We start from the raw sequence: 55,800 nt of genomic DNA, 5'->3' as shown, positions 1-55,800 counted from the left end.
GGCGAGGGTTCGTTCTCGAACACGTCCAATCCCGCGAACAGGATCTTACCGCTGTCGAGCGCTTCCAACAACGCCACTTCGTCGATTACGCCACCGCGCGACGCGTTTACGATTCCGGCTCCGTCTTTCATCGATTCGAATTCCGCCTGTCCGATCACATAACCGTCCTGGGCGGGAACGTGAAGCGAAATGAAATCCGAATGTTTCAGGATATCTTCCATCGGTTCGGTCACGATGTCGACGTTTATGAATTGTCCGTTGTAAAAATCGACTTTGATCTCAGCATTTCCGACGAATTTGTCCGACGCGATCACTCGCATTCCAAGACCGAGCCCGATTTTGGCGACCGCGCGTCCGATGCGTCCGAACCCGATGATCCCAAGCGTTTTTCCACGCAATTCAATCCCGTTCGCATACGCTTTCTTCAAACCGTCAAAGTTCGAATCGCCTTCGAGCGGCATGTTGCGGTTCGAATCGTGAAGGAAACGCACGCCGCTGAACAGGTGCGCGAACACCAATTCGGCAACTGATTCTGATGACGACGCAGGCGTATTGATCACGTGCAAACCTTTCGATCTCGCGTAGTCCACATCGATGTTGTCCATCCCGACGCCGCCTCGCCCGATGATCTTTAGCGAAGGGCAATTGTCGATGATTTCCTTGCGGACCTTCGTCGCCGATCGCACCAAAATCACCTCGACTTTATGCGCATTTATGTAATTCGCCACTTGTTCCTGGGCGACTTTCGTCGTGATGACTTCAAATCCGGCTTTTTCGAGGGCCGTTTGGCCTGCTTTTGAAATGCCGTCGTTGGCTAGTACTTTCATTTTATTTAGATTGAAAGATTGAAAAATTTAATGGTTAAAAGATTCAGTCTCTTGCGTTTTAAAATTGTTTTTTGGGCGGACGTGTCCGGCTATCCGCTGTATCTTTTGCGCGCTAAAGAAGCGCACAAAAGGATGCCGCTGCTATCCGGGCCGCGGTTTTGGTTAGATGGAACTTTCGAGGTTCTTCATCACGTCGACCAGTACCTGAACGCTTTCGATCGGCAAGGCGTTGTACATCGACGCGCGGTAACCGCCAACTGAACGGTGTCCGGCCAAACCTGAAATTCCCGCGGCTTTCCACGCTTTGTCGAACGCTTCGGCGTGCGCTTCGTCGTTGAGCAGAAAACAAGCGTTCATCTTCGAACGGTCTTCTTTTGCCGCCGTTCCCGTGAATAACGGGTTGCGGTCGATTTCATTGTACAAAAGTTCGGCTTTGGCGTTGTTTTGTTTTTCGATTGCCTCGATCCCGCCAAGGTTTTTGAGCCATTGCAAGGTCAGCAAACTCGTGTAGGTCGCGAAAACGGGAGGCGTGTTGTACATGCTTTCCTTTTCGATGTGTTGTTGCAAGTTGAGCATGTTCGGGATCGTGCGTCCCGTTTTGCCCAGGATTTCCTCTTTCACGACGACGAGCGTAACGCCCGCAGGTCCCATATTTTTCTGTGCGCCCGCGTAGATCATCCCGAATTTCGAGAAATCGATCCTGCGTGAAAAAATATCCGAACTCATGTCGCATACCATCGGCATGTCGGTATCGGGAAACTCGAACATCTGGGTTCCGAAAATCGTGTTGTTCGACGTGCAGTGGAAGTAGTCGGCATCTTCAGGAATCGAATAGCCTTTTGGGATATGCGTGTAATTTTCGGCCTTCGACGATGCCACGACCACGGTTTCCCCGAAAGCCTTGGCTTCTTTGATCGCGCCGCTCGCCCAGGTTCCCGTATCGAGATAGGCGGCTTTCCCGGCTTTGGTCATCAGATTATAAGGCGTCATCAGGAATTCAAGGCTTGCGCCTCCGTGCAAAAACAAGGCTTGGTAGCCTTTGCCTTCGAGTCCCATAAGTTCGAGGACAAGGGCGCGCGCTTCGTCCATGACGGCTACGAAATCCTTGCTTCGGTGGGAAATTTCCAACAACGACAATCCTGAATTGTTGAAATCGAGCACGGCCGCAGCTGCTTTTTGAAGCACTTCCTGAGGAAGAATCGATGGGCCTGCGCTATAGTTGTGTTTCTTCATGTTTCTGAAAAAATTTTCGCAAATTTCGTAAACAGAATGCGAAACGAATAGGATTTTTATGAATAATTAACCTATGTTATCAACAGAAAACGATATAGTTCACTGTTTAAGGATGCGATGTGTTGAAATCGTACCATCAGAAAAAATGACTTTCAAGAGGTAAACGCCGCTCGTGATTTCATCGATCCGCATGCGGTCGGGACTTCGGTCAACGGTTTTAATAAGCGCGCCCGTAATTGAGTACAGTTCCAATTTTTCGACCGACGTGTTGAAATCCGATTTCACGAAAAGCGTCCCGCTCGCCGGATTTGGATATATCGTCACGAGATTCTCGTTCTGTTCAGGCGTCGACAATTGCAAATCGAACCAGTACGCTTTTCCGCCGGGCAAAGGCGAAACATTTCCTTCCTGGTATGCGCCCACGATCAATTTTCCCGAATCGGGATCGTATGCGAACGCGTTCCCGAAGTGATCGTCCTGTCCGTCGGCGCCGCTTCCCATGAGCGCGAATTGGTAATTCCACGCGTTGTCCTGGTTCGCAAGAACGATAGCCTTCCATTTCCGCTGGATCTGCAACGTGTAGAAAAATGCGCCCAAAAACATCTTTTCATCGCGCACCAGAATATGCCCGAAGTTGTAATCGGCCCCGTACGACGGATCGATGTCGAACGAGCTTTCATTCGTCCAAGCGCCGTTATCCAAAGCCAAGGTCGCAACGATTCCGTTGCCTTGAGAACCGCTCGAATGCACGACGTAAATTTTGCCGTTGTCATAGCTGAAATCGGCGGCGTACGAGCTAAGATTCCCGAAACCTTCGGTCGAGTCTTCAAACGTCCACGTATCGCCCACGAGCGCAAAACTGTGGAAGATGCGCGATCCCGATGTATTGTCGGAGGCCGCGATCAGTCGACCTTGCCGTGCTTCGGTTTTCAAACCCAGATGCGACGTCGAAGGAATTGACAATTTTTGGTGAAAATCCCAGTTCGTTGCGTTGCGTTTGTACACGTAAACCGCGCCCGTAGTATTGTTCCCGCTTGCCGTGAGATAGGACGAAACGAAAAGGAAATCGCCTTCGATCGTCACATACATGCCGAATTGGTCCTGGGCGACGGCGTCGTTGGCGGTTATTTTTTGGGAAAGCGACCAAACGCCTGCGATTTTTCGGTAGATGTAAACCGCGCCCGTATTGATTCCGACGCCGTCCTGTTGCGGAGCCGAGATCGCGAGATATTCGTCGGCGATATCGAAGAAATGCCCGAAACTGTCACCGTCGACGAGATCGTCCGGATAAAAAGTCTGGGTCTCGGTCATTTGCGAGCCGTTCCACGTAAACAAAAACGATTTGAGTTGTCCGGGGCCGGTCGGAAATTGGGGATTGAGCCCGCTCGCAAGCACTTCGTTCCCGTTGATGGCAACGTTCGCGGCGAAGAAATTGATCAAATTATCGCTCGTATCGAATGGCGTCCCAATAATCTGGGCCTGCAATTGACTGATAAACAACAGCGCGAGAAGCGTAATTTTTCTCATGTTCGGAATTTTTCCTAAATATAGGAAATCCCCGTCAGGAATCGCATGGTGTCGACGTTGTCGGCGTAATCCCAAAGCTCCGGTTTCTGCGTCTGTCCGAAATCGACGCTGTTCTCGACGATTCCCGACGAAACGATGCATTGTATCTGATTGTCATCTTTTTGCAGACGATTTATGATGTCCGAAATATTGTCGTAAAATTCATAGAAAACGCTCGAAATAGGCGAGGCGTAGCTGGAATCTTCCTTGATCGTCAAGAAACCGTTGTCGCGCAATTTGAAGTTGCTCATCAGGAAAACGGCCTTGTTGTAGTCGTAATTGTTCGCGTATTTCTCGTATTCGATGACGTCTTTGTAGGCAAATATCGCTTCGAAAAAGGGTGTGAAGTCATATCCCGTCGGCACGAATAGTTTGGAAACGTTGCGGCATCCGAGGCCGAAATATCGGAAAATGTCCTCGCCCAAAGCCACGAGTTGCTCGTGTGTCTCGTTTCCGTCCAGAACGGCGACGGAGTTTCTATTCTTGCGGATGATGCTCGGTTTGTCCTTGAAATAATATTCGAAGTAACGCGCCGTGTTGTTGCTTCCCGTTGCTATCACGGCGTCGAAGTTTTCGAGTTTTCCTTCGCTCCATTCGATGAAATTGCCGAGTTCAGGTTCGACCGTCACGAGAAACTTGGCCAGGAACGGCAGCAATTTCTGGTCGTTCGACGACAATTTGAGCAACGCCTTATTGCCCGATAAGATCACCGAAAGGAAATCGTGGAAACCAACCAACGGAATGTTTCCCGCCAAGACAAGCCCGATGGTTTTGGGTTCGCGCTCTTTGATTTCGTAAGGCGACAGCCATTCGGTCAGATTTTCGCGGGTCAACGCGTCGGCCCAAGACGAAATCGCGAACCGCACTTGTTCAGGCGTGTACCAACCGTTGTGCGATTGCGAAAGCGCGATGAGTTTCTCGAAGTCTGAAAAGAAAATTTCGTTGAATGTAACGTGTTCGTCTTGCACCGGATTCTCGTCTTTGAACTGTCTCAGGAAATCCCCAAGAGCAATAAACGCGTTCATTTTATCTAAAGCTGTCATAATAGGTTTGCCAATACGGACTTTTGCCGTAATTTTGCACAAAAGTAGGGTAGGAGTGCTGAAGTGCAAAGTGCAAAGTGCAAAAGTTACTGCCCGTTGACCAAATCCGAACTGCTATGGCTATTATCATAACCGACGAATGTATCAACTGCGGAGCCTGCGAGCCCGAATGTCCAAACACGGCCATCTACGAAGGCGCCGACGATTGGCGCTATAAAGACGGAACGTCACTTCGCGGTAAGATCGTATTGCCTTCGGGCGAAGAGGTCGATGCCGAGGATGCGCAAACACCGGTTTCTGACGACATCTACTACATAGTTCCCGGAAAGTGCACCGAATGCAAAGGTTTTCACGACGAGCCACAATGCGCCGCGGTTTGCCCCGTCGATTGTTGCGTTCCTGACGAAGACCATGTGGAAAGCGAGGAGGTTTTGTTGGATAGGCAGGCGTTTTTGCATAATGAGTAGTGCAAAGTGCAAGGTGCAGAGCGCAGGAGTAATTATTCGTAGAAGAAAAAGTTAGTCTTAAAGACTATAAAAAATTAAAAAGCCGGATCTGATTGGTCCGACTTTTTTTTGTGCATAGTCTTTGCGATTTGCACCCTGCACTTTGCACTCTGCACTTTGCACAAAAAAAATCCTGAGTTAAAAAACTCAGGATTTTTTGTGGTATATATGGAGTGTTAAGAAGATTACTGCCCTCTGGTATACGTTTCAGTAGTGATTTTATCGGTCTTTGAATCGTAAGTGCTTACGACAAGGTTTCCGCTGCCATCAAAATGAGCGTAGGCTGTTTTTCCTTTTGTGTTTGTGTAGATGTAATTGTTCGGACCAACGTTTCTCAATCGGCCGTATGGTTTCCCATCGTTGACCATCGTATATCCGACGTTATCGATTTTGACTTGATATTTCGAACTTCCTGACGTGTAGTAGGCAGAACGGTCAACATCGACTGTTCTCGTCGTTCCATCGGGCGCCGTGATCGTCGTTGTCGCCATCACCTGAGTCGGAGAAGCCGCCAAATCCTTGTTCAACGCTTTTGAATTCGCATCCTGGAACTCAAGGTTTTGTACTTGCTGTTCCGTTTTTGTCTTGACGAGTTGTTTTTCACCGTCGGAATCCTTCACGGTCGTAACCGTAGTCGTCGATTCTTTTTGGACTTGTTGTTGCGTTTGAGCTTGGGTTGTGATCCCGAAAACTATTGCTGTTGCTGTTAAGATCAATCTTTTCATGATTATTGTATTTTGGTTTTAGCAAAGTTAGATTATGGGCTTCAGGATAGCTTACACAATTTTTTTTTTGATTTACATAATTAAGACAGCTCCCGATTATATGCGTATATTTGCGCACTTTTTGAAATAAAAATAACCATGAAAGCAGGAATCGTAGGGTTGCCAAACGTAGGAAAATCAACTCTTTTCAATTGTTTATCGAGCGCAAAAGCACAAAGCGCCAACTTCCCGTTCTGTACCATAGAACCGAACATCGGGGTAGTGAACGTTCCCGATCCGAGACTGCAGAAACTCGAAGAACTCGTAAATCCTGAACGCGTCCAACCCGCAACAGTCGATATCGTCGACATCGCCGGATTGGTGAAAGGTGCGAGCAAAGGCGAAGGTCTCGGAAACCAATTTTTGGGAAATATCCGCGAGTGTAACGCGATCATCCACGTGTTGCGTTGTTTCGATAACGACAATATCGTTCACGTCGACGGAAACGTAAACCCGATCCGCGACAAGGAAACTATCGACATCGAACTCCAATTGAAAGATTTGGAGACCGTCGAAAAACGCCTTGAAAAAGTGAGTCGCGCCGCGAAAACCGGAAACAAGGAAGCCCAGACTGAGAAAGCGTTGCTCGATAAAATCCGCGAAGCATTGTTGCAAGCCAAATCGGCTCGTACGGTAGTTCCCGCAAATGCCGACGAAGAAGCGCTAATGGAAGATTTCCAACTCATCACGACCAAACCCGTACTTTACGTGTGTAACGTCGACGAAGGTTCGGCCGTATCAGGCAACGCTTACGTCGATAAGGTGCGTGAAATGGTAAAAGACGAACAGGCTGAGGTTATCGTGCTTGCCGTCGGGACCGAAGCTGATATCACCGAACTCGAAACGTACGAAGAGCGCGCCATGTTTTTGGCCGACGTCGGTCTTGAAGAGCCGGGCGCGTCGGTTTTGATCCGCGCCGCATATAAATTATTGAAACAACAAACGTATTTCACGGCCGGAGTAAAAGAAGTCCGCGCGTGGACGATCAACATCGGAGACACGGCACCGAGAGCTGCGAGCGTGATCCACACCGATTTCGAGAAAGGATTTATTCGCGCCGAAGTCATCGCTTATGATGATTACGTGTCGTTCGGATCGGAAGCTAAAGTGAAGGAAGCCGGGAAGTTACGTGTTGAAGGGAAGGAATATATCGTTAAGGATGGAGATGTGATGCATTTCCGATTTAATGTGTAATTGCTGTAGGCTTTAAGCTTTAGGCAGTAGATTTGGGCTCGCGTTTATTCGCGGGCTTTTTTTTTTGGATTTTGCCACGAAGGCACGAAGGCGCGAAGTTTTTACGCTTGGAGTTATTTGTCGGGGCGGGATCTGATTTATTTACGCTTTGGGAAGGAAAATGTTGACGCAGGTTTGGGCTGATAATTATATTGCGTTATTTTAAGATTTTGCGATTAGATTTTCTCAAATTTTGACCTGATATCGTCGGTAAGTTCACCTTTGTTTTTAACCTTGGCATACTGTTTTTTCGCCTTTTTCATCAGTTTTTCATCATTTGTCCTGGATGCGACCTCGTATAGGCTCAGCGCATAATTGCCATTAAAATGACCGATTTTCGAGAACGTCGATTTGACACTTTCATAGTAGTCCAGCGATTCCTGATACTGACCGTTCATTGTGAGCAGCACAGCCTTAACAAATTTAATATCTTCTTGTTTCGTATCGCGTTTGGTTTCGGCAACGTTTATTTTCTCCAGACCATTCTTTACGTCGCCAATCATCGTGCTGGTCAAAGCGGTGGCAAGTTATCGAAATTGGGGTTGTTTCCAAACGAACTCGAAATTTAAGTTTTTCGGCAGAAAACCTGTAACCAAATCTCCAAGAAAAAGCCGAACTTCGCTAGACCTAACAGGTTTATCATCGGTGTCTACAGAAACCTGTTAGGTCTTAAGCGAAAGCCGATTTTTTGAATTTAGCCACGAAATCGTAAAACCGACATTTCGCGGATTGTTCTTTTTTTGGGCGCGTCGGCGGCTTCAAGTTTTCGGTAATTTCACGTTCCGGAAAGCCGCCGTCAGGCTATCCGCTATATCTTTTGGAAACCCGCGAGGTTGAAAAAACCTCACAGTTTCCCAAAAGGATGCCGCTGCTATCCTTCGCGCGGATAATTCGAGATGTCGCATCTGCACATTTCAGAACATGAGTTTTACGTAATTTCCGAGGGAAGCGAGAAAAAAATTGACGTTGAAGGAAATCGTAGCGTTCTTCAACTTCAATAAATAAAATGCTCGCGTCGATTCGCTGGCTTTTTTCTGGCTTGAAAGTTGCGTGGCGCGTGCCAAACCTAACAAAGTGAAATCATTTTATATTTTAATATCGCTTGCTTTTTGCCTCGTCGGATGCAAGCAGACTGAGGAAAAACCGGCTGACGGAATTCTCTTCACTTCGTCGCAACCTCAAGGTGAACCGTCGCTTTCAAAAATCCCACGGACATTTCGCGGAACATTCATGAATAAGGATTCGGTGTTGTTGCAAATTGGTCGCGAAAACATCATAAAGGAATATCATTGGCTGGTTCGGTTCCATATGTCGGAACGGGATTCGTTGAGAAAGGAAGGTATTTTTCTCAAAGGAAATTTGGCTGTCATAAAAGGCATAGGTTATCCCGCCAAGATGGTCAGCGATTCGATTGAGATTTCATTTAGCGAACGTGATACTTTGTTCAACATCGGTCAGGGAATGGTCGCCAAACGAATCGATAGAAGTCTCGTACTCAATTATAAGGATTCTATTTTTTGGAACATCTGCATAATCGAGCACGAGAAAAATAAAGTACGATTGCGTTATGTCGGCATCGACGACAAACCGATTTTTGATTCCATCGTGAAAACTACATCGAAACAAGTTGACTCGACACGTTTCGTCTACAGCCCGAATGCAAAAGAATTCGAGTCGGTCCTAAAGAATTTGCGTCGGGTTACCGGAAGCGTATATTTCAAAGTAACGTCAAAATGATTTTAACTCGATTGTCGTAACTTCCGCAACAAAACAAGCAGTATGAAACTAGTCGCGATTTCCGGATCGAATTCCTCAACCTCCATAAACAAAGTGCTTGCGACATTCGCAGCAGGTCTTTTTGAAAACGCCGACGTGTCGGTTTTCAGCATGCGCGATTTCGAAATGCCGTTGTTCGGGGTCGATCTTGAAAAGGAAATCGGGCAACATCACGCGGCACAAAAGTTCCTCGACATTATTTCCGATGCCGATATTTTAGTAGTTTCATTGCCCGAAAATAACGGATCGTATTCGTCTGCGTTCAAAAATGTTTTCGACTGGGCGTCACGCATCCGCAAAGATGTCTTCCAGCAAAAACCGACTTTGCTCATGGCGACTTCTCCGGGCGGACGCGGCGGAAAAAGCGTTCTCGAACTTGCGACGTCGAATCTGCCGCGCTTCGGAATGGAAATCAAGGAGACGTTCTCATTCCCGTTGTTCTACCAAAATTTCAACCTCGAAGAAAACCGAATTGTGAATCCGGAACTCGAAGCTGAATTGCGCGCGAAAGTATTTTCACTTGAGAATGCAATTGAAAATGTCGGCTAGGAAAGTAAAGAAATATACACTTAAAACCTTGTTATTCCTGGGTTTGTTTATCGTCGCGTATTCGCTTACGATGTTTATCCTGTCGCACATCGAGGTAAATTCAAATGATTCCGACCCGAAACAAGACGTTACCATTTACATCAAATCGAACGGCGTCCACACCGATATAGTGCTTCCGATCAGATCCGAATTTAAAGATTGGACATCGCAAATTCACACGAAAAAAACGCTTTCGAAAGACACGACTTTCCAATATGCAGCCTTCGGTTGGGGCGATCGTGATTTCTATCTGAACACGCCGCGGTGGAGCGATCTCAAAGTCAGCACCGCTTTCAATGCCGCTTTTTTCATGGGAAAAGGCGTGATGCACGTGACGTTTCACCATGAATTGGTCGAGAACGAAAGATGCAAGAAAGTTATCGTGAGCAAGGACGAATATTCGCGGATCGTCGCATTCATCGGTGGCAGTTTTACGTACGACGCCTCGAACCAAACCGTGCTGATTCCCAACGCGGCATACGGCGATCACGACCTTTTTTATGAAGCGCGCGGTAAATACAATCTTTTTTACACCTGCAATTCCTGGGCGAACAACTGCCTGAAATCGGGTGGCCAAAAAGCCGCATTTTGGACATTGACGGACACGGGAATTTTAACGCATTACGATTGATCGGATAATTTCGGTCGACAAAATCCGCTTTTTCGACTTCGCAATCCGTGCGAACGTCTACTTCTTTTTTAACGCGCAAAAAAGCAGCTTTCCTTTGGTGAAAATTACGACACCATGAAAGCCATACTTCAACTCATCGCCATCCTTTCGTTCGGATTTGCCGTTGCGCAAACCAACGAAACTCCAAAGAAATGGTCGCTTGCCGATTGTATCGCGTACGCCATCAAAAACAACATCACTATCAAAGATGCTGTGCTTACGCAGCAAAGCGCCGAGGTCAATCTCACCCAATCCAAATACGCGAAACTGCCGAGTCTTTCCGGTTCGGTTTCCCAAAACGCGACGAATGGAACGAGTATCGACCCGATCACGAGTAACTACGTGAGCCAGATGATTCATTCGACGAACGTCGGCGTAGGAACGCAACTCACATTGTTCAACGGAAACTACCTGAACAACACGGTCAAGGAAAACGAGCTTCTCGTAAAGCAGAACGAGTTTTTCGTCTCGGAAGCCAAAAACAACATTTCACTTAGCGTTACCGAGGCATATCTCCAGGCGCTATATTACAAAGAAGCGATCGCGATTGCTGAAAACACAGTTGCTTCATCAAAAGAACAGGTTTCACAGATGAAAGTCAAGTACGACGCGGGTTCGGTTGCACAACTTGATGTAGCCGACTTGCAGACGCAACAGAGCAGTGATGAGGTCAACCTGATTACATCAAAAAACAATTACCGCCAGCAACTCATAACGTTGAAGCAATTGCTGGAACTCGATCCGTTGTCGGAATTCGATATCGAGTCGCCGGAATTGCCCGACGCCCAACTCATCACTCCTGATCTGAAATCGGTTTATGAAACGGCGGTTTCGACATTGCCCGAAATCAAAAGCGCCAAAACCCAAATCGAGATCTCTCAAGTCGCACTCGACAAATCAAAAGCGGGCTACTTGCCGACGCTTTCGTTGAACGCCGGTTTGTATTCGGGTTACACGAGTACGCAGGATCCGAATTTATGGACGCAAATGGACGGAAACTTCTATCAGACAGCCGGCCTGCAACTGTCGATCCCGATTTTCAGCAACTACAAGAACAAAGCGTCGGTGGCGAATGCGAAGATCGACATCGAAAAATCCAAGATCGCCGCGGTTTCCGAATCGAAACAATTGTATCTCAAGATCGAAAGCGCCTGGCAGAACGCCACGTCGGCCCAAAGCCAACTCGATGCCGCGACGGCTTTGAGAAGTTCATCGAAGCTCGCTTATGAAATGGCACAGAAAAAAGCGACCGCCGGAGCCTTGAGTTCTCCCGATTTGATCGTGAGCAAGAACACCTATCTGTCGGCCGAACAACAATACCTGCAAGCCAAATTCTCGATGGCGCTGTATTATCAGCTGCTTCAATTTTACCAAGGAAACGAAATAACAATCTAAAACAACAGTCATGAAAAAAGCAAAATTCATCATAATCGCGATCATGCTTGTCGCAATCGCATCGGTAGGCGCGTTTTTGGCCTTCGGTACAAAGGAACAACCGCTTGACGTCCAAACTACGATCGCCAAAACGGGAAACGTGAGCACGGTCATCACGGCTACGGGAACCATCGAGGCCGTAAAACAGGTCGAAGTCGGGACGCAGGTTTCGGGCGTCGTTGAGAAGATTTACGTCGATTACAATTCGTCGGTAAAAGCGGGACAACTTATCGCAGAGCTCGACAAGGAGAACCTTCAGGAGCAATTGACACAGGCGCAGGCGGCGTACACGGTTTCGGCAGGTGAGCAACGGTATCTGCAAACAGTCTACGACAGGCAGAAATCGCTGTTCGGGTCAGGCGTGATCTCCAAATCGGATTATCAGGAAGCCGAATACAACCTGAACACCGCGAAAGGAACCGCTCGCCAAAAACTGTCGGACCTTAAAAAAGCACAGACGAATCTGGGTTACGCGAACATTTATTCGCCCATAAACGGGGTCGTGCTGTCGCGAGCAGTCGATGAAGGCCAAACCGTAGCCGCGAGTTACAGCACGCCAACGTTGTTCACGATCGCCCAGGATTTAAAGCAGATGCAGGTCGAAGCCGACGTGGATGAAGCAGATATCGGGAACGTAAAACAAGGCCAGCGCGTGGAATTTACGGTCGACGCTTTCCCCGGCCAAACGTTCTCAGGTTCAGTTTCACAAGTGCGATTGAATGCGACTGTAACCTCGAACGTCGTCACGTACACCGTAATCATCAAGGCCGACAACCCCGATGAAAAACTAAAACCGGGATTGACAGCAACCGTTTCCATTTACACGATGGAGGTCAAGGATGTGCTCACCGTCGAGGCAAAAGCGCTTACGTTCACGCCCGATGAAGCGCTGCTCAAAAAATACAATGCTGAAAATGCGCCGAACGCGCTCGGCGATGCGACGACCAAACCTGAGATTCCCGATTCGGATACACAAAAAACGATTTGGATACAGGATGACGGCGGCATTCATCCGCAATTGGTCAAAGTCGGCGTGAATGACGGAATTAATTATGAGATTTTGGATGGATTGAAAGACGGCGTCAAAGTAGTGACCTCGATGTCCCAGGCATCCGGATTGTCGGCACCGATCGCCGCTTCGTCTGAGAGTTCCAGCCCGTTCATGCCAAAACCACCCGGAAAACGCAAATAAGACATCATGAAAACAATCATAAAAATCGCCGACCTAAAACGCCAGTTTACCATGGGCGAAGAAATCGTGCACGCGCTCAAAGGGATTTCGTTCTCGATCTATGAAAAAGAATTCGTGACGATCATGGGTTCGAGCGGTTCGGGAAAATCGACACTGCTCAACATTTTGGGTTGTCTCGATACGCCGACGTCGGGTTTGTACGAGATCGACGGTATCGCCATGAAGGATTTGACGCGCAACGAACTCGCGAAAGTCCGCAACGAAAAAATTGGATTTATTTTCCAATCGTATAATTTACTTCCGCGCACCACGGCCATTGAGAACGTGGAACTGCCGCTCCTGTACAACAACAATATCCCGGCGAAAGAGCGGAGGGAGCGCGCGGAACATGCGCTGGAACTGGTAGGGCTCTCGGGGCGATTGTACCACACCCCGAGCCAGCTCTCCGGTGGCCAACAACAACGAGTCGCGATTGCGAGATCGTTGGTCAATGATCCGGTTTTGATTCTGGCCGATGAGGCGACCGGGAATCTCGATACGAAAACTTCCTATGAAATCATGTCGTTGTTCCAGAAATTGAATTCAGAAGGAAAGACGATCGCGTTCGTGACGCATGAACCGGATATCGCGACATTCAGCAACAGGACGATCATCTTGAAAGACGGTTTGATTACGAAGGATTCGATCGTCGAGAACGTGAACGATGCGGCTAAGGCGTTGGAGAACCTCGTTTCAGAGGTTGGAACTGACTGATTTTGGGCTCGCCAGACCTAACAGGTTTTGAAAACCTGTTAGGTCTGGCGAAGTTCGAATTTTCAAACCACAAAATCCAACATGTTTTCCACCTTAAATGTTAAAACATACTAACGTAAAAGAATCAAAATGAATTTACCAAACCTCATAAAAATCGCATTCAAAGCTTTAAAGCTCAATAAAATGCGCGCGTTCCTTACGATGCTCGGCGTTATAATCGGCGTGGCGTCGGTCATTACGATGCTCGCGATAGGCGAAGGTTCGAAGGAAAGCATCAAGACACAAATCTCTTCGATGGGTTCTAACATGATCACGGTCCGACCCGGAGCGGGAATGTCGGGCGGCGTGCGACAAGATCCGTCGACGATGCAATCACTTACGCTAAATGATTTAGCCGCCATCAAGAAAGAGTCGAAATACACTGAAAACACATCGCCTCTCGTGAATAGTTCGGGCCAATCCATCAACGGTTCCAAAAACTGGCCGACCACGATTTACGGCGTCGCTCCCGATTATCTCAAAGTGCGCGTGCTCGAAGTCAAGGACGGTGCGATGTTTACCGACCAGGAAGTCAGGACATCGGCGAAAGTCGCGGTCATCGGGCAAACGGTTGTTGAGAATTTGTTCGGAAGCGAAGATCCGATCGGAAAAACGATACGTTTCAACAGCATCCCGTTCAAAATCATCGGCGTGTTGTCTGAAAAAGGCGAGAACACATTCGGACAGGACCAGGACGATGTAATCCTCGCGCCATACACGGCCGTCCAAAAAAGGATTTTAGCCGTGAATTATCTGCAATCGATCGTCACGTCATCGAAAAGTGAAGAACTGGCCACGAAAGCCGTAGACGAAATCACCCAAATCCTGCGCGACAAACACAAGCTCGCCACCGGCGAAGACGACAATTTCAACGTGTTTTCTCAACAGGAATTGATCTCAACCTTCAGCGCGACGAGTGAGATGCTTACCGTTTTGTTGGTTGCGATCGCGAGTATTTCGCTATTCATCGGTGGCATCGGAATCATGAATATCATGTATGTTTCGGTAAAGGAACGCACGCGCGAGATCGGATTGAGAATGGCAGTCGGCGGACGCGGCAACGATATTTTGATGCAATTTTTAAGCGAAGCCGTGATCATCAGTATCACGGGCGGAATAATTGGCGTAGCTTTGGGATTGGGATTGACCTTCGCCGTGGAAAAACTTGCGGGCTGGCCGGTGAGCGTGACCGCGTTCTCGATCGGGATTTCGTTTGCGGTCTGCGCCGTGACGGGAATCTTCTTCGGATGGTATCCAGCCAGGAAAGCCTCGGCACTCGACCCGATAACCGCTTTGCGTTATGAATAATTTTTTGAGCAAGAATCGTTTTGTCGTGCCAGCGTTGCACGTGTTGGTTTGGCTGGTATTGTTCAGCCTGCCGTATCTGTTGTCGTCCGGACAGGAATTCAACCTGACCCGGACGATACAGCATTTATGGCTGCCGCTCGTGCTGTATGCGATACTTTTTTATGTGAATTACGTCGTACTCGTCGACAGGTTGTTGATCCGAAAAAAAGTCTGGCCGTACGTCGCCGTCAATCTGGTTGTAATAATCGCATTCATTTACCTGAGGTTTTTGTATCGGAACTGGTCGGGATTGGAACCTGGACCCGAAGGAAACCGCACGCCGCCACCGTTGTTGTTCTTCATCTATTTCGACGCCTTATCGCTGATGATTCCCATGTTGTTCGCGATCGGACTTCGCATTTTCGAACGTTGGATACTTTCGGAATCGGATAGGAAAGAGACCGAGAATGCTCGCCTCACGTCGGAACTCCAACATCTGAAATACCAATTGCAGCCGCATTTCTTCTTCAATTCGCTCAATAACATCTATTCGCTCGTCGACATTTCGCCCGAGCGCGCCAAACAGACGATCCATAGCTTGGGGACGCTGATGCGGTATCTGTTGTATGACACGAACATCGAATTCGTCTCGCTCAGGAAAGAGGTCGATTTCATGAAGCAATATGTCGCGCTCATGGATTTGAGAACGTCCGACAAAACCGTCGTGCACACCGATTTTCCATTGGTTTCCGACGCCGTAAAAATTGCACCTTTGCTATTTATTTCATTGATTGAAAACGCGTTCAAACACGGTGTTTCAGCCACGAATCATACGGAGATTTTCTTCAAACTAAGCGTCGTGGGTTCGAACGTCGTTTTTGAAAGTACGAACGGCGACTTCAGCAAAAATTACAGCGACAAGAGCGGATCGGGAATTGGGTTGCAAAACTTAAAAAAACGTTTGGAATTACTGTATCCGAACGCACATTCGTTTACTTTCGGAACCGACGGCGGTCATTTTTCGACGCGACTCGAAATCGAACTTCCAAACCTGAAAGCATGAGCGACAAAAAAATAAAATGCCTGGTCGTGGACGACGAACCGATGGCGCTCGCACTCATCGAGAACTACGCGAAGAAAACGCCCTTCCTCGAATTGCGCGCGGCCTGTTCGAATGCATTCGAAGCGCTCGAGATTCTCGAAGACGAAGCGATAGATCTGGTTTTTCTTGACATACAAATGCCCGAACTCAACGGATTGGAGCTTTCCAAGACGCTTTCCAAAAACACGCGCGTTATTTTTACCACGGCGTTCAACGAATATGCGATCGACGGTTTCAAGGCCGACGCGCTCGATTATTTGATGAAGCCGTTCAGTTTTGAGGAATTTTATACGGCGGCCGTCCGTGCTAAGGAATGGTTTGCGCTCGTCCGAAGCCGGAAAAGCGAAAAACCGGAATCGGATTTCATGTTCGTCAAGTCAGATTACAAACAAATAAAAATCAATCTTTCGGACGTCTTGTATTTCGAAGGTTTGAAGGATTACATCAAGATTTGGATCGCGGGAAACCCGAAAGCGATACTTACGAAAATGAGCCTCAAATCGCTCGAAGAAGAATTACCCGAAACCAAATTCATGCGCATCCACAGGTCTTTCATCATCGCGCTCGACAAGATCGAAGCCGTGGAACGCAGTCAGGTCTTGATCGGAAAAGAGCGCATTACGGTTGCCGATCAGTATAAGGAGCGGTTTTTGGAGTTTGTGCGGGATAATTCGATTGATAATTAACAATTAATAATTAATAATTAATAATGTGACCATTCGTGGTAGATTCAATTGTTAATTATTCATTAAAAGTCACATTTTTATCTTCTCAAAAAACGCCTTCTTATACGTATCGCTCACCGGAATCCGGTTGTTGTCAATCAGCACGCGGTTCCGCTGTATGGAATTGATGTAACTGATGTTCACGACGTACGAATTATGTACCCGGAAAAACGTATTCTCGGGTAACTTGTCCATCAGGTTCTTGAAATTGGAAAGCGTCAAGATGTGTTTCCCGCTCGTCAGATGGATTTTGAGATAATCGCGCAGGCTTTCGACGTACTTGATGTCGTCGGCGAAAATCTTAAGGCTTTCGTATTCCGACTTGATGAAAATGTATTGTTTTTCAGTCGATTCGGTGTTTTTGATAACGTCTGACGTTGCTTCGGTCGAAACTAATTTCCTGACTTTATTCACCGCTTTCAAAAATCGTTTGTACGGAACCGGCTTGATCAGGTAATCGCAGGCGTCGAGTTCGAAACCTTCGAGCGCAAACTGTGGATAGGCCGTCGTAAACACGATCTGCGGCCGGTATTGTAATGTTTCCACGAGTTCCATTCCATTCAAAAGTGGCATTTCGATGTCGAGGAAAACCAGATCGACCGCGTTCGAATTGATATACGTCATCGCTTCGACAGGACTCGAAAACGTCGCGAGCAGTTCGATTTCCTGGAGCGATTCGCAGTAACTTTTGATGACTTCGATCGCGAGCGGCTCGTCGTCGATGATTACGGTTTTGATGCTCATAATGTGATGATTAGGTTTACGATGTAACGTCCGTCGAGTTGGAATGCACTAAAAAAGTTCCGGTTGGGAAAATATAAATTCACGCGCGACAACGTATTTTCAAGCCCGACGCCGGATCGTGTCGCGGCAGTGCGTTCCTTGTGGATCGTATTCTCGACGCGAAACCCAATCTGTTGCGGGCTGATGTCGAAACTAATGTTGATCTCGGTGTCTTTTGCGGGCGCAGTTCCGTGTTTGAATGCGTTTTCAATGAAACAGATAAACAACAGCGGCGGCACGAAAATCGAACCCGGTTCGCCATTGATCTCATAATTCACTTTGTTGTTTGCCGTGAGCCGGAGTTTTGAAAGTTCGATGTAATCGCTCAGATACTGCAGATCGTCTTCGAGCCGAACCACATCCTTATCGGTCTCATACAACATGTAACGCATGAGGTTCGACAGGTTCATGATGGCCTCGGGCGTCTGTTTGGATTGCTTGATCGACAGCGAGAAAATCGTGTTCAGCGAATTGAAGAAAAAATGCGGATTGAGTTGCGCCTTCAAAAACAACAGCTCCGCGGCGCGCTTCTCAGATTGGGTGCGCATCTGCATCTTGCTCGCACTGTTCCATTCGATGTACAAACGCGACATCGTGCTCGCGAGCGCATGGATCGTAAACGTCACGAAGGCCGGCAGATAGCGCATCACGAACGACGGGAAGAAATGTCGGTCACCATCGGGCGGGAGGTTGCGCATCGGGCCGTGGAAGTCGGTCCAATACGTCGACAGATACGACAAGCCCAATACGAGCGGAATTATCGTCACCATATACAAAGCGACTTTGCGTTCGATCAAAAGTTTCGGCACCAACACCAGATAGTTGAAACAAAAAAGCGCGAGTGCGATGAAGAACCGCAACAACAGCCAAAGATCGAAATCATCGCGCCTCGTGACCAGATCCAGGAAAGGCACCGATAACAAAATAACCCAAAGCATTAGATGCAATGGGAAATTCGGGGTTTTATGCGTTACCGAAAAGTAAAGTTTCTTCAGCATTTCGTGTTGATTTTCAAATCGTCGAGTTCCTTTTTTGTCACCGATGGATTTTGCCGGTTCACGATTTTCGCCTGCACGAACCTACAAACCCGCGCGGCGTCCAAACTGTCGCAGAAATAGCGCGTACCGCTGATTCCGGGGATGGTTTCCTGTTGCACCGCGAGCTTATTGTCGATGAAAATCCTGTAGGCGAATCCGTGGGGCGTTTGGTGGACCTTTCCGGAAATGTTGTTTGGTTTCGGTTCGCACGAAATATACGACAGCGTCAAAAGCGAGACTGTCAACAATGTCATAAATTTGAAAAAAGGCCGAGCCCCGAAAGGCCCGACCATGAACAAATAAAAACTAATCTTCATCTTCATATTTTTCAAGTGGCTTGAACTCGTACATGTCGTCGAAATAATAGTTGCCGCTTTTTCCGAGCAATACGAAACCTCGAATTCCATTGTAGATGGCGAGCGCATCTGATCGCGACGCTCCTTCAAAACCGGTCTTGTTCTTCCAGACATCGGTTGACGGATCGTACTCCCAAGTGCTCACGTAACCGTTTCCTCCGCTTATGTAACCGTAGTTTCCGATAGAGAAAGCCGCCGCGTTCGCACGTACGATCTCATATGAACTTTTTTCGTCGAGATCCTTGAGTCGTGTCCAGATTTCGGTCGACGTATCGAACACCCAAAAATCGACTTGGTTGATGCTGTTCGACGCGCCTGTCCCGAAATACACTTTGTCGCCAATCGTAAAACTCGCGCCTTCACGACGCTTGTTTCCGCCGAAGCCAAACAATTCCACCCATGAATCGGTTTCCGGTTCGTACCGCCAGAAATCTTTCTTGTCGTTCGTGCCGTCGAAACCGGTGCCGACATAACCCGCGGTCGACGAATCGAACCCGATGGCCGCGCGTCTTGCCGTTCCGCCAAAATCGGAAATCGGTGCCCATGTGTTCGATGCCGTTTCGTATTTATAGAAATCGCTTAATTCGGACGTTCCATCGTAGCCGGTTCCGACATAACCGGTCTCAGCGATCGCGAAAGCCACAGCGGAACTTCTCGCCGTGCCCGGAAAATCGGAAACCTGTGTCCAATAACCACCGTTGATATCGTATTTCCAGAAATCCGTAAGATATACGTCTCCGTCATATCCCGTTCCCATATATGCAAAATCGCCGATCGTGAAACTCACGGCGCTTGCACGCGGCACGCCGTCGAAAACGGTAGAGACGAGCCAGTTTCCTTTTATGGTTTCCTCATCATCGGTACATCCTGAGAAAAGCAGCGATAACAAAGCCGAGACATACAATGGAATATTTTTTTTGTGTAGCATAAGTGTTTACAAATAGGGTTTGTTTGAAATATGGCCAAACTTAGGCATTGCGTATTGTCGGGTAAATTATAATATACCGATGGGGCGATTTCGTCGACAAATACCCATTTTTCGGTGCCGGTTGGATTTTGAAGGCGATCGTCGCGACCTCAGAAGCGTTTGTCTATGAAATAGGGGCGATTGTAGAAATTGTTTTCGGGACAGGTATGCCGCTTCTACTTTTGGCCCCATGACTCACTCCATCAGACTTTTTTCTTTACTGATCGCCTTTGCCTTTTTGGCTTCCTGTTCGGGCGATACCGACGTTTGGCTCGACTCTGGCGACTTGACGGGAACCGGGCTTCGGCTCGTGGAAATCGACACGTTCCAAATCGAAATGTCGACGTTCAAATACGACAGCCTCATCAATGATTCCGAAAGCCGATTGCTTGTCGGGCGTTACGTGGATCCGATATTCGGCGAAGTAAAGTCCGAAGCGTTCCTCGAGCTCGTTCCGTCCACGTATTACATTCCTGACGCGGCGGTCTTTGACAGTATCGTCCTCAACGTCGCATACGATGGTTATTTCTACAACGATACGTTGGTTCCACAGCATCTTGAGGTACGACAACTTACTGAAACGATCAACCTCGATAATGGGGTTTCGTATTATTACAACACCGCAAACTTCGAAACGTCGAGCGAATTGCTTGTCAACAAAACATTTTTGCCGCGAATCAGCAAGGATTCCATTACCGCGACGGTTTCGAGTTTGTTCGGACAGGATATTTTTACCAAACTGCAGAACGGCACATTGAGTGATGCCGAATCGTTCACCGAGTATTTCAAGGGCATAAAAATAAGTCCGTCCGATTCCGACGACGGTTCCATCATCGGATACACGGCAGGCGGAACGTACATGCGGATTTATTATTCGATCGAAGGCGATGTTGACGATGACAATTATCTCGACTTAAAACTCAACAGCGCGGCCGAAGTGATCAAATACGTCAACCGAATCACGGGCAATCGTGCAGGGACGCCGGTTTCCGGTTTGGGACTTCAGCAAAACGACGTAGATTCAGGATCCATGCAAGACCTTAGTTATGTGCAGGGCGGGATCGGAATCGCCACGAAAATCACGTTCCCCACGATCCGAAGCATAAAGGAAATCAACGACAACGAAGGCGCGATTTTCAAGGCCAACCTGAAGTTACGCGTGAATCCGGCCTATTACAATGACAAATTGTATCCGTCTGATTCGATGTACGTCGGGATCGTTTCCCAAAACAACTCGATGCTCAGATTGCTTACGGACGCGTCGGGCGCCAACGTCATGGCTTATATCGATCGCGAAAACCCTGAATACAATGAAATCTATCTCATCGTTCCCGTGTCGGAATTCCTCAACAAATCGATATCAAGCACCCAATATCTCAACTACGGTTTGATATTGTTACCGATGAATTACAACACCACGGCAACACGCACGGTGCTGAACGGCCCAAAAAATCCAGACTACCAATCCAAACTCGAACTTACTTATGCGATTTACGACTAAGACCGCACTTTTTTTCTTTATCGGTGCGAGCGCCTATTCGCAAACCAACAACCAGACGAGTTCACCCTATTCGCTGTTTGGTTTGGGACGACTGAACGACGCGGCTCCCGGGAAAACCAATGCGCTCGGCGAGGGCGGGGTCGCGTTGCCCATGACGTCTGAAATCAACAACCTCAATCCTGCGGCCTACGCCACGATTCCTGAAAAAGTCTTCATGTTCGACCTTGGCGCCAAAGGCGAGAAAACGAATTACAGCAACACCGATGCGAGCCAGAACGCCACGACGTTCTCGTTCTCGAACATCGCGCTTGCGTTCGCGCTTTCACAAAAAGACGGTGTCGGCATCACGTTGCTTCCGTATTCGGATGTGGGTTACAATATCACGGGAATCGCGGGCGTCATCGAAGGTTCTGACGACACGTATAGCAGCGACGTCGCGGGAAGCGGAGGCCTGAGCAATTTCACGGTGAACTACGGCAGGAAGATAAGCGAGCGCTTCAATGTCGGGATCGGCATGAACTATTTATTCGGAAATATAGAAGAAACGGAATTCGCCACCATCGGCACCGATTATCTCGCCGTGACCCAGGAGAGTTTTTACCGAGGGTTGCGATTTACCGCGGGCATGCAAGCCGTGCTCAACAAGGAGATCACATTCGGTGCGACTGCAAAACTTCCGGCCTCGATAAAAGGATCGAAAGATCTCACGGCCTACAAAATTGTCGATCTTGTGCAGACCACGCTCGAAGTTTCGGCCGACGAACCCATCGACAGTTTCAAATTGCCGCTTGAAGTCACGATGGGCGGATATTTTCAGGTCGGGAAAAGCCTTGCGATAAACGCCGACTACAAGCGCTCGTTCTGGAACGCGACGGGAATGCAGGACAACATCGGGAAATTCGTCGACCAGGATTATCTCGCCTTCGGATTCGAGTACAGGCGCAATAAGGAGAGTTTCAATTATCTCGACCGCGTCTCGCTGCGCGCGGGTTTCAACGTGGACAACGGTTACCTGGAAGTCAACGACAAACGCATTTCGAATTACAAGGGCGTTTTCGGGCTCGGATTGCCGTTTCCGGGAAAGACGAATTCGATGATCAACCTTTCGTACGGTTTCGGGCAAAGAGGCGCGGTTTCAGAGACGTTAGTAAAAGAAAATTACAATACGTTCAGTTTCAATATCGTGCTTCAGGACATTTGGTTCCTCAAGCGCAAATACGACTAAAATACTCCCTATGAATGCGTACTACAAGACAAACGTAACGACCACGAGGCAGGCCGAAATCCTGACGCGCTTGATCCACAAACGGATTTATTATGCGGGAGAACTCAGTTTCGATCTCATGCATCAACATAAATTGCTATCGGCGGTCGGGATCAAGAAAACCGAAACGGGAATCATCAGCCAATGCATGACCGATCTGGGCTTCAGTTGCGAGCAGCTTTGACTTTATTGAACTCGCTCGGCTTGACGTTTCTGTGTTTCTTGAAATAGTTCGACAGATGGCTTTTATCGGCGAATCCGAATTCATCGGCGATTTGGTTTATCGGGATGTTTCTACCCGCGATGCGTTTCTCGATGAGCTTCGTGCGCAGGTTGTTGCTGTAATCGCGATACGAAATCCCGAAATTGCGTTTGAAATACGCGCTGAAATAACTTTGCGCGATGTTGAAATGGGCTGAAATCGCCTTGATCTTGACCATCTCAGGCTCGTAAATGTTTTGATGAATGTATCCGATGATCTGCTTGTCGTCGAACGTGCAATTCTTGGGCGAGATTCCCATGTTCTTGATGGCTTCCTTGAGCAGCCCGAAGATCGAAAGGATCTGGTAAAATACGATTGGCGACGCCGAAATATCTTTGCGGCAATTGTACGAAACGATGTTCTGCACCGTGTTTTTCAAGATGCTGCGGCACGGTTCGTCGAGTTTGAGCGTGCTTTCCTTGAGCAGTTTTTCGCGCATGAAATCCTCGGGCGTGTGCAGCAACATGTCGTCGGTAGCCAAGTGTTTCTTGGAACTGAAATAACTGTCGGTGAACTTGATGTACACGAAATGCGTGCTTTTTTGGATGTCGAAGTAATGATGGTCGTCGGGCGACAACGCGAACAAATCCCCGCTTGAATACGGAATCAAATTGTCGTTCAAATGATGCACGCCTTCGCCTTTCACGATGTAGATCAGTTCGTAATACGTATGGCTGTGCATCGGTAAATGGAATTTTTCTTCCTCGAATTCATCGAGCAAAAGCGTATCGTATTGATTTAATTTGCGCATGTCGTGTTCTTGCAATTATGTATCGCAAAAGTACAACTTTAATGGCCGACCACCGACGTAAATTTGCGCTTCATTTTTAGGAACACAACATGAAATCAAGTCTTCTTCCGCTTGCTTTGGGCGGACTTACCATAGGAATCACCGAATTTGTCGTCATGGGATTGTTGCCCGATATCGCGCTCGATCTCGGCATCAGCATTCCGCAGGCCGGACATTTGATCTCGGCCTACGCGCTTGGCGTTGTCGTGGGCGCGCCGTTATTAGTTATTGCGGGCCGAAATGTTCCGCCAAAGAAAATGTTGATTGCCCTGGCGATCATGCTTACGCTGTTCAACGCGATCTCGATTTTCGCTCCGGGTTATAATTTAATGTTGGTGTCTCGATTCTTATCGGGATTGCCGCACGGTGCGTTTTTTGGCGTCGGAGCGGTCGTGGCCAGCGGATTGGCGCAAAAGGGAAAGGAAGCCCAAAGCGTCGCGATCATGTTCAGCGGTTTGACGATCGCAAATGTCGTGGGTGTTCCGCTCGGGACCTATGTCGGACACAGCATGAGTTGGCGTTATACGTTCGTGATCATTGCCGTCATCGGGGTGATTACGGTCGTGAGTCTGATTTTCATGCTTCCGAAGATCGAGAAAAATGCATCGGGTAATCTCAAGACACAGTTGAAGTTTTTTGGTAAAACTGAAGCATGGCTGATCATTTTCATCACCGCGATCGGGTTCGGCGGATTGTTCTGCTGGATTAGTTATATCGCGCCTTTACTCACCGATATCAGCGGTTTCGCGGCTGAGGATGTTCCGTTTATTTTGATTCTCGCAGGCGTCGGGATGGTCGTCGGAAATTTCGCGGGCGCGCGACTGGCCGACAAGTTCAGTCCGGCGTATGGCGTCCTGTTGATGTTGTTGGTCATGGCCGCCGATTTGTGCGCGGTTTACTTTTTGTCGGCGTCGAAACCGGTTTCACTTTTCCTGGTTTTCCTTACGGGTGCGGCTTCATTCTCAGTCGTCGCACCGATTCAGATGCTCATGATCGATTCGGCGAAAGGCGCTGAGATGATCGCGTCTGCGGCACTTCAGGCGAGTTTCAATATTGGGAATGCGCTCGGTGCTTTCCTTGGCGGATTGCCTTTGGTTATGGGGTATAATTTCGCTTCACCGAATCTTGTCGGGGTTTCCATGGCGATTTTAGGGGCGATCGCGACTTTGGTTTTGATTCGTATTTCCGGGCCCTATGTTAAGAGTGATGAGGAAGTTGTTTTGATGCATTGAGTTTTGCTGGCATGAAAGAAGGTTTTTTTGCGATGATGGGCGAAGTTTTTTTTTGACGAGAAGGCACAAATTTTTTTTTGATAATGTCTTTGTACTGTTTTTTTAATTTTTTTTGCCACGAATGCACGAATGCACGAATTTTAGAAATGCGAGAATCTGTGGCAGACTTTTTTAACTTCCTTTTGGAGCGTTTTTGGCGATAAAATCCAGCGCTTCGGGATAACGTCGGCTTCGGCCGAAAAAATATTGGATTACCATGGAGAAGTGGTTCTTCTTGATGATGATCGGCTGTACATCGGGTTGGAATTTGCGAAGTTCGTCAAGGAATCTTTGGTTGCCTTTCCTGATCATTTCGAATGTATTTTTTCCCGTATACATTAAAATCGGCGGCGTTTGTTTGCCTATGAAATAGATTGGCGAGGCGTCGTGCCATTTCTCGGGATCATTGCCCCAGGTCGCGAGATAGTCGTGGCTGTCGGTCGGCGGATCGAACTCGAGATGTTGTTTCATGTCGAGTCCGGCCGCATCGTTTAAGATTAATCCTGCGACGGTTCCGTCGGGAATTCCATATTTCGGATTCATTACCGCGAGCGCGGCGAGATGTCCGCCCGCCGAGTGACCGCTCACGTAAATTTGCTTCGGATCGATTTCATATCGGAACGCATTGTCGCGCGTCCAGATTATCGCGGCCGCAACCTGTCGTGTCATTTGGTCGTAATCGGCGTCGGGACTCAGCGTGTAGTCGGGAATGATCGCGATGATTCCTTTCTTGGCAAAATTCCGACCCATCAGCACATATGTATCTTTATCGCCCGAATTCCAGTTTCCGCCGTGCACGAAAATCACCACGGAGAGTTTTTTTGTTTGCTTGTCGTACGGTAAAAATATGTTGAGCTTTGGCTCTTTTTTCTGGGTTTTTAGATCACTCGGCAAATAGGAAATATCGCGGATTTTGTGGGACGCGCATCCGACAAACGTAAAAGTGATCAGGCAAATGATGAGGTTTCGCATGGTGTTTGTTTTATTACGGATTAATATACGGGGAAATTCCGTTTTAGGTATTGCTCGTTCGTCGTTCGTCAAAACTACTCTTAAAATAAAAACTTTACAACCGCGTTAACTATTCATGGCAAAATAGTTGCCCGATGGCGCCGTATGAAAAAGATCACCAACCTTAATTTACCCTTTGTCTTACTGTTCGTCACGTTTGCTTCGGCCCAGGATTTTTCGTCGGTCGATGCGAAGGTCTCGACATATCCAGCCAGTTTCTCGAACCCTGAGAAATTAGCTGAAAGAGTCGCTTCAGACTTCTCGTCGGACACCGCAAAAGCGCGAGCGATCTACACGTGGATCGCGAACAACGTGCGTTACGATTTGAACGAATATCGCAGCAATCAAGGCGGGAAGGTCGCATTCACGTATCGCTCGGCCGAGGAAAAAGAGAAGAAACTCAAGCAATACAACCTCGATTTGGCGATACGGACGATGCGCACCAAAAAGGGCGTCTGTCGCGGCTATACGGCTCTTTACGACCGCGTCGCCGAGTTGGTCGGTTTGGAAACCATGACGATTCCGGGAACATCGAAATCGCATCCGACGCATATCGGGAAATTGCCGACCGCCGCCGACCACATTTGGAACGCGGTGAAAATCGGGAACGAATGGAAGTTTATCGACGTGACTTGGGGTTCGGGTTCGGTTGATTCGCAGACCGGGAAATTCGTAAATAAATTCAATCCCAGTTATTTCTTTACCGATCCCGATTTGTTTTTCCTGAATCATTTTCCCGACGAGAAGAAATGGCTGCTCACGAACAGGACCGCCGAGGAATTCGCGGGATTACCTTTGTTTTCGGGGCAGTACATCGATTCGGAATATACGATTACGTTCCCTAAATCGGGAATTTTGCCCAACAACCACATCATTCCATTTAAAATCCAAAACCTGAAAACCGACCGCGTGGCCTACGCGTTGAGCAAAGACGGGAGAATCCGAATTGCCGATGTGAAGAAAAACGGCGATGTTTCAGAATTTGAAGTGCCGCTCGAAAAAGGCGCATCGGGATTCGTGACGATTTTCATCGATCAGGAATCGGTGGCGACGTATAAGATTTCCGCGTCGAAATAGCCTGAGTTTTGGAGTTGACGATTTAGGGTTAACTTTAATCGGGAAGAAAATCGTGTGTATACTTTAACATTTTTTACGTGAAATCTGCTGGAAATTGTTGGGGAATTCTTCGAACTTCGTCAGACCTAACAGGTTTCTCTACGCCGGCCACTTAAACCTGTTAGGTCTAGACGAACCTCGATTTTTTCGAAATTTTATTTGTTTACCGAATAAGCCCGAAACAATTTCGACACCCAAAGAATTTAATCGTATCCAACCTAAACCCATCCATCGAGTTTTGCGTAGGTATTGACATGAGATACCTGTTCCTTTTGCTTTTCCCGACGGCGTTTTTCGCACAAAAAATCGATAACATGGCGTCGTTCCGCGATATGGGTGCCGAAAGTTATTTCCGTTTCCATTACGACAATGATTATTTCACGTCGACCGACCGGAATTACACGCAAGGCTACAATTTCGAAGTCGTACTCAAGTCGCTCGAGAAAAATCCCGTAAATCATTTGTTTTACAAGCCCGATGAAAGTTCATACAAATTCGGTTTGTCGATCGAACACATCGGTTTCACGCCTCATCATTATAAGTACGAGGAAATCCAATACGGTGACCGACCGTTCGCGTCGGCCATCATGCTCAAAAGCTTCGTGATTGCGACCGATACGATCAGGAAGTCGCGATTGACGTCGTCACTTAACGTCGGAATTATCGGTCCGGGCGCGTTCGGTGAAGAAATGCAGGTCGGCATCCACGAAGCCACGGGAAACACGATTCCGTTGGGTTGGCACAACCAAATCAGGAACGATGTCGTGCTTAATTACGAAGTCAGTTTTGAAAAGCAATTGTACCGATTCCGCGATTATTTTGCGGTTCAGGGATTGGGAACGGTTCGTGTCGGGACGCTGTTCACGAACGCTTCCGTGGGTGCGAATGGTGTGATCGGGATTATCAATTCGCCTTTTTCGTCGTCGGCCCAAAAAAAGAAATTCGCATTGTATTTTTATTCGCAACCCATGGTCAGCATAATCGGATATGATGCGACGCTGCAAGGCGGATTGTTCAATGATAAAAGCCCGTACACGATCGCATCGTCCGACGTGAAACGTGTCGTCGCCCAACACAATTACGGATTTGTGCTCCAGACTCGAACGCTGTATTTCGAATACTCCCGAAGCGCGATCACGAAGGAATTTGACAGTGGGAATTCGGCGAAATGGGGCGGGATTCGGATTGGGTTTACTTTTTGAGAATTGAAGAATGACGAAAGACTAATGACTAAAGACAAAGGACTTTCGAGTCGTCTCTTGCGCTGATTGGTACATTTTCGTTTGTCCTTCGTCGTTTGTCGTTCGACATTCGTCTTTCGTCAACTGTCAATATCATTCTTAATAACTTTCCCGACCACTGCTTTCCTCACGCGCGTATTAGATATATATTAGCGCAAAACTGATTCCCGCGACATGTCTGAACAAACCGAATACAACGAAGGCAATATACGTTCCCTCGACTGGAAAGAGCATATCCGAATGCGTCCCGGAATGTATATCGGGAAACTCGGCGACGGCTCGTCTCCTGACGACGGAATCTACATCCTGCTCAAGGAAGTCATCGATAATTGCATAGACGAATTCGTGATGGGCGCGGGCAAGACCATCGAAGTCACGATCAAGGACAAAACCGTTACTGTTCGCGATTACGGACGCGGCATTCCGCTTGGGAAAGTCGTCGATGTCGTGTCGAAAATGAACACGGGCGGTAAATACGATTCGCTTGCGTTCAAGAAATCGGTTGGATTGAATGGTGTCGGAACAAAAGCCGTTAACGCACTTTCCAACTATTTCCGCGTCGAATCGGTACGTGATGAAAAGCAAAAGGCCGCCGAATTCAACGCGGGAAATCTTACGATGGAAGAAGACATCATCGAATCCACGAAGCGCAAAGGCACGAAAGTCATTTTTATTCCCGACGAACTTATTTTCAAGAACTACAAGTTCCGAAACGAGTACGTCATTCGGATGCTCAAGAATTACTGCTATCTCAATACCGGATTGACAATTTATTTCAACGGCGAAAAATATTTTTCGGACAATGGTTTGAAGGATTTGCTCGAAGAAGACATCAAGGAAGAGGACATGCAATATCCTGTCATTCATTTGAAAGGCGAGGACATAGAGATCGCGATGACGCATTCCAAGACCCAATACAGCGAAGAATATCATTCGTTCGTCAACGGCCAGAACACGACGCAAGGAGGAACGCACCTGAACGCCTTCCGCGAATCGATCGTGAAGACCGTGCGCGAATTTTACAATAAAGGCTTCGAACCATCGGATATCCGAAAGTCGATCGTCGCCGGAATCTCGGTCAAAGTCATGGAGCCTGTCTTCGAATCCCAGACGAAAACGAAATTGGGATCGACCGAAATGGGACCCGATTTGCCAAGCGTCCGAACCTTCATCAACGATTTCATCAAGACCAAACTAGATAATTTCCTACACAAGAATCCCGAAGTCGCCGATTTGCTTCTGCGTAAAATTTTGCAGGCCGAGCGCGAACGCAAAGAACTTTCGGGAATCCGCAAACTCGCGAAGGACCGCGCCAAGAAAGCCAGTTTGCACAATAAGAAACTGCGCGATTGTCGCGTGCATTTGACCGATACCAAGAATCCTTTGAGTTTGGAAAGTACGCTGTTCATCACCGAAGGAGATTCCGCTTCAGGTTCGATCACAAAATCGCGAAACGTCAACACACAAGCCGTTTTCTCGCTGCGTGGAAAGCCGCTCAACTCGTACGGAATGTCCAAGAAAATTGTATATGAGAACGAGGAATTCAACTTGTTACAGGCCGCGCTCAACATCGAGGAAAGCATGGAAGATCTGCGGTACAACAACATCGTGATCGCGACCGACGCCGATGTCGACGGCATGCACATCCGCTTATTGCTGATCACGTTTTTCCTGCAATTCTTCCCCGAAATGATCAAGGAAGGCCATTTGTACATTTTGCAAACGCCGCTTTTCCGTGTGAGAAACCGCAAGGAAACCATTTATTGTTACAGTGAGGAAGAACGCGTAAACGCCATAGAAAAACTCAAACCGAAACCTGAGATCACGCGATTCAAAGGTTTGGGAGAGATTTCGCCCGACGAGTTCGTGCATTTCATCGGAGCCGACATCCGCCTCGATCCGGTCATGCTCGACCGCGCAACGACAATCGAGTCGCTGTTGGAATTTTACATGGGGAAAAATACACCGGACAGACAACAGTTTATAATTAGGAATTTGAAGGTTGAGTTAGACGTTGTGGAGAAGAATTGATAATTAATAATGAACAATTAATAATTATTGGTTGGGCGGATATTTCCGCTATCGGTTCGACCGGCAAGCGACTGATCGAAACTTTCGTGCTATAGAAACGTGAGGTAATATACTTGGCCGAGAGCCTGAACATTGCAGAATACTCCGCCAGCCAAAAGGAGCTCCGCTGCGGTTCGGGCGGCGGTTCGCAACAAAAAAATTCGTTCTGCGGGACGAAAATCAATTATTCATTGTTAATTATTCATTATTAATTAAAAAGTGAACGACGAAGAAAATATAAATGATCTCCCCGAGGGCGTAAACGATAAAGAAGGACAATTACCTGAACAAGGCGATTTGTCATCGAGCGCCTCATCGGCTGAAACGGCTCACTTCTTCGAAAGCCAGGAAACGAATCCTGAAGATACGATCGTCAAAGTTACCGGTATGTACAAAGACTGGTTCCTCGATTACGCGTCGTACGTGATTTTGGAGCGCGCCGTTCCCGCTATCGAAGACGGTTTCAAGCCCGTGCAGCGCCGCATCATGCACTCGATGCGCGAACTCGACGACGGCCGTTACAACAAGGTCGCGAACGTGGTCGGGCACACGATGCAATATCATCCGCACGGAGACGCGTCGATCGGGGATGCGATGGTGCAGATCGGGCAAAAAGATCTATTGATCGACACCCAAGGAAACTGGGGAAATATCCTAACGGGCGACGGTGCCGCAGCTTCTCGTTACATCGAAGCGCGACTCACGAAGTTTGCGCACGACGTTTTGTATTCGCCGAAAATCACCGAATGGCAAGCGTCGTATGATGGTCGAAGAAACGAACCGGTCAACCTTCCCGTCAAATTCCCGTTGTTGCTCGCTCAGGGCGCCGAGGGAATCGCCGTCGGACTATCGACCAAAGTCCTGCCGCACAACTTCAATGAACTCATCGATTCGACGATCAAAATATTAAAGGGAAAACCGTTTACGCTGTTCCCGGATTTCATGACCGCGGGAGTCGCCGACGTTTCCAATTACAACGACGGCATGCGCGGCGGACGTGTTCGGGTGCGCGCGAAGATCTCGCAGCTTGACAAGAATACGCTCGTCATTACGCAAATCCCGTTTTCGACGAATACATCGACATTAATCGATTCGATCCTGAAAGCCAACGAAAAAGGCAAGATCAAGATCAAGAAAATCGAGGACAATACGGCTGCCGAAGTCGAAATCCTGATTCATTTATTTCCAGGCGTTTCGCCCGACAAGACCATCGACGCGTTGTTCGCGTTCACGGCTTGCGAAACTTCGGTCGCGCCATTGGGATGCGTCATAGAAGATCACAAACCGCGATTCGTCGGCGTGTCTGAAATGCTTCGGGTTTCTACCGCGAGAACAGTCGAACTGCTCAAACGCGAACTCGAAATCCAACTCGACGAACTCGAGGAACAATGGCATTTCCTGTCTCTCGAGCGCATTTTCATCGAGAACCGAATCTACCGTTTGATCGAGGAAGAATCGACTTGGGAAGGCGTGATCCGCGCGATCGACGAAGGCTTGAAGCCGTTTACGAAACACTTGAAACGCGAAGTCACCGAGGAAGATATCGTGCGATTGACCGAAATCCGAATCAAACGCATCTCGAAATTCGACATCGACAAAGCCCAGGAAAAACTCGAAGCTTTGGAAGGCGACATCGAACAAGTGAAGCACGATTTGGATCACATCGTTGATTTTGCGATCGCTTTTTTCCTCCGATTAAAGGAAAAATATGGAAAAGGCCGCGAGCGCCAAACCGAATTACGTTCGTTCGATACGATCGAGGCCACGAAAGTCGTGCTCCGTAACACCAAATTATACGTGAACCGCGAGGAAGGTTTCGTCGGGACAGGATTAAAGAAAGACGAATATGTAGCCGATTGTTCCGACATCGACGACGTGATCGTATTCCTGCGCGACGGAAACATGTATATCGTGAAGGTTGACGAGAAGAAATTCATCGGCAAAGACATCATTCACGTGGCGATTTTCGACAAGAACGACAAGCGCACGATCTATAATATGGTTTACCGAGACGGGAAATCGGGACCGAGTTTCATCAAGCGTTTCAACGTTTCGGGCGTGACGCGAGACAAGGCTTACGACCTGACGCAGGAAAAACCGGGTTCGCAAGTATTGTATTTCTCAGCCAACCCGAATGGGGAAGCCGAAGTGATTACGGTGTTGTTGCGACAAATCGGAACCATCAAAAAGCTAAAATTCGACCTCGATTTCGCCGACATGACGATCAAAGGCAGGAATTCGCGCGGAAATACGGTTTCCAAATATCCGATCAAGAAAATCGAGCTCAAGGAAAAAGGAATCTCAACGCTGTTGCCGCGAAAAATCTGGTTCGACGATACGGTGCAGCGTTTGAATACTGATGGGCGAGGCGAACTCTTGGGTGAATTCCGACCTGCCGATCGATTGCTTGTCGTGTCGTCGACCGGAAAACTCAAAACGATCATTCCCGAACTTTCCACGCATTTCGATCAGGACATGGTCGTGCTCGAAAAATGGATCCCGAACAAACCGATCTCGGCGATTTATTACGATGGCGAAAAGGAACGCTACTACATCAAGCGCTTTTTGGTCGAGAACGAGAACAAGGAAGACATTTTCATTTCAGAACATCCGGGATCGCAACTCGAAATCGTTTCTACCGATTATCGTCCCGTCGCCGAATTGATTTTCACGAAAGTCAAAGGCGTTCAAAAGGAAAACCAGACCGTCGACATAGAAAGTTTCATCACGGTCAAAGGTTTCAAGGCGCAAGGCAACCAGCTAACTGCCGACAAATTAAAGACGGTGAATCTGCTCGAACCATTGCCGTACGATCCGCCCGTCGAGGAAGTTCCTGAACAGGAAATCGATCTTGGCGAAGCGCCCGATTCTGAAATAGACGATGAAGGACAAATAACATTGAGTTTAGAATAAAAATAAAGCCGCTGATTGAAGCGGCTTATTTTTTTAGGATTTTATGGGTTTCGGTTGTCGATCCGTCGACGAGAATCGACAACACGTAAACGCCTGGGGAAAGCCTGTCGAGATTGATTTCCGCGAGATCCGCGTTTGAATATGAGGTCATTATTTCCTGTCCCAAAGCGTTACTCAGCCTAAGCGATCGAGTCTTTCATCGGTCGAACCTCAGGTTGACGATTCCCGAAGTCGGATTCGGATACATCGAGGTTTGTGTTTTATCGGCTTGCGCGTTCGATAACGCATTCAGGCTGTATTTCGCAATGTATCCGTCAGTTTTTTCGCCGAACTGATTTGACGAATCGGCAACAAGCGAAACGGGAGCGGTGTCGGTTCCAAAATTCGCCGAATTACAAAATTGTCCGACCGAAAAAATGGCATCTTCTTTCACTACCAGCCCATATCCGATTGTAGCGGCAGATAATTCACCTTCGCCAATGACCGGCGATGCGAACAGGAAATTCCCGTCGTAATCGAGCGCATTGATATAGGAAGTGAAATGGTCCGAATAAAAAGACGAGATTCCGTCGCCGGGATCAAAATCAACGTTGTTCACGGCATATCCGGTCACGAGAATCTTATTTTGTGCCGCTACGATCTTGTACGGTCGATCGGTCAGCGTTCCGCCCCATTTTTTTGTCCAAAGCAAATTTCCATCGGGCGAAAAACGGCAAACGTTGGTGTCGCGAAATAATCGGGTGATGTGGTCAACAGTTGCCCATCGAAATCAGTCGGCCCGGCGAAGACTCCTGAAACGAAAATGCTTCCGCCCTGATCAATCGCAATCGATGTGAATTGACCGTCCTGACTCGTATTCCCAAAGTGTCGCGTCCAAATATAATGAGCACTTAACTTGACGATAAAAGAATCTCCAAAATTTTGCGCGTACGACGCAACTTGATGCGATCCTGAACCCGGATCGAAATCGACAGTCGAATGAAATCGGCCAACAGCGATTATGTTGCCCGAAGCATCGGTAGTGACATCGGTAATCTCGTTCGGCACCGCGACCCAATCGCCATCGCCTTGAAATATCGAAGACCAGACCACGTTTCCGTTGAAATCGAACTTTGCGAGGAATGGATCGCCAATCTCGGAGGCGTTCAGCGTGTATTGCGGATCATTGGCGTCAAAGGCGACGGTTTGTGAAATATATCCGCCGAGCAGCACGCCGTCGGCAGTTGCATGAACTGTTCGCGTAAAATCGTCCGTGCCCGCCCCGACACTTTTTGCCCAGACAATGTTTCCGTTCGTATCTACTTTGGCGATAAATGCATCGTAACCGCCCGACGAAGTAAAGGTCGAAATCGTGCCTGCAATGTTCATTTGCGCGCTGCCCATAAATTGTCCCGAAACGTATGAATTGCCTTGGGCATCAACCGAAAGATCCGACGGAAAAATGCCGGCGTTGCATCCGATCTGCGTAATCCATAAAGCATCGCCGTTCTCGTCCAGTTTCGAAATGAAAATATCCCCGAGATAATTTTCAGGGTATAACGTTGAAAATGGGTTCACGTCATCGCCTGGATTCAAATCGGCCGTAGTCGCGAACGACCCTAACACGACCAGGTTTCCATCGCCGTCGGTAGCCACGCTTCTGATTTTGTCCTCGTGCGGCCCGCCAACGCGTTTTGCCCATTGGACGGTTTGGGCTTCGAGCGTTGAAAATGCAGTAAATGCGAATAGCAGATAAAGCGCGTACAGTTTTCCCATCGATGAATTTTTCAGTAAAGTAAAGAAATATCGGATAATTTCCTAAAGACTGTAGTTCAGGTTTATACCAACCCTATATTTCGCATCGACGCGTCCGCCCGTCAAATCCTGATTTATCGGTGTCAGGAATTGCAAGCCCGCCGACCATTTCTTCAAACCAGCTTCCAAACCGACTTTCCCGAAAAGTACATTGCCAGACGTTTGCGCAATCCGTTGTCCGTGTTGGTGATTGCTTTGGGAGACTTCACCCGCGAGGCCCATTTGTGGCGAGACTGAAAACGAATCGCGTTCGCGCAACCAGAAAAGCGTTCCCGAGTAATTGAATTGGTCGCCGAAGCGATAATTCTTGTCATTTTCGGTTTTGACGATATAATTCGCCATCGTCTGCCATCCGAATCGCTTGGGCCGGATCGTATGTTCGGCGAGGAACAAATAATCGAAACTTCCTGTTCCGAGCTGGAATCCGGGATTGATGCTGCCGTTGTTGGCTTCGTCGTATTTTCCCGTCGGCAGTTTCACGCCTGCTCCCAATTGGAATGTGTGCACGAAAAAAGTCGAATCGGATTTGGTTTGATACAGTTTGTAAAGTCCGATGACAGTCACATCGCCGATTCCGTTGATGGAATGCGTTCCCGTTTCGGTCTCGCGATTGTTGCTGTGATACGGCACGAGTACGCTGACCTGGGCGTTCTTGAAAATTGGGATTCGGCCCCAGACTTGCATCGAGTTGAACTGCTCGGCATACCAGGGCGAATTAGCATAAAGTCCGTCGCTGCTGTCATAGCGCTGATAAATGTAGCGCACGCCTACGAAATTCGTATTGAGCAACGAGGCGAATCCCATGCTTCCGCCCGTCGCCGAACAGCCGCAGGCATCGCAATCGTCGAGCATTTTTGCGAAACGCTGTTTGTAGATTCGCGACGATATCGTGTCAGTTTCCGAAGCGAAAATCAACGTCGGAAATGACAATAAAAATAACAATAAAGAATATTTCATCAGTACTCTGAAAATTTAGGATTGGTAAGGAATTCCTCGTCTGTCAAGGTTTTAAGGAATGCGATGATTTGTGATTTTTCGGCAGCCGACAATGCGATGCCGAGTGATCCGTTCTGTTGCAGGACCGCATCGAGCGTCGCCGATTGTTGCACGCCCGAATTGTAATGTTCAAGCACGGCATCCAACGTATAGAATCGTCCGTCGTGCATGTATGGCGCTGTTTTTTCGATATTGCGCAAACTCGGCACCCGGAATTTATATTTGTCCGAAGCCAATCCCGTCACGCGTTCGCGCCCGATGTCGTTCAATTGCATATTCACGGCGAGCCCGTTGTTGCGGAACGATTGGTCGGTTTGGAGATCGGTCGCGTGACAAGACGCGCACTTTTGCTGGAAAATAACGTAACCCGCGGCTTCGTCGGTCGAGAAATTCCCACCGGCTTCGTTGCGTCGGAACTTATCGAAGCGGGAATTCGAACTCTGCATGAGCGCGACAAATTGCCCAAGCGCTTTGAGCAGATGTTCCGAATCGATGTCGGCCTCGGGAAACGCGCGTGTAAACATTTTTTTGTACGTCGCGTCGTTGCGCATCATCGCTACGATAGAGGCAAAATTCCCGTGCATCTCGACCTCGCTCGTGATCGGGATGATCGGTTGCAAATCGAGATTATCGGTCGCGCCGTCCCACATGAACGTGTTTTGGAACGCCATGTTTTGGATCGCGGGCGTGTTGCGCAAACCCACCGCATTGTTCACGCCATGGCTCAAACTGTGGCCGTGGTGCGTGAACGCGTGTTGTTGGATGTGGCAGAAACCGCACGAAATCGTGCCGTCGTTCGACAATCGTCCGTCGTAGAAAATCTTTTTTCCGAGCTCGAAACCCGCTTCCGTTGGAGGATTGGCTTCGAAATTATAGGCGAAATCAGGGAAGTTCGATGGTTTTGCAACGTCGATAGGAATCGGGACATATTGGGATTCATCGGGCGAGCAAGATGCCAACCCGATGAAAAATAGCCATAAAAAATGTCGCATCAGTCGTTGTGTACGTGGTTTACCGTGAACATTTGTGAGAGGTTCGCGGTGATCAGCGGCAGGTTTTCTCCGCCCATGATCATCGCGCCCATGCCGCCTTCGTTGTTGTCGGACAAGATGATCTTGTTGTTTCCGTCGATGATTTTCGAGGCGTCGGCGAAAATATGCACTTGTGGCGTGATGTCGGTTCTCACCAAAGCCGAGTTCGTGAATGGGATCGTGACCGAGGTGTAATTGTAATCGGTCCCGGTTTTACCCGTGTGAACCATGAACGGCGTTTCATTCGCGACCGAACCCGACGTGAAATTCCCTTCGAACATCACGAATTTATAACCCGCGCTCCACGACCACATCATGTCCTCGCTGTCGGCCAACGATAGGAAATCGCCTTGTCCGTCGGCGCCCAGCAGCCATTGTTCTTCGTCGACGCCGATGCCGAACGTGATCGAGGCGTAGTCGCCCGCGGGAATATTTTGCAGGTTCAGCGTTTGCGATGCGAGATCGGTTTCATCGACAATGAAATAGCTTTGGCTTTTCGGGTATGTGAAAATTGTCCCGTCGGTGCGCGTAAGTTTAATGTTGCTTACGATGTATTTGAGTTGGTTGATCTTGAGGGTTTCGCCCTGTGAGGTCGTATTCGGCTGCGTGCCTAAAATCAGGTTGTTGGCTCCGTAAACGTTGTCGAATTCGATGTTGATCGCGCCGGTTCCGGTTGCGGGCGACGAATCGTCGGATGAACAGGAAAGCATAAGGCATGCGCTTGCCAATGCGGCAAAAAATGTGTTTGTCGTTTTCATTTTGTGAATTTAGATTTTAATAGGTACAGGGTACAGGGTACAAGGGCGCGAACCAAATTGGATTCGGGCATTGATACTGACCAAAAAGTTACATCTAAACTACAGCGGGAGGATGGAAAGTTACCTGTTCAAACGCAGCGTAATCTGAAGGTTTGAAAAAGAATCGAGACTGTTTTTTGAGCGGTTGAAAAACGTCGGCGATGACGATTTCCTCAGCCGTATTGCAGAAGAGTTCAATAGGAGTGAAGCCTTTTTTGTCGTTTTGGGATGCTGGTTTCTCGCTGTCGGAAGCCTTCGCGAGTTCTTTCATCAAATGGCATTTCCCGTTACATTTAAGTTCGGGTTTCGCCTTGTTCACGCAAAGTACGGTCGCGATGTAATCGTAGTCGATAACGTACTGCACGACCGGGAAAACCGGTTTGAACAGGAAGAAAAACGTCGCTATGACAACCAGATATTTCACTTATGCTTCTTCGTCGGGAGATTGTTTTTTCTTGTTGCGTTTTTCCATTTTCATGTTCAGGACTTCGACTAGAAGCGAGAACGCGATCGCGAAATACAAGTATCCTTTTGGAATGGTGTCGACGGTGTTGCCAAAGAAGGAAGCGTGTGCCAAATGTGCCGATTCAGTGATCAGCATAAACCCGATCAGCACGAGGAACGACAACGCGAGGATTTGTATCGCGGGGTGATTGTTCACGAAATTCCCAACCTGGACCGCGAACTGCATCATGATCAAAACCGAGATCACGACCGCAGTAATCATTATATAAATCGCGCCCTCGACGCCGTTGGTCATTCCCACTGCGGTAAGAATACTGTCGAACGAGAACACGATATCGATCATGATGATCTGGAAAATAACGTTGCTGAATGACTTCGCGGCGCTTTTCTTGACTTCTTTTTCCTCTTCGCCCTTGTGTTCTACCTTTTCGCGGATTTCGACCGTACTTTTATACAAAAGAAACAATCCTCCAAGGAAAAGAATAAGGCTTTGACCGGACACATGGATTTCAAACCAACTCGTCTGGATGTCGAACCATGCCTCTTTCATCGCGATCAGCAACGATATCCCGAACAACATGGCGATCCGCATGAACATCGCCAAAAACATTCCCACTTTCGTCGCTTTTTTGCGTTGTTCCGGCGGCAGTTTACCCGTTGTTATCGAAATGAAAATGATATTATCGATACCCAATACGATTTCTAGAAACGTAAGTGTCAAAAGTGCGATCCAGGCATTCGGATTCAGGAAAACTTCCATTGATTGTGGCTTTTATTTGATTTTTACAGCGGTTCCTTTTTGCGTGATGTCGCTGCCGACAACGCCGTATTCAAAGGTATACGAATTTTTTGACGTGGTCAAGATTTTCATCGCGATGGCTTGCTTTTCGGCCATTGTTTTGGGGTGTAACTTTTGGAGCACGAATTCACAATCGTTTACCCAGCGAACCGTCGCGGTATCGGATTTCCCGTCGTAAAAATCGATTTCCCGATCCTCGGTCCGTTCGAATGTCGTGGTTTTTTTGACGCCGTTTATTTCGGCCGTGAATTCAAACGTTCCCGTCTTGAAATCCTTGCAGTCGCGCTCGACGTCATAACAGGAAGCAAAAGCAAACGGTACTATCAAAAGGAGTTTTTTCATAATTTTCTGGGCAGCTAATCCGGCTGTTCGCGTCAAGCTTTCTTAAAAAAGCGGGATTTGCAACAAACCGCGCCGGGCTTCCTTTGGTCGCCGCCGCGCTTTGGCAAAACCAGGCTTTTTTCTCGAAAGGCTTTCTGTTTCCATCCGGGCTGCTTGGTGTCCCGATGCAAAGTTAGGTATTGGACCGCGTATGAAAAAATCGAAACTTACTTAATTCGCGTGATTTCTTCGTCGGTGAAATGTTTTATCGACTTTTCTTTGGAGAACTTGTCGGCATTGTAGTTTTTCGAGGCGTTCTTCGCGATCGACAGACTTTCCCATGATGATTTTTTGAGCAACTTCGCATAGAACACTATTTGACCCACATGATACGGATAATGCGCCAACTGCCGGTTGATGGCTTCGATGACCGTATGTCCTTCGTTCCTGATGTAAATGATTTGGGAGAGTTGGTCGCTCGAAAGCGCATCGATTGCTTCAAATAAACAGGTCCATCCTTTTTCCCAACTCGCCGTTACTTGTTCTTTCGTCGTCAATACATCTTCGAATTCGGCGTCGCGGCTTCTCCATTCTTTTTCTCCGTCCGACGTCAAAAAATCGGTCCAGCGCGAAAGCATGTTGCCGGAAATATGATTTACGATAACTGAAATGCTGTTCGTATCGTCGTTCAACGCCATGAATAGTTGCTCCGGCTCGAGTTGCTCCATCGCCTTTTCTCCAAGCATCTTATAATATAGAAATTGCTTGTGAACGCTTTCCAGATAAGGATTTTGTCGATTTTTCATGACCGTGTTTGAATTCCGTGATCCTAATTTACGCGAAAATTTCATATTTTCGGATCACAGCAAACGATTACAAACGGAAACAAACGGAAACAAACGGAAACAAATGATTAATCAACGTTTATTCAATTCAATCTGCCGCACCTTTGTCGTGTTGGCTGCGGCCTGTTCCGCATCGGCCCAGAAAGGCGACACGTTCAAGGTATTTTATCTGGGCGGACAATCGAATATGGAAGGCTTCGGATTCAATAAGGACTTGCCTGCAGATTTGAGCCAACCCATGAAGGACGTTTATATTTTTGACGGCAACCGCGGCGGCGACGGTGAACCGGGATTAGGCGTAGGGAAATGGGAGCAATTGCGGCCGGGGCATGGAACGGGATTCGCATCCGATGGAAAAGAGAACAAGCCCTCGGATCGGTTCGGGGTCGAATTGACTTTCGCAAAGCGCATGCGTGAGTTGTACCCGAACGACAAGATCGCGATCATCAAATATGCACGCAACGGTTCGGGATTGGACAGTTTGGCAACCGGCCCGTTCGGTTGTTGGGAGCCCGAATACAAAGCCAAGCCAAACCAGTATGATTTCTTTTTGAAGACGATCGAAGGCGCGAAAGGCGCGAAAGATGTAAACGGAGATGGAAAGGCCGATACGCTCGTTTTTTCAGGCATTTTATGGATGCAGGGCGAAGGCGACGGATCGTTTACCGAGGAAATCGCGATGGAATATTATAAGAACCTAAACCACCTGATCGAGATGATGCGATCGGTTTTCAAGGAAAAGGATTTGCCTGTCGTCGTCGGGAAGATTTCCGATTCGGGAAACAGTGAAAGTGGCATCGTGTTCAAGAACGGCGATCTTGTACGTTATTGCCAGGAGAAATTCGTGCGCGACGATAAGAGAGCCGGAATCGTGAGGAGCACGTCGCGTTATTCATATTCGGATCCGTATCATTACGATAGTGCGGGTTATATTGATTTTGGGAAGAATTTCGCCGACGAGATGGCGAAGTTGTTAAAGAAATAGTCGTTACGTAAAACGTTACATAATAGTACGATCAAACGGGTTTCAATTTATGAGAAAAGTGACGCTGCTGGTAATTTTCTTAATCTTGTCCGCAGGCGCGGGCTTGATATATTGCAAGAAATTTTATAATCGACGGCATGAGCGCGAAATAGCAAATGAAGAAGGTAAAGCCATCCCAAATCAATACAAAAACGGCGACATCATTTTTCAAACATCGACCTCGTCCCAAAGCCGAGCCATACAATTGGCGACGCATTCAAAATATTCGCATTGCGGAATCATATACAATGAAAATGGAACGTATGTATTTGAAGCCGTCCAACCCGTAAAAATGACGCCGTTGTCGGAGTGGATAGCAAGAGGTAAAAATGGGAAGTATGTCGTGAAAAGACTAAAGGATCGCGACCGTTATTTCACGCGCGAGAACATTTCGAAAGTAGCAAGTTTTGGAAAAGCGATGGTCGGAAAATCGTACGACCTGGGCTTTTCATGGTCGGACGAGAAAATATATTGCTCCGAATTGGTCTGGAAAATGTACAAACGCGCTTTCGGGGTCAAAGTAGGAAAACTCGAGAAACTAAAAGACTTCGATTTGTCGCAACCCGCGGTGAAAGCCAAATTAACAGAACGCTACGGCAAAAATATTCCGCTCGACGAAATCGTAATATCGCCCCAATCGATCTTTGAAAGTGAACTGTTGGAAGACGTTATGGCGAACTGATTTATTGCGCATTTTTGTCGCCGTCGAACATACTTTTAATGATCGTATTTATCCCTTTGAACGAAAAGTAAACCGCGCCGAAACACATCGTGATGCCAACCGCCAGGACAAGATAATGCCAAACATTCTGTTGGTTTTGGAACGCATTGTAGATTACCGATGGTCCGATGAAGAACAACGGTAACGCATACACCATAAACTTCATTCCTTTGTTGAGTAAGATTTTGTCGGTCGGCATCGTAAATGGATTTAGGTTGGATTTATAGTTCGAACTTGTTGCGATCGAAACTCTCTACGGCTTTGCGCACGCTTCCGTGTTTAATCAGCATTTCTGAGGCTTCTTCGTACGAAACGGGAATTTCTCCCATAATCATTCGGACGCCGCGATCCACTAGCTTGTCGTTGCTGAGTTGCATATCGACCATTTTATTGCCTTTTACGCGTCCGAGCTGGATCATCGTAGTCGTCGAAATCATGTTAAGCACCAATTTTTGTGCGGTTCCGGCTTTCATGCGCGAACTTCCCGTCACGAATTCAGGCCCGACAACGACCTCGATCGGGAATTTTGCAGTTAGCGCAAGCGGGCTTCCGGCGTTGCACGTGATCGCACCCGTAAGAATATTGTTCTCGTTGCATTTCTCAAGACCGCCGATTACATAAGGTGTTGTTCCCGATGCCGCAATCCCAATTACAGTGTCGTTGCCTGAAATGTTTGCGGCCTGTAAATCGATCCACGCTTGTTTCGCGTCATCCTCGGCATTTTCAACGGCGCGGCGTATCGCTTTGTCGCCACCCGCGATGATGCCGTTCACCAAATCGAACGCGACCCCGAACGTCGGAGGACATTCACTCGCGTCGACAATTCCCAAGCGACCCGACGTTCCCGCGCCGATGTAAAACAAGCGCCCGCCGATTCTCATGCGAGATACGATTTGGGAGACAAGCGCCTCGATTTGCGGCAACGCTTTCTCAACGGCCAACGGAACGGTCTTGTCTTCGTTGTTTATGTTCGCCAACAACTCGTGAAGCGGCATGTGCTCAAGCGAATCGTAGTTCGAGGATTGTTCGGTGGTTTTTTGGAAAGGGTTCAAGGTGCAGGATTGTGAATTGAGTATTTAGGGTCCAAAGTTAAATGACAAATATAACGATTTTGGTTACGTGGACTTCTATCGGCATTGCGGATCGCTTCAACATCAGGCATGCGATCAAATGAGTCAAAACGAAAGTTCAGCCAAAACGCTTAACTTCTCTCAACGATCTTAATTGTTAAAAAAAACAATTGTTTGTAAAGCGACTAAAGAAAACTCGCCAGCAAGATCCCAAGAATGATCACCGTAATCTTCGCGATATTGAATTTATGGTTTTCACTCGCTTCAAAAATGATCGTCGATGAAATATGAAATAGAATCCCGATCACGACCGCAGTAATTTGAGCGTAATATTGGGCAAGAACCGGAAAACTGTCGGATGCCAACGTGCCAAGCGGCGTCATCAGCGCAAACGTGAACATAAATGCGAACACTTTCGGTTTGCTTAGATGCGAATTCAGGAAAAACAGCGTCAAGATAATTGCGATAGGCAAGTGGTGCACGGCGATTCCCCAAGCCAAATCGTGGTGATGTCCGACGGGAAAACCCTCGAGCAACGCATGCAGACACAAACTGATAAACAGCAGCCACGGAATCTGATGCATTTCCAAATGTCCGTGAACGTGTCCGTGTTCTGCACCTTTCGAGAAAAATTCAAGCACGATCTGCAATAAAATCCCTCCCATTATGAAAATTCCGATCGATAAGCCGTGACCGTGATCTTCGCTGTCGTGTAAAGTGGTTTCATATACTTCGGGCAACAGATGTAAAACGGTAAGCGACAATAGGAACGATCCGCTGAAGGCGAGCAACAACTTGAGGTTGGTTTTGTTTCCGGTTTTTAGGAAAAGCGCCACCGCGTAACCGATCAGCACCGAAAGTAAAGGCAACAAATAATTCATTACTTGAATACGAGGATTAGACGTTCGCTATCGGTTTTATGGAATTTGTGCAATTTGTAGTCCCCGAAAATATCGAGCAGGTAGATTCCTGCTTTTTCCATCATCACCTCAAAATCCTCGAGCGTGAGCGCCTGGACTTTCTCGGAAAAACAAAAATCTTCGCCTTTGTCAGTAAACCGGATTTCCTTTATGATGTGGTTGTCCTCTACGAAACGCTTGATGTTGAACGTAATGTCCTCGACGGTTTTCGTTTCCTCGGGAACCAGATTTGCGATCACGTTGCGCACGTTCATGAAATCAATCACCGCGAATCCGAACTCCGACAGACTTTCGTGGATCGCTTTCAAAGTCGTGAAATTGTCGTCGTCGCTTTCAAAATAACCGAAACTCGTGAACAGGTTGAAAATCGCATCGAACTTTTGCCCGAACGGTTCGCGCATGTCGTGTACTTCGAAATGCAGGGTTTCGTTCGCATGTTTCGAGGCTTCGCGTATGCTGTTCTCAGACAAATCGGTTCCAGTGACATCGTAGCCCAGCTGGTTCAGGTAAATCGAGTGTCGGCCCTTGCCACAAGCGAGGTCAAGGATTTTCGCGTCGTCGGGCAAATTCAAGTAGGACGTGATGTTGTCCATGAACAATTGCGCCTCGGTATAATCGCGGTCTTTGTACAAAATGTGGTAGTAAGGCGTGTCAAACCACGAGGCGTACCATTTTTGGGGTTTGTTGCTCACGGCTGCTGGATTTGGCATTTATTGCTGGAGATGAATTCGGTCTTGCAAATTTAGACTATTTTTGCAGCGTTTACCCGATTTAAGCATGGAAAATAATTTTACGATGGTCGCCAAAACCTTCTTCGGATTCGAGGAAATCCTGGCAAAAGAGCTGTTCAGCCTGGGCGCGCAACGCGTAGAGCCCGGCGTTCGCATGGTGAGTTTTACGGGCGACAAGGGTTTTATGTACAAGGCGAACATGGCGTTGCGTACGGCGCTCAAGATCCTGAAACCGATCTATAATTTTCGTGCGACGAACGAGAACGGCTTGTACAAAGGCATTTCAGGCATCGATTGGTCGACGTATTTGAGCGCGAACCAAACATTCGTCATCGACGCGACCGTCCATAGCGATCATTTCAACCATTCCGAATTCGTAGCCCAGAAGTGTAAGGATGCGATCGTCGATCAATTCCGAAACAAAACAGGTGAACGACCGAGTATCGACAAAACACATCCCGATCTGCGCATCAATATCCACATCGCAAAAGACCAATGCACGGTTTCGCTTGATACGTCGGGCGCTTCGTTGCACCATCGCGGTTATCGCACGGCAACGAACATTGCCCCGATAAACGAGGTTCTGGCCGCCGGAATGTTATTGTTGTCAGGCTGGGACGGACGCAGCGATTTCCTCGACCCGATGTGCGGAAGTGGAACTATTTTGGCCGAAGCCGCGCTCATCGCATGCAACATTCCCGCAAACATCAACCGCAAGGAGTTCGCATTCGAGAAATGGAACGACTTCGACGGAGAGCTTTTCGACATGATCGCCAATGCGTTGCTTAAGAAAGTACGGGAATTCCATTACACGATCATTGGTTACGACAAAGCGCCGAGTGCCGTCGCGAAAGCGAAAGACAACATCGCCAACGCGAGCCTCGAAGATTACGTTACGATACACGAAGGCAATTTCTTCGATTCGAAAAAGGAAAATCAGGGTCCGCTTCACATGTTGTTCAATCCGCCGTACGGGGAACGACTCGATATCGACCTCGAGCGTTTTTACCGGGAGATCGGCGACACGCTCAAGAACGGTTACCCGAACACGAATGCGTGGTTCATCACGGCGAACCTCGAGGCCTTGAAATTCGTCGGATTGAAACCCTCGCGCAAGATAAAATTATTCAACGGCAGCCTCGAAGCGCGTTTGGTCAAGTATGAAATGTACGAAGGCAGCCGAAAAGCCAAATTCCAGAATCATGACGCCTAACACGAAAGCGCTTCTTTATAATTTCCTTGGCTTTGCCATTTTGTACATTCCGATTTACTATCTGGTAACGCATTTCACGAATCTCGACGGATGGTTCCGACCGTTGACGAGCGCCGTGATCACGACGATATTGTCGCCCAAATTCCAAGCGGTACGCACCAAGGAAGGCATGAAAGTGTTTATGTCATGGCTGTTCATAAAAGGAATTAAGGAGATTAAATGATTAGAAGATTGTCGGCACAGCACGCACGATCTTTTAATTCTTTAATTTTTCAATCTTTAAATAAAAAAATTATGACAGTCCAAATTTGTTCTTGCGAAGGCTTAAATCCAAAATGCGAAAAATGCTTCGGAAGCGGTTACGTGAATTCGGGAACCAAGAAATCGGCGTCTATCGAGGCTAAGACGAAGGTCGTCGTCCAGAAAAAACCGAAATACGAATCCATGCTTCCCGAAAATCTCACGTCGCTGAACAAGAAGGAAATCGAGAATGTTTTGGTGAAAATCATGGGCGCGCTCGATGTCAAGTCGAAGAAGCAAATGCAACTTTTGAATGCGATTCCGTTCAGTTCGACCACATTCCGACGCGATTTCAAGAACAAGTTCGAAGGTTTGTCGACACTCGAGAATTCGAAGCAATTCATGAGAAGCGAACTCGATCTCGTCGCAAAAGAAATGGCCGCGAAGAAAATCCGAAACGACTTCAAATTCAGTCATTTCCTGTCGGACAAAGAAATTGACGTGACCTCGAACCGACAATTGAAAACCTTGATCCGAGAATACAAAAAACTAAAAGGAAAAAGTGCTTCTTAGCCGCGGCGATGGCTGAAAATTTCAGGATATTAAAAGGATTGCCTGCTTACGGCGACTTGTACGTTTCGATTCCCCAGAACGGATATAAGGAATTTTCCGAGGGTTTCGTCATTGAATTTTTGGCTCAGAACGGACATTGGGTCGGTAATTTTCAATTGGGATCGTCGAATCTCAAATTCGTTGCCCAGCTCGATGAAAATGAAATGCTCGTCATTGCCGATGGGACCGTGTATCTCGTCGATGTAAATTCGAAACGAGAATTGCTTCATTTCGGTTTTCACTACGATCAGGTTCTCCAATACGACCGATTTTTCATTTTAGTGGACGATTATTCGATAGATATCGTCAAGAATTCGAGTGAAATCAAGCGCTTTAAAGATTTAAGTCTTGACGGGATAAGTGGAGTGAAAATCCAAAAAAGAAAGCTCACGGGGATTTCACACGATTTCGATGGCTACGGAAAATCATGCGAAAATCAATTTTCTATCGATCTGGAGACATTTGAATTCAAAAAACACAAACCTAAATGGTGGCGTTTTTGGTGATGTCGGTTTACTTTTTCTTTTTCGCTTTTTTCTTCGCTTCTTTTTCAACGACTTTCACCTGCGATTTGTAGATCGGGATCAGGTAGGAAACCGTGTAATTGAAGCCGACGCCGATTTTCCCGTCATACGTGCGGTTGAATCCCGGAATGTAGAGGTTCGCGAAATTGTTCGGCTCTTTTTCGGAAATCATGTAATTGAGCCTCGCCGAGAATCCGACGTAGATGTTGCTGAACATCTCAGCCTTCAAACCCAAAACGACCTCGGCCCAACTCGCTGAAAGTCCTTTGAATTCCTGACCCGTTACCACGACAATTTCTTCTCCGAAATACGGATTCGGGTTGTAGATCTTATACGAATTCAACGTCTGGCTGAATGATGCCACGCCGTATCGCAATCCGATCGTGATCACGTTGTCCATGTCGAGCCAGTTGTCGTAAAAGTTGTAATCGAACCCGACTTTGAAATATGTGCCTTTCGTGGTGAAATCGAGGCGGTCCTTGTCGTCGGTTTTTTTTTCGCTACCGAGTTCGGCGGCCAGGAAGTATCGGCGCGTCAAACGATAATCGCCCACGAGTTCCAGTCCTTGGTACTTATCGTCGTACAAACCACGCGTGAGCTTATATAAATCCGCTCCGACGCGAAGCCCGTGCCTCGTGAACTTTGGCGCAGCCGTGTCTTTCCTGACCGATACCGTATCTTTTTGGGCAAACGCGCCCGCGCAAAAGAAAAGGCTAAAAATAAATACGGATATGCGTCTCATCTTCTGAATCTATGTTATAGGTATCGACCACAATATTTCTAATCCAAGTTCCCTGGGTTTCGGCGGGCGCATCGTTGAGCAGATATCCGGGCGCCAACGCGGGATCGTTGTTGAGCGTGAATAGCGTCTTGTAACCGCAGGCGCGGGAAACGTACACATCGCGTCGCGCGTAATTGAATTGGATCTTGTCGGTGAAAATCAAAGTAGGATCGGTGCTCAACGAATTCAACGTAAGGTTGAACGTCACCGAATCCTCAAAGGTCTTGAGCGGCAGCAACAACTGGCTCTCACCGTTCACGACTACCGAGGAATCCGAGTCTATCGATTGGAGTTCCAGGTTGGTCACGTTCTTGAGTACCGTCGGTTGGTTGTAATCGTAAAAATCAATCACGATCCGCGGCGTCGTCGGCGTAGTTCCGCTGCAAATGTCGTCGCGCTCGCAATTGGTTTGGGAAAACGCCAGCAAAAGCAAGGCGAAAACGGTCACTATCTTTTTCATGTATAAAATCAGCGTTTTTCCAAAAGTACGACATTTTCTACGTGGTGCGTTTGCGGGAACATATCCACGGGGCGAACTCGGACGACTTTGTAAGCGGCGTCCATTAGTGCAAGGTCGCGAGCCTGTGTCGCCGAATTGCAACTCACGTAAACCACTTTTTCAGGCGCGATTTTCAAGATCTGCTCCACGACATCCTTGTGCATGCCGTCGCGCGGCGGATCGGTGATCAGGACGTCAGGATGTCCGTGCTGCGCTATGAACGCGTCGTTGAACACGGCTTTCATGTCGCCTACGAAGAACTCGCAATTGTCGATATTGTTGCGTTTCGCGTTTTCCTTGGCTTCGATGATTGCCTCGGGCACACTTTCGACTCCGATGACTTTTCTCGCTTTTTTCGACACGAACTGGGCGATCGTTCCCGTTCCCGTGTACAAATCGTAGACGAGTTCATTTCCGGTCAATCCGGCGAAATCACGCGTAATTTTATAAAGTTCGTACGCCTGAGCGGGATTCGTCTGGTAAAAAGATTTAGCGTTTATCGAAAACTTCAAACCTTCCATTTCCTCGAAAATATGGTCGCGGCCTTTGTAAACCACGACATTCTGGTCATACAGCGTATCGTTTTGTTTTTGGTTGACGACGTACAACAACGACGTGATCTGCGGGAAACGTGCCGATACGAAATCGAGCAACAGTTCGCGTTGGGCTTTATTGTCGTCGAAGAATTGAACCAACACCATGACTTCGCCCGTTGAAGCCGTTCGGATCATGAGCGTGCGCAAAAGACCTTCGTGGTTTCTCGGGTCGAAGAACGGCAAATCATTTTCGATCGCGAAATTCCGGATCTCGTTTCGGATGTCGTTGCTCGGATCTTCCTGCAACCAGCATTTGGTGATGTCCAGGATCTTGTCCCACATTTTCGGGATGTGGAAACCAAGTGCGTTGCGGTCATTGAGCTCGGTGGTTGACGCGATCTCGTGGTCGGTAAGCCAACGTGCGTTCGAGAACGAGAATTCCATTTTGTTGCGGTAGAAGAATTGTTCCGCCGATCCCAAAATCGGTTCGAACTCGGGCAATTCGACTTTTCCGATGCGCTGCAAATGGTTGAGTACTTCGTTTTGTTTGTAGTGCAATTGGCGCGAATAATCCATATTCTGCCATTTGCAACCGCCGCAGCTGCCGAAATGTTCGCACACGGGTTCGACTCGAAACTCCGACAGTTCGTGGAATTTCACGGCTTTCCCTTCATAATATGACTTGCGTTTCTTGAAGGTCTGCACATCGATTACGTCGCCCGGAACGACGTTCGGAATAAAAATCACTTTGCCGTCAGGAGCTTTCGCCACCGATACGCCTTTCGCGCCCGCGTCGAGCACTTGTATGTTTTCAAAGATGAGTTTGTCGGTTTTTTTTCTTGCCATGGCGCAAAAGTAATTTAAAACGTTCAAAGTGCATAGTGCAATGTGCAAAGTATTGGATATGGAGTTTGAGGTTTGAGGGTTTCGGGTTTAGAGTTTAGAGTTTGGGTTTCCGTTTCGATTACCGGACTTTTTTCAAACGAGGGAAAGAAAATGTTTCGCGGTGGCTGTTCGTCAATCAAATTCGGTATTTCATTATTGACGACACTAACACTAAACACTAAACCCTAAACCCTAACCCTAAACTCTAAACCCTAAACCCTAAACCCGAAACAAAATTATTAACGATTAATTGTCAATTATCAATTGTCCATTGTCCATTAACCTCGTAACTTTAAATACAATCTAAAAACACACACGATGAAAAGAAATGCAACAGCCGTTTGGCAAGGATCGCTGAAAGAGGGCGCAGGAAAACTTACCACGCAAAGCAAAACGCTCGACAATACGCAATATTCGTTCAAGACACGATTCGAGGATGGCGTCGGCACGAATCCTGAAGAATTGGTCGCCGCGGCACACGCCGGATGTTTTACGATGCAGCTCTCGGCGTTCATCACGGAAGCCGGACATCGCATTGAATTCATTGAGACGCGCTGCGATATTGATTTGCAGGACGGTACGATCGTGAGTTCGGAACTTGAACTGTCGGCCAAAATCGAGGGAATCGATGACGATGAATTCCAGGAACTCGTCACCAAAGCTGAGAAAAATTGCCCGATCTCAAAGCTCTTCAACGCGAAGATTTCGTCGAAGGCGACTTTGGTATAGCAAAAAGCCCTGCGGAAATGCGGGGCTTTTTTTATTCTTTATTTTTATTACTATCTAGTAAGTGACTTCGAAGGAGCCGTTCGTAATGGTCTTTATTTCGCCATCTTCATTTGATACTACGTTCCCTGAAAACGTTCCTTTTATTCGGCGGCCTGCGTTTTCGCTGATGATCGTCGAGAACGAATCGTCTTTCAAGAATTCCTCTCCGTCGTGATGATGCCCAAAATACCAGCTCGCGTCGTTTCCGGTCGCGCCTTCCATGACTACGATGGAAACCGTTTTGGCAGGGTCGTTATTTACGGATCCTGTCATCGTGACGTCGGTGTACGTGAAGTCGCCTTCCGTATATTCGTCGGTGCTGACCGTTAACGTGTTGAAGGTGTAGGCCGTTCCGTCGATGGTTGCTTTGATGTGTCGCCCGACTTGGTCCTTGTCGTCCGACGAACTGCAGGAAACCAATGGCAGTGCGGCAATGAAAAGTAAAAAAGTAATTTTTCTCATAGGAATTGTATTTGTTGTTGTTTGCTCAAATATATCGTATCCGTAAGAAGTTTACAATTCGGTAACGCGGTTTTAACATTCGCTTTTGGATTCGAGTGTCAAAGTTTAACGGTTGGCTTCTCGTAAATTTTGTCGAATATTCATTATTTTTGACCAAAATCGGATGATTTCTCTCCACAAGCAGGAATTCTAAAAAATAATTTAAAAATCAACTTCATGTCGGTTTTAGAAAAAACAAGATCAGAGGCGCTGATGGGTTTGGAAGACCAATACGGTGCGCACAACTATCATCCGCTGCCTGTCGTACTCTCGAAAGGCGAGGGCGTGTATGTTTGGGATGTCGAGGGAAAGCGTTATTATGATTTCCTTTCGGCGTATTCGGCCGTGAACCAAGGGCATTGCCATCCTGCGATTATCAATGCGATGATCGAGCAGGCCAAGACGCTTACGTTGACTTCGCGCGCGTTTTATAATGACAAACTCGGCCCGTACGAAGAATTCCTCACGAACTATTTTGGTTTTGACAAGATGCTTCCGATGAATACAGGAGCCGAAGCCGTCGAGACCGCGTTGAAATTGTGCCGAAAATGGGCGTACGAAGTAAAAGGGATCGCCGAGAAGCAAGCTGAAATCATCGTCTGCGAAGGCAATTTCCACGGACGTACCACGACCATTATTTCTTTTTCGAACGATGAAGGCGCGCGCAAGAACTTCGGTCCTTACACGCCCGGATTCACGAAAATCCCATACGACGATTTGAATGCGCTCGAAAACGCGTTGTCGTCATCTAAAAACGTAGCCGGTTTCCTCGTGGAGCCGATCCAGGGCGAGGCGGGCGTTTACGTGCCGAGCGAAGGTTATCTCGCCAAAGCGAAAGCGCTGTGTGAAAAATATGACGTGCTTTTCATCGCCGATGAAGTGCAGACGGGAATCGCGCGCACCGGGAAATTACTCGCCGTGGACCATGAAAATGTCGTTCCCGATATTTTGGTTTTGGGCAAGGCACTTTCGGGTGGCGTTTATCCGGTTTCGGCAGTCTTGGCAAATAACCCGATCATGAACGTCATAAAGCCTGGCCAGCACGGCTCTACTTTCGGAGGAAACCCGATCGCCGCTGCGGTTGCGATTGCGGCACTCGGAGTCGTTTCAGATGAAAAACTCGCTGAGAACGCCGAATATCTCGGGCAAATTTTCCGCGAGAAGATAGGCGAGTACATCAAGACTTCAAACATCGCGACGTTGGTTCGAGGGAAAGGTTTGCTCAACGCGATCGTCATCAATGATACCGAGGACAGTTCCACGGCCTGGGATATCTGCATGGCGCTGCGTGACAATGGGCTGCTTGCGAAACCGACCCACGGCAATATCATCAGGTTCGCGCCGCCTTTGGTCATGAACGAGGAACAATTGCTTGATTGCGTTTCGATTATCATCAGGACGCTCAGGGAATTCGAGAAATAAAAAAAATCCGCCGATCGGCGGATTTTTTATTGTGCAAAATTATTATTTGTACTGTTCGAGCAGCTGTCTGAGTTGCGTCACATTATCGGCCTGATCGGTTGTCATGCTGTAGATCGTAAGCACCGTTGAGATCACATTCAGCACGATTCCGATTATCGCTAAAATCCTGCCCGTTTTGATATTTGAGTAATTCGAATATAATTCCGGATTCGCCAGATACAAGACGTCGTCCTTTTTGGCTAGTACGAGTGCAATGATTCCGAGCGCTAATCCTATCGGTCCCCAGCAGCAGCAGGTGCAAATAGATAAAATGCCAAGTACGAGTACGGCCGTGGCATTAGGTAGTTTGTTTTGTTCCATCATCGATTGGTTATTGGTGTGACATTTTGTAAATATATGCAATAATCGTAATCACCGCGTTAACGATCGCGAGGCCGATAATAAGTTTGTGGTATTTGTGCGACCGATCCAGGAAGTGCAGTCCGATGAAAACGAAAAGTAAGATTGTCGTGTAGATTGCGGGAAACATATGGAAGGCAGCGACGAATTCCCCGTCGGCGATCAAAACCAAAGCGCGCTGCGTTCCACAACCCGGGCAATCGACGCCGAAAATTTTCTTGTTCAAACATGGAACCATGTATTCTTCCATCGTTTCTATTTTTGACAATATTACGAAAATCAAACTTTCGGAACCTGTTTTAAAAATACAACTCCTTACATTTGTCGTTTACCCCGAACATGAAAAACTGGCTTTTACCATTGGCGATCGTCGCCGTTCTCATCGCGATTTATGAACAAAGCAAGGAGCGACCTAGCGTCTATATCATGTGCGCCGCTGTCGTGGTTTTCATGATGGGCGTAATCAATTTGAGTTCGAAAATAAAAAGTAAAAACGACAAAAATTCTGACGATGATACTGAATAAAGGAGACAAAGTTTCAGTGCTCGACGACGCGTTCGACGGCATTGTCACGGACGTCAAAGGAAATGTCATAACGATAGAAACCACCGATGGTTTTCAGATGACTTATTTTGTCAATGAATTGATTAAGATAAACGTTTCCAATGATTTAAGTAAGCAAATCGGAAGCGTCAATTTCAACTCGATAAAAAAGGATAAAGAGATTCCAAAACCGCGTTCGTTCACGAAAGAGAAGAAAGTGAAAGGTGAAATTCCTCCGCCCGAATTTGATCTGCACATCGAAAAACTCGTCAAAAACTACAAGCATCTTTCGAATTTCGACATCCTCACGATACAGCTCGATACGGCGAAACGCCATCTTGATTTTGCCGTCCGAAATCGAATCCCCAAAATCGTTTTGATACACGGTGTCGGTGAAGGGATTCTAAAATCGGAACTTGATTTTTTGTTGGGCCGATACGACGGAATCGATTTCCGCGACGGCAATTACCAAAAATACGGACAGGGCGCGACAGAAGTATATTTCAAACAGAGCTAAAAAAATCAGCCATGAATCAACGAGTTTCGTCGTATGATCCATGACTGATTTTATGGAGTCAAGCACATTTCTTTGTGCTTTGTCATCGAAATCTAATTCACGATAAGTTCACCGAACTCGTAATCGTCGGCAATCTTGAACGACAGGTTACCCGCCGAATTCTGGAGCCTTACATTCTTAAGTTTTATCGTATGCGTGACGCCGCTTCCAAGCGTAGTCGTGGTTACTTCCACAATGCCACTTACACCAACGACACCGTCCTGGCTGATCCAAGTTTCGGTGGGCGTCAAAGCAGGAAATTCGGTGCAGAAATTAGTTAAGGCAGATAAATCCGTGCCTATTGCATATTCCCTGTACGTCACTCGGTTCATTTCGCCCGAAATAACGCCGGTTTTTGGTGTTCCGAGTATCGTTTCGTCCAAAAGTGCCGGATCGATGTTAATTGTGATCGCAGTCGCGGCCGCAACTTTATACAGCAAATCATAAGGCGACGGGCTCGCTAAATCGCACACTGCGGGCGTTCCTCCGATATTGAGTGTCGGTGCATCGAACGCACTGTCATAATTCCCGAATGCCAATGAATCTCGCCTGATCTGATTGTTCGGCGTCTGGAACGTGATATTTTTAAGTTTTATGGCATGGCGCAGTTTCGAGATGGTCTCACCTCCCGTAAAACCGTCGGCAGTGTTGGGCGTGATGATGGCGGTCGTCGTGATGTAAATCATACCGGCGATCGCATTCCATTCCTCGGTTACGGCAGGCGTAGGTGGTTGTATGGCGTCGCAGATATTGGCAGCGGTGGCATCGCCGTTATACAATCGGTATACGACGCGAATGTTCGTGCCGTCTATTGAAATCGGATCCAATCCCTCGGCTGGAGTCGGAGTGTCGGGCAGAACCGTTTCGAGATTCGGGATCTGCAAAATCAGTATCTCCGGATTGTTGATTTTGTACAAGATGTTGCTCGTCACACCCGTGGCCACGTTCGGACATCGGGCAACGCTCACGTCCTCAAAGTCGAACTCGTCAAAAATAAGGTCGCCATCATCGCAACCGTTGAGCGACAAGCCGATAAGCAAAAGCGCGAATATTCTTTTCATGCAATGGAATTTTGAGCAAAAATAACTGTTTTTGTTTACCACAGGCTATGCAACCCTCGCGATGGGAAAATTTTAACCGTATATTAGTATCTTTGCTTTCCTCTCTAAAAACTTTGCACGTCGCAACATGAAAAAAATACTTCTGCTTACGCTTATTTTTTCGGGCGCATCGATGGACGCCCAAACCCAGCTTTTATCGCCTTCAAAAGATATCAAGCTCGAATTCAGGCTTGTCGATAACGGAAAACCTTCGTATACGCTGCGATATAAAGACAATTCGGTGCTTGAGCAAAGTATGCTGGGGCTCGCGCTCCAGAACAACGAAATGTTGAACGCCGATTTTAAGGTCGTGAAGTTCGAGACGGGATCGGCCAATGAAACGTGGAAGCCCGTGCTTGGCGAGGTCGCGACGATCAGGGATAATTA

Annotated in this window: 63 protein-coding genes (2 of these 63 running past the window's edge); 30 read left to right on the top strand and 33 right to left on the bottom strand. The window is 47.7% G+C overall.

Annotation, left to right across the window (positions count from 1 at the left end; all coding sequences use genetic code 11):
• From EOO50_RS05125 to EOO50_RS05110, 4 genes are all read right to left on the bottom strand, one after another.
• Window positions 1-827 carry the 5' portion of a D-2-hydroxyacid dehydrogenase gene (locus EOO50_RS05125; RefSeq protein ID WP_290838422.1) on the bottom strand. The gene continues 136 nt to the left of window position 1, outside the view, so 827 of the gene's 963 nt are visible here — the first part of the coding sequence; its start codon is at window positions 825-827; its stop codon lies beyond the left edge, outside the window.
• Between the two features lie 162 nt (window positions 828-989).
• Entirely contained in the window at window positions 990-2,060 is a 1,071-nt protein-coding gene (gene serC, locus EOO50_RS05120) for a 3-phosphoserine/phosphohydroxythreonine transaminase (RefSeq protein WP_290838420.1), read from the bottom strand.
• A gap of 99 nt (window positions 2,061-2,159) precedes the next feature.
• Window positions 2,160-3,587, bottom strand: coding sequence for a T9SS type A sorting domain-containing protein (locus EOO50_RS05115; RefSeq protein WP_290838419.1), 1,428 nt, complete (start codon window positions 3,585-3,587; stop codon window positions 2,160-2,162).
• Between the two features lie 14 nt (window positions 3,588-3,601).
• Window positions 3,602-4,669 carry an acyl-CoA reductase gene (locus tag EOO50_RS05110; protein WP_290838418.1) on the bottom strand — a complete coding sequence of 356 codons (1,068 nt, stop codon included), beginning with the start codon at window positions 4,667-4,669 and terminating at the stop codon, window positions 3,602-3,604.
• 116 nt (window positions 4,670-4,785) lie between these two features.
• Between EOO50_RS05110 and EOO50_RS05105 the strand changes: the two genes are divergently transcribed.
• A complete protein-coding gene (locus tag EOO50_RS05105) occupies window positions 4,786-5,136 on the top strand; it encodes a 4Fe-4S dicluster domain-containing protein (protein WP_290838417.1) in 351 nt (116 codons plus the stop codon).
• A gap of 224 nt (window positions 5,137-5,360) precedes the next feature.
• On the opposite strand, the gene EOO50_RS05100 is transcribed toward EOO50_RS05105, so the two are convergent.
• A complete protein-coding gene (locus tag EOO50_RS05100) occupies window positions 5,361-5,900 on the bottom strand; it encodes a hypothetical protein (protein ID WP_290838416.1) in 540 nt (179 codons plus the stop codon).
• Between the two features lie 138 nt (window positions 5,901-6,038).
• On the opposite strand from EOO50_RS05100, the gene ychF reads away from it, so the two are divergent.
• Entirely contained in the window at window positions 6,039-7,133 is a 1,095-nt protein-coding gene (ychF, locus tag EOO50_RS05095; protein ID WP_290838415.1) for a redox-regulated ATPase YchF, read from the top strand.
• 215 nt (window positions 7,134-7,348) lie between these two features.
• Here the strand turns inward: ychF and EOO50_RS05090 are convergent, their stop codons facing one another.
• On the bottom strand, window positions 7,349-7,675 hold the full coding sequence (locus EOO50_RS05090) for a hypothetical protein (RefSeq protein WP_290838413.1): 327 nt from the start codon (window positions 7,673-7,675) through the stop codon (window positions 7,349-7,351).
• A gap of 571 nt (window positions 7,676-8,246) precedes the next feature.
• On the opposite strand from EOO50_RS05090, the gene EOO50_RS05085 reads away from it, so the two are divergent.
• From EOO50_RS05085 to EOO50_RS05045, 9 genes are all read left to right on the top strand, one after another.
• Window positions 8,247-8,909, top strand: coding sequence for a hypothetical protein (locus tag EOO50_RS05085; RefSeq protein WP_290838412.1), 663 nt, complete (start codon window positions 8,247-8,249; stop codon window positions 8,907-8,909).
• A 42-nt stretch (window positions 8,910-8,951) separates the two neighbouring features.
• Window positions 8,952-9,497: an NAD(P)H-dependent oxidoreductase gene (locus EOO50_RS05080; RefSeq protein WP_290838411.1), complete on the top strand. Its 546-nt coding sequence runs from the start codon at window positions 8,952-8,954 to the stop codon at window positions 9,495-9,497.
• On the top strand, window positions 9,487-10,167 hold the full coding sequence (locus EOO50_RS05075; protein WP_290838410.1) for a TIGR02117 family protein: 681 nt from the start codon (window positions 9,487-9,489) through the stop codon (window positions 10,165-10,167). Before EOO50_RS05080 ends, EOO50_RS05075 begins: the two co-directional genes overlap by 11 nt.
• Window positions 10,168-10,281: 114 nt before the next feature.
• A complete protein-coding gene (locus EOO50_RS05070; protein ID WP_290838409.1) occupies window positions 10,282-11,601 on the top strand; it encodes a TolC family protein in 1,320 nt (439 codons plus the stop codon).
• Window positions 11,602-11,611: 10 nt separating this feature from the next.
• Entirely contained in the window at window positions 11,612-12,832 is a 1,221-nt protein-coding gene (locus EOO50_RS05065; RefSeq protein ID WP_290838407.1) for an efflux RND transporter periplasmic adaptor subunit, read from the top strand.
• A 3-nt stretch (window positions 12,833-12,835) separates the two neighbouring features.
• Window positions 12,836-13,585, top strand: coding sequence for an ABC transporter ATP-binding protein (locus EOO50_RS05060; RefSeq protein WP_290838470.1), 750 nt, complete (start codon window positions 12,836-12,838; stop codon window positions 13,583-13,585).
• Between the two features lie 129 nt (window positions 13,586-13,714).
• Complete coding sequence (locus tag EOO50_RS05055) at window positions 13,715-14,932, top strand: ABC transporter permease (protein ID WP_290838406.1); 1,218 nt, start codon at window positions 13,715-13,717, stop codon at window positions 14,930-14,932.
• On the top strand, window positions 14,925-15,974 hold the full coding sequence (locus EOO50_RS05050; protein ID WP_290838405.1) for a sensor histidine kinase: 1,050 nt from the start codon (window positions 14,925-14,927) through the stop codon (window positions 15,972-15,974). The genes EOO50_RS05055 and EOO50_RS05050 overlap by 8 nt, the downstream gene beginning before the upstream one ends.
• Window positions 15,971-16,699, top strand: a complete 729-nt coding sequence (locus EOO50_RS05045) for a LytTR family DNA-binding domain-containing protein (RefSeq protein ID WP_290838404.1) — start codon at window positions 15,971-15,973, stop codon at window positions 16,697-16,699. The genes EOO50_RS05050 and EOO50_RS05045 overlap by 4 nt, the downstream gene beginning before the upstream one ends.
• A gap of 69 nt (window positions 16,700-16,768) precedes the next feature.
• Here the strand turns inward: EOO50_RS05045 and EOO50_RS05040 are convergent, their stop codons facing one another.
• The 4 genes from EOO50_RS05040 to EOO50_RS05025 are packed head-to-tail and all read right to left on the bottom strand — an operon-like array spanning window position 16,769 to window position 19,842.
• Window positions 16,769-17,482 (bottom strand): LytTR family DNA-binding domain-containing protein, encoded by a 714-nt coding sequence (locus tag EOO50_RS05040; RefSeq protein WP_290838403.1) that lies wholly within the window; start codon window positions 17,480-17,482, stop codon window positions 16,769-16,771.
• A complete protein-coding gene (locus tag EOO50_RS05035) occupies window positions 17,479-18,519 on the bottom strand; it encodes a sensor histidine kinase (RefSeq protein ID WP_290838402.1) in 1,041 nt (346 codons plus the stop codon). The genes EOO50_RS05040 and EOO50_RS05035 overlap by 4 nt, the downstream gene beginning before the upstream one ends.
• Window positions 18,513-18,812, bottom strand: coding sequence for a DUF4907 domain-containing protein (locus tag EOO50_RS05030; protein ID WP_290838400.1), 300 nt, complete (start codon window positions 18,810-18,812; stop codon window positions 18,513-18,515). Before EOO50_RS05030 ends, EOO50_RS05035 begins: the two co-directional genes overlap by 7 nt.
• A gap of 52 nt (window positions 18,813-18,864) precedes the next feature.
• Complete coding sequence (locus EOO50_RS05025; RefSeq protein WP_290838399.1) at window positions 18,865-19,842, bottom strand: kelch repeat-containing protein; 978 nt, start codon at window positions 19,840-19,842, stop codon at window positions 18,865-18,867.
• Window positions 19,843-20,071: 229 nt separating this feature from the next.
• Between EOO50_RS05025 and EOO50_RS05020 the strand changes: the two genes are divergently transcribed.
• From EOO50_RS05020 to EOO50_RS05010, 3 genes are read left to right on the top strand one after another with little or no spacing between them, the layout of a single operon-like run.
• Window positions 20,072-21,382: a DUF4270 family protein gene (locus EOO50_RS05020; protein WP_290838398.1), complete on the top strand. Its 1,311-nt coding sequence runs from the start codon at window positions 20,072-20,074 to the stop codon at window positions 21,380-21,382.
• Window positions 21,366-22,607, top strand: coding sequence for a hypothetical protein (locus tag EOO50_RS05015; protein ID WP_290838397.1), 1,242 nt, complete (start codon window positions 21,366-21,368; stop codon window positions 22,605-22,607). Before EOO50_RS05020 ends, EOO50_RS05015 begins: the two co-directional genes overlap by 17 nt.
• A 10-nt stretch (window positions 22,608-22,617) precedes the next feature.
• Entirely contained in the window at window positions 22,618-22,830 is a 213-nt protein-coding gene (locus tag EOO50_RS05010) for a hypothetical protein (RefSeq protein ID WP_290838395.1), read from the top strand.
• On the opposite strand, the gene EOO50_RS05005 is transcribed toward EOO50_RS05010, so the two are convergent.
• Complete coding sequence (locus EOO50_RS05005) at window positions 22,811-23,659, bottom strand: AraC family transcriptional regulator (protein ID WP_290838394.1); 849 nt, start codon at window positions 23,657-23,659, stop codon at window positions 22,811-22,813. The two genes, EOO50_RS05010 and EOO50_RS05005, sit on opposite strands and share 20 nt — an antisense overlap.
• An 89-nt stretch (window positions 23,660-23,748) precedes the next feature.
• On the opposite strand from EOO50_RS05005, the gene EOO50_RS05000 reads away from it, so the two are divergent.
• Window positions 23,749-24,930 carry an MFS transporter gene (locus tag EOO50_RS05000; RefSeq protein WP_290838393.1) on the top strand — a complete coding sequence of 394 codons (1,182 nt, stop codon included), beginning with the start codon at window positions 23,749-23,751 and terminating at the stop codon, window positions 24,928-24,930.
• Window positions 24,931-25,101: 171 nt separating this feature from the next.
• Here the strand turns inward: EOO50_RS05000 and EOO50_RS04995 are convergent, their stop codons facing one another.
• Entirely contained in the window at window positions 25,102-25,941 is an 840-nt protein-coding gene (locus EOO50_RS04995) for an alpha/beta hydrolase (protein WP_290838391.1), read from the bottom strand.
• 144 nt (window positions 25,942-26,085) lie between these two features.
• On the opposite strand from EOO50_RS04995, the gene EOO50_RS04990 reads away from it, so the two are divergent.
• From EOO50_RS04990 to EOO50_RS04975, 4 genes are all read left to right on the top strand, one after another.
• Window positions 26,086-27,057: a transglutaminase domain-containing protein gene (locus EOO50_RS04990; RefSeq protein ID WP_290838390.1), complete on the top strand. Its 972-nt coding sequence runs from the start codon at window positions 26,086-26,088 to the stop codon at window positions 27,055-27,057.
• Between the two features lie 293 nt (window positions 27,058-27,350).
• Complete coding sequence (locus tag EOO50_RS04985; RefSeq protein WP_290838389.1) at window positions 27,351-28,298, top strand: lipid A deacylase LpxR family protein; 948 nt, start codon at window positions 27,351-27,353, stop codon at window positions 28,296-28,298.
• A gap of 213 nt (window positions 28,299-28,511) precedes the next feature.
• Complete coding sequence (locus EOO50_RS04980; protein ID WP_290838388.1) at window positions 28,512-30,368, top strand: DNA topoisomerase IV subunit B; 1,857 nt, start codon at window positions 28,512-28,514, stop codon at window positions 30,366-30,368.
• A 258-nt stretch (window positions 30,369-30,626) separates the two neighbouring features.
• Window positions 30,627-33,320 (top strand): DNA gyrase/topoisomerase IV subunit A, encoded by a 2,694-nt coding sequence (locus EOO50_RS04975; RefSeq protein ID WP_290838387.1) that lies wholly within the window; start codon window positions 30,627-30,629, stop codon window positions 33,318-33,320.
• Between the two features lie 25 nt (window positions 33,321-33,345).
• Here the strand turns inward: EOO50_RS04975 and EOO50_RS04970 are convergent, their stop codons facing one another.
• The 10 genes from EOO50_RS04970 to EOO50_RS04925 all read right to left on the bottom strand — a co-directional run bounded on the left by EOO50_RS04970 (window position 33,346) and on the right by EOO50_RS04925 (window position 40,329).
• Window positions 33,346-33,498, bottom strand: a complete 153-nt coding sequence (locus EOO50_RS04970; RefSeq protein ID WP_290838469.1) for a T9SS type A sorting domain-containing protein — start codon at window positions 33,496-33,498, stop codon at window positions 33,346-33,348.
• Window positions 33,499-33,516: 18 nt separating this feature from the next.
• Window positions 33,517-34,011: a hypothetical protein gene (locus EOO50_RS04965; RefSeq protein WP_290838386.1), complete on the bottom strand. Its 495-nt coding sequence runs from the start codon at window positions 34,009-34,011 to the stop codon at window positions 33,517-33,519.
• The gene (locus tag EOO50_RS04960; protein ID WP_290838385.1) at window positions 33,978-35,075 is read right to left on the bottom strand and encodes an SBBP repeat-containing protein; all 1,098 of its coding nucleotides are present in this window, start codon (window positions 35,073-35,075) and stop codon (window positions 33,978-33,980) included. Before EOO50_RS04960 ends, EOO50_RS04965 begins: the two co-directional genes overlap by 34 nt.
• A gap of 42 nt (window positions 35,076-35,117) precedes the next feature.
• On the bottom strand, window positions 35,118-36,071 hold the full coding sequence (locus EOO50_RS04955) for a transporter (RefSeq protein WP_290838384.1): 954 nt from the start codon (window positions 36,069-36,071) through the stop codon (window positions 35,118-35,120).
• Window positions 36,071-37,102: a cytochrome c peroxidase gene (locus tag EOO50_RS04950; RefSeq protein ID WP_290838383.1), complete on the bottom strand. Its 1,032-nt coding sequence runs from the start codon at window positions 37,100-37,102 to the stop codon at window positions 36,071-36,073. The genes EOO50_RS04955 and EOO50_RS04950 overlap by 1 nt, the downstream gene beginning before the upstream one ends.
• Window positions 37,102-37,899 (bottom strand): MbnP family protein, encoded by a 798-nt coding sequence (locus EOO50_RS04945; RefSeq protein ID WP_290838382.1) that lies wholly within the window; start codon window positions 37,897-37,899, stop codon window positions 37,102-37,104. Before EOO50_RS04945 ends, EOO50_RS04950 begins: the two co-directional genes overlap by 1 nt.
• A 94-nt stretch (window positions 37,900-37,993) precedes the next feature.
• The gene (locus EOO50_RS04940) at window positions 37,994-38,362 is read right to left on the bottom strand and encodes a hypothetical protein (protein WP_290838381.1); all 369 of its coding nucleotides are present in this window, start codon (window positions 38,360-38,362) and stop codon (window positions 37,994-37,996) included.
• The gene (locus EOO50_RS04935) at window positions 38,363-39,163 is read right to left on the bottom strand and encodes a TerC family protein (protein ID WP_290838380.1); all 801 of its coding nucleotides are present in this window, start codon (window positions 39,161-39,163) and stop codon (window positions 38,363-38,365) included.
• Window positions 39,164-39,175: 12 nt separating this feature from the next.
• Window positions 39,176-39,544: a DNA topoisomerase IV gene (locus EOO50_RS04930; RefSeq protein ID WP_290838379.1), complete on the bottom strand. Its 369-nt coding sequence runs from the start codon at window positions 39,542-39,544 to the stop codon at window positions 39,176-39,178.
• A gap of 206 nt (window positions 39,545-39,750) precedes the next feature.
• A complete protein-coding gene (locus EOO50_RS04925; RefSeq protein ID WP_290838377.1) occupies window positions 39,751-40,329 on the bottom strand; it encodes a DUF1572 family protein in 579 nt (192 codons plus the stop codon).
• A 103-nt stretch (window positions 40,330-40,432) separates the two neighbouring features.
• Between EOO50_RS04925 and EOO50_RS04920 the strand changes: the two genes are divergently transcribed.
• On the top strand, window positions 40,433-41,353 hold the full coding sequence (locus EOO50_RS04920; RefSeq protein ID WP_290838376.1) for a sialate O-acetylesterase: 921 nt from the start codon (window positions 40,433-40,435) through the stop codon (window positions 41,351-41,353).
• Window positions 41,354-41,402: 49 nt separating this feature from the next.
• Window positions 41,403-42,074 (top strand): YiiX family permuted papain-like enzyme, encoded by a 672-nt coding sequence (locus EOO50_RS04915; RefSeq protein ID WP_290838374.1) that lies wholly within the window; start codon window positions 41,403-41,405, stop codon window positions 42,072-42,074.
• A gap of 1 nt (window position 42,075) precedes the next feature.
• Here EOO50_RS04915 and EOO50_RS04910 read toward each other — a convergent pair whose 3' ends face one another.
• From EOO50_RS04910 to EOO50_RS04895, 4 genes are all read right to left on the bottom strand, one after another.
• Window positions 42,076-42,312, bottom strand: a complete 237-nt coding sequence (locus EOO50_RS04910) for a DUF6095 family protein (RefSeq protein ID WP_290838373.1) — start codon at window positions 42,310-42,312, stop codon at window positions 42,076-42,078.
• Window positions 42,313-42,334: 22 nt separating this feature from the next.
• A complete protein-coding gene (murQ, locus tag EOO50_RS04905; RefSeq protein ID WP_290838372.1) occupies window positions 42,335-43,165 on the bottom strand; it encodes an N-acetylmuramic acid 6-phosphate etherase in 831 nt (276 codons plus the stop codon).
• 203 nt (window positions 43,166-43,368) lie between these two features.
• On the bottom strand, window positions 43,369-44,064 hold the full coding sequence (locus tag EOO50_RS04900; RefSeq protein WP_290838371.1) for a ZIP family metal transporter: 696 nt from the start codon (window positions 44,062-44,064) through the stop codon (window positions 43,369-43,371).
• A complete protein-coding gene (locus EOO50_RS04895) occupies window positions 44,064-44,813 on the bottom strand; it encodes a class I SAM-dependent methyltransferase (protein WP_290838370.1) in 750 nt (249 codons plus the stop codon). Before EOO50_RS04895 ends, EOO50_RS04900 begins: the two co-directional genes overlap by 1 nt.
• 67 nt (window positions 44,814-44,880) lie before the next feature.
• Here EOO50_RS04895 and EOO50_RS04890 point away from each other — a divergent pair, with 67 nt between their 5' ends.
• The 4 genes from EOO50_RS04890 to EOO50_RS04875 all read left to right on the top strand — a co-directional run bounded on the left by EOO50_RS04890 (window position 44,881) and on the right by EOO50_RS04875 (window position 47,405).
• Complete coding sequence (locus EOO50_RS04890; RefSeq protein ID WP_290838368.1) at window positions 44,881-46,047, top strand: THUMP domain-containing protein; 1,167 nt, start codon at window positions 44,881-44,883, stop codon at window positions 46,045-46,047.
• Window positions 46,037-46,270 carry a hypothetical protein gene (locus EOO50_RS04885; protein ID WP_290838367.1) on the top strand — a complete coding sequence of 78 codons (234 nt, stop codon included), beginning with the start codon at window positions 46,037-46,039 and terminating at the stop codon, window positions 46,268-46,270. The genes EOO50_RS04890 and EOO50_RS04885 overlap by 11 nt, the downstream gene beginning before the upstream one ends.
• A 71-nt stretch (window positions 46,271-46,341) precedes the next feature.
• Window positions 46,342-46,860, top strand: a complete 519-nt coding sequence (locus EOO50_RS04880; RefSeq protein ID WP_290838366.1) for a hypothetical protein — start codon at window positions 46,342-46,344, stop codon at window positions 46,858-46,860.
• 8 nt (window positions 46,861-46,868) lie between these two features.
• The gene (locus EOO50_RS04875) at window positions 46,869-47,405 is read left to right on the top strand and encodes a hypothetical protein (protein ID WP_290838365.1); all 537 of its coding nucleotides are present in this window, start codon (window positions 46,869-46,871) and stop codon (window positions 47,403-47,405) included.
• 7 nt (window positions 47,406-47,412) lie between these two features.
• Here the strand turns inward: EOO50_RS04875 and EOO50_RS04870 are convergent, their stop codons facing one another.
• The 3 genes from EOO50_RS04870 to rlmD are packed head-to-tail and all read right to left on the bottom strand — an operon-like array spanning window position 47,413 to window position 50,085.
• Entirely contained in the window at window positions 47,413-48,165 is a 753-nt protein-coding gene (locus EOO50_RS04870) for a DUF6048 family protein (RefSeq protein WP_290838363.1), read from the bottom strand.
• Window positions 48,137-48,664, bottom strand: coding sequence for a DUF6452 family protein (locus EOO50_RS04865; RefSeq protein ID WP_290838362.1), 528 nt, complete (start codon window positions 48,662-48,664; stop codon window positions 48,137-48,139). The genes EOO50_RS04870 and EOO50_RS04865 overlap by 29 nt, the downstream gene beginning before the upstream one ends.
• 8 nt (window positions 48,665-48,672) lie before the next feature.
• The gene (gene rlmD, locus EOO50_RS04860) at window positions 48,673-50,085 is read right to left on the bottom strand and encodes a 23S rRNA (uracil(1939)-C(5))-methyltransferase RlmD (protein WP_290838360.1); all 1,413 of its coding nucleotides are present in this window, start codon (window positions 50,083-50,085) and stop codon (window positions 48,673-48,675) included.
• Between the two features lie 357 nt (window positions 50,086-50,442).
• Between rlmD and EOO50_RS04855 the strand changes: the two genes are divergently transcribed.
• Window positions 50,443-50,853: an OsmC family protein gene (locus EOO50_RS04855; RefSeq protein WP_290838359.1), complete on the top strand. Its 411-nt coding sequence runs from the start codon at window positions 50,443-50,445 to the stop codon at window positions 50,851-50,853.
• A gap of 54 nt (window positions 50,854-50,907) precedes the next feature.
• Here EOO50_RS04855 and EOO50_RS04850 read toward each other — a convergent pair whose 3' ends face one another.
• On the bottom strand, window positions 50,908-51,354 hold the full coding sequence (locus tag EOO50_RS04850) for a hypothetical protein (RefSeq protein ID WP_290838358.1): 447 nt from the start codon (window positions 51,352-51,354) through the stop codon (window positions 50,908-50,910).
• A gap of 216 nt (window positions 51,355-51,570) precedes the next feature.
• Between EOO50_RS04850 and rocD the strand changes: the two genes are divergently transcribed.
• Window positions 51,571-52,815, top strand: a complete 1,245-nt coding sequence (gene rocD, locus EOO50_RS04845) for an ornithine--oxo-acid transaminase (protein ID WP_290838357.1) — start codon at window positions 51,571-51,573, stop codon at window positions 52,813-52,815.
• Window positions 52,816-52,857: 42 nt separating this feature from the next.
• On the opposite strand, the gene EOO50_RS04840 is transcribed toward rocD, so the two are convergent.
• Both EOO50_RS04840 and EOO50_RS04835 read right to left on the bottom strand, forming a co-directional pair.
• Entirely contained in the window at window positions 52,858-53,178 is a 321-nt protein-coding gene (locus tag EOO50_RS04840; protein WP_290838355.1) for a CCC motif membrane protein, read from the bottom strand.
• Between the two features lie 7 nt (window positions 53,179-53,185).
• Complete coding sequence (locus EOO50_RS04835; RefSeq protein WP_290838354.1) at window positions 53,186-53,464, bottom strand: DUF2752 domain-containing protein; 279 nt, start codon at window positions 53,462-53,464, stop codon at window positions 53,186-53,188.
• 89 nt (window positions 53,465-53,553) lie between these two features.
• On the opposite strand from EOO50_RS04835, the gene EOO50_RS04830 reads away from it, so the two are divergent.
• Window positions 53,554-53,739, top strand: coding sequence for a hypothetical protein (locus EOO50_RS04830; protein ID WP_290838353.1), 186 nt, complete (start codon window positions 53,554-53,556; stop codon window positions 53,737-53,739).
• Window positions 53,729-54,274: a Smr/MutS family protein gene (locus EOO50_RS04825; protein WP_290838468.1), complete on the top strand. Its 546-nt coding sequence runs from the start codon at window positions 53,729-53,731 to the stop codon at window positions 54,272-54,274. Before EOO50_RS04830 ends, EOO50_RS04825 begins: the two co-directional genes overlap by 11 nt.
• 92 nt (window positions 54,275-54,366) lie before the next feature.
• Here EOO50_RS04825 and EOO50_RS04820 read toward each other — a convergent pair whose 3' ends face one another.
• On the bottom strand, window positions 54,367-55,374 hold the full coding sequence (locus tag EOO50_RS04820; RefSeq protein WP_290838352.1) for a hypothetical protein: 1,008 nt from the start codon (window positions 55,372-55,374) through the stop codon (window positions 54,367-54,369).
• Between the two features lie 127 nt (window positions 55,375-55,501).
• On the opposite strand from EOO50_RS04820, the gene EOO50_RS04815 reads away from it, so the two are divergent.
• Window positions 55,502-55,800 carry the 5' end (the start) of a glycoside hydrolase family 97 protein gene (locus tag EOO50_RS04815; protein ID WP_290838351.1) on the top strand. It continues 1,792 nt past the right edge of the window, so only the first 299 of its 2,091 coding nucleotides appear in the window; the start codon lies at window positions 55,502-55,504; its stop codon lies off the right edge, out of view.

The sequence above is a fragment of the Flavobacterium sp. genome, assembly GCF_004211145.1.
Taxonomy (GTDB): domain Bacteria; phylum Bacteroidota; class Bacteroidia; order Flavobacteriales; family Flavobacteriaceae; genus Flavobacterium.
This window is presented reverse-complemented; position numbering and strand designations above follow the sequence as displayed.

Bases quoted from the DNA above. Each gene is read 5' to 3' on its own strand.
- EOO50_RS05070 (WP_290838409.1), top strand. From the start codon at position 10,282: ATGAAAGCCATACTTCAACTCATCGCCATCCTTTCGTTCGGATTTGCC.
- EOO50_RS04895 (WP_290838370.1), bottom strand. From the start codon at position 44,813: ATGCCAAATCCAGCAGCCGTGAGCAACAAACCCCAAAAATGGTACGCC.
- ychF (WP_290838415.1), top strand. From the start codon at position 6,039: ATGAAAGCAGGAATCGTAGGGTTGCCAAACGTAGGAAAATCAACTCTT.
- EOO50_RS04930 (WP_290838379.1), bottom strand. From the start codon at position 39,544: ATGAAAAAACTCCTTTTGATAGTACCGTTTGCTTTTGCTTCCTGTTAT.
- EOO50_RS05030 (WP_290838400.1), bottom strand. From the start codon at position 18,812: ATGACATTGTTGACAGTCTCGCTTTTGACGCTGTCGTATATTTCGTGC.
- EOO50_RS05065 (WP_290838407.1), top strand. From the start codon at position 11,612: ATGAAAAAAGCAAAATTCATCATAATCGCGATCATGCTTGTCGCAATC.
- EOO50_RS04835 (WP_290838354.1), bottom strand. From the start codon at position 53,464: ATGGAAGAATACATGGTTCCATGTTTGAACAAGAAAATTTTCGGCGTC.
- EOO50_RS05035 (WP_290838402.1), bottom strand. From the start codon at position 18,519: ATGCTGAAGAAACTTTACTTTTCGGTAACGCATAAAACCCCGAATTTC.
- rocD (WP_290838357.1), top strand. From the start codon at position 51,571: ATGTCGGTTTTAGAAAAAACAAGATCAGAGGCGCTGATGGGTTTGGAA.
- EOO50_RS05045 (WP_290838404.1), top strand. From the start codon at position 15,971: ATGAGCGACAAAAAAATAAAATGCCTGGTCGTGGACGACGAACCGATG.
- EOO50_RS05015 (WP_290838397.1), top strand. From the start codon at position 21,366: ATGCGATTTACGACTAAGACCGCACTTTTTTTCTTTATCGGTGCGAGC.
- EOO50_RS04830 (WP_290838353.1), top strand. From the start codon at position 53,554: ATGAAAAACTGGCTTTTACCATTGGCGATCGTCGCCGTTCTCATCGCG.
- EOO50_RS05055 (WP_290838406.1), top strand. From the start codon at position 13,715: ATGAATTTACCAAACCTCATAAAAATCGCATTCAAAGCTTTAAAGCTC.
- EOO50_RS05090 (WP_290838413.1), bottom strand. From the start codon at position 7,675: ATGATTGGCGACGTAAAGAATGGTCTGGAGAAAATAAACGTTGCCGAA.
- EOO50_RS04875 (WP_290838365.1), top strand. From the start codon at position 46,869: ATGGCTGAAAATTTCAGGATATTAAAAGGATTGCCTGCTTACGGCGAC.
- EOO50_RS04850 (WP_290838358.1), bottom strand. From the start codon at position 51,354: ATGAGAAAAATTACTTTTTTACTTTTCATTGCCGCACTGCCATTGGTT.
- EOO50_RS04870 (WP_290838363.1), bottom strand. From the start codon at position 48,165: ATGAGACGCATATCCGTATTTATTTTTAGCCTTTTCTTTTGCGCGGGC.
- EOO50_RS04820 (WP_290838352.1), bottom strand. From the start codon at position 55,374: ATGAAAAGAATATTCGCGCTTTTGCTTATCGGCTTGTCGCTCAACGGT.
- EOO50_RS04855 (WP_290838359.1), top strand. From the start codon at position 50,443: ATGAAAAGAAATGCAACAGCCGTTTGGCAAGGATCGCTGAAAGAGGGC.
- EOO50_RS04950 (WP_290838383.1), bottom strand. From the start codon at position 37,102: ATGCGACATTTTTTATGGCTATTTTTCATCGGGTTGGCATCTTGCTCG.
- EOO50_RS04980 (WP_290838388.1), top strand. From the start codon at position 28,512: ATGTCTGAACAAACCGAATACAACGAAGGCAATATACGTTCCCTCGAC.
- EOO50_RS05050 (WP_290838405.1), top strand. From the start codon at position 14,925: ATGAATAATTTTTTGAGCAAGAATCGTTTTGTCGTGCCAGCGTTGCAC.
- EOO50_RS05020 (WP_290838398.1), top strand. From the start codon at position 20,072: ATGACTCACTCCATCAGACTTTTTTCTTTACTGATCGCCTTTGCCTTT.
- EOO50_RS04915 (WP_290838374.1), top strand. From the start codon at position 41,403: ATGAGAAAAGTGACGCTGCTGGTAATTTTCTTAATCTTGTCCGCAGGC.
- EOO50_RS04885 (WP_290838367.1), top strand. From the start codon at position 46,037: ATGACGCCTAACACGAAAGCGCTTCTTTATAATTTCCTTGGCTTTGCC.
- EOO50_RS05000 (WP_290838393.1), top strand. From the start codon at position 23,749: ATGAAATCAAGTCTTCTTCCGCTTGCTTTGGGCGGACTTACCATAGGA.
- EOO50_RS04880 (WP_290838366.1), top strand. From the start codon at position 46,342: ATGACAGTCCAAATTTGTTCTTGCGAAGGCTTAAATCCAAAATGCGAA.
- EOO50_RS05100 (WP_290838416.1), bottom strand. From the start codon at position 5,900: ATGAAAAGATTGATCTTAACAGCAACAGCAATAGTTTTCGGGATCACA.
- serC (WP_290838420.1), bottom strand. From the start codon at position 2,060: ATGAAGAAACACAACTATAGCGCAGGCCCATCGATTCTTCCTCAGGAA.
- EOO50_RS04840 (WP_290838355.1), bottom strand. From the start codon at position 53,178: ATGATGGAACAAAACAAACTACCTAATGCCACGGCCGTACTCGTACTT.
- EOO50_RS05040 (WP_290838403.1), bottom strand. From the start codon at position 17,482: ATGAGCATCAAAACCGTAATCATCGACGACGAGCCGCTCGCGATCGAA.
- EOO50_RS04890 (WP_290838368.1), top strand. From the start codon at position 44,881: ATGGAAAATAATTTTACGATGGTCGCCAAAACCTTCTTCGGATTCGAG.
- EOO50_RS05115 (WP_290838419.1), bottom strand. From the start codon at position 3,587: ATGAGAAAAATTACGCTTCTCGCGCTGTTGTTTATCAGTCAATTGCAG.
- EOO50_RS04865 (WP_290838362.1), bottom strand. From the start codon at position 48,664: ATGAAAAAGATAGTGACCGTTTTCGCCTTGCTTTTGCTGGCGTTTTCC.
- EOO50_RS05080 (WP_290838411.1), top strand. From the start codon at position 8,952: ATGAAACTAGTCGCGATTTCCGGATCGAATTCCTCAACCTCCATAAAC.
- EOO50_RS04955 (WP_290838384.1), bottom strand. From the start codon at position 36,071: ATGAAATATTCTTTATTGTTATTTTTATTGTCATTTCCGACGTTGATT.
- EOO50_RS04985 (WP_290838389.1), top strand. From the start codon at position 27,351: ATGAGATACCTGTTCCTTTTGCTTTTCCCGACGGCGTTTTTCGCACAA.
- rlmD (WP_290838360.1), bottom strand. From the start codon at position 50,085: ATGGCAAGAAAAAAAACCGACAAACTCATCTTTGAAAACATACAAGTG.
- EOO50_RS04920 (WP_290838376.1), top strand. From the start codon at position 40,433: ATGATTAATCAACGTTTATTCAATTCAATCTGCCGCACCTTTGTCGTG.
- EOO50_RS04990 (WP_290838390.1), top strand. From the start codon at position 26,086: ATGAAAAAGATCACCAACCTTAATTTACCCTTTGTCTTACTGTTCGTC.
- EOO50_RS05010 (WP_290838395.1), top strand. From the start codon at position 22,618: ATGAATGCGTACTACAAGACAAACGTAACGACCACGAGGCAGGCCGAA.
- EOO50_RS05025 (WP_290838399.1), bottom strand. From the start codon at position 19,842: ATGCTACACAAAAAAAATATTCCATTGTATGTCTCGGCTTTGTTATCG.
- EOO50_RS04900 (WP_290838371.1), bottom strand. From the start codon at position 44,064: ATGAATTATTTGTTGCCTTTACTTTCGGTGCTGATCGGTTACGCGGTG.
- EOO50_RS05110 (WP_290838418.1), bottom strand. From the start codon at position 4,669: ATGACAGCTTTAGATAAAATGAACGCGTTTATTGCTCTTGGGGATTTC.
- EOO50_RS05005 (WP_290838394.1), bottom strand. From the start codon at position 23,659: ATGCGCAAATTAAATCAATACGATACGCTTTTGCTCGATGAATTCGAG.
- EOO50_RS04945 (WP_290838382.1), bottom strand. From the start codon at position 37,899: ATGAAAACGACAAACACATTTTTTGCCGCATTGGCAAGCGCATGCCTT.
- EOO50_RS04935 (WP_290838380.1), bottom strand. From the start codon at position 39,163: ATGGAAGTTTTCCTGAATCCGAATGCCTGGATCGCACTTTTGACACTT.
- EOO50_RS04925 (WP_290838377.1), bottom strand. From the start codon at position 40,329: ATGAAAAATCGACAAAATCCTTATCTGGAAAGCGTTCACAAGCAATTT.
- EOO50_RS05075 (WP_290838410.1), top strand. From the start codon at position 9,487: ATGTCGGCTAGGAAAGTAAAGAAATATACACTTAAAACCTTGTTATTC.
- EOO50_RS04995 (WP_290838391.1), bottom strand. From the start codon at position 25,941: ATGCGAAACCTCATCATTTGCCTGATCACTTTTACGTTTGTCGGATGC.
- EOO50_RS05105 (WP_290838417.1), top strand. From the start codon at position 4,786: ATGGCTATTATCATAACCGACGAATGTATCAACTGCGGAGCCTGCGAG.
- EOO50_RS04960 (WP_290838385.1), bottom strand. From the start codon at position 35,075: ATGGGAAAACTGTACGCGCTTTATCTGCTATTCGCATTTACTGCATTT.
- EOO50_RS04910 (WP_290838373.1), bottom strand. From the start codon at position 42,312: ATGCCGACCGACAAAATCTTACTCAACAAAGGAATGAAGTTTATGGTG.